Below are 57,671 nucleotides of genomic sequence, written 5' to 3'. Positions count from 1 at the left end.
CACTCCAATCTCGCCGATTCGGCTTTCATAAAACTTCCTTTTGAGCGTGTGGGACGTACTGACAGTCGCGGGTGTTTCTCCATTCGTGGAGTGAGTGCCGGCAACTACCGTATCTATGCATTGCAAGATGCCGATCAGAACTTTGCCTATACTCAGCCTACTGAAATCATAGCTTTCAATGATTCGCTTGTTATTCCTACCATGGAAGAACGTATTCATCAGGATACGTTGTGGCTTGATTCCTTGACAGTTGATACTATTGTAGAACATAAATATACGCATTTCTTGCCTGATGATATTCTTCTGCGCAGTTTCAAGGAAATTAATTTCTCACAACGTTTGGCAAAGAGCGAACGTCTCATTCCCCAAAAGTTTTCCCTTTATTTTACGGCTCCGGCGGATAGTCTGCCTTTGCTGAAGGGATTGAATTTTGACGAGCACGATGCATTTGTTATCGAACAGGGCACAGGACGGAACGATACACTCCATTATTGGATAAAAGATTCTCTGATATACAGGCAAGATACTCTGAAAATGAGTTTGACCTATCTTTATACTGATAGCCTGAAGCAATTGGTATATCGCACCGACACTCTGAAACTGCTCTCCAAGCTGTCTTACGGAAAGCAGCAGAAGCAGAAACAGGAGGCAAAGGAGAAAGAACAGAAAGACCGGGAAAAAAGAAAGAAAAAGAAGAACGATGAGCCGGAGAAGCCGGACGTTGAATTTTTGCCGATGGAGGTGTATGCACCTTCTGCAATGGATGTATATGATTATATTACACTCACTTTTAATGAACCGGTGGCGGATGTGGATACGACAGCCATCCATTTAAGGCAGAAAGTGGATACCTTATGGCAAGATGTGCCGTTTGACTTTTCCCGCGATTCGATAGATCTGAAGCGCTATAATGTGTTTGCCGAGTGGCAACCAGGTGAAAGCTATGTATTTGAGGTGGATTCCACCGCCATACATGGTCTATACGGACTGTTCACCGATAAGATAAAGAAAGAACTCAAGGCAAAGAAACTGGAAGAATATGGGCAGATATTTTTCAATGTGCACGGTGTGGATTCACAGGCTTTCGTTGAATTGCTGGATGGACAGGATAAAGTGTTGCGTACAGTGCCGTTAGTGGCAGGAAAAGCTGATTTCTACTTCCTGAATCCGGGCAAGTACGGGGCAAGGTTAGTTGATGATGTAAACGGAAATGGCGTGTGGGATACGGGAAATTATGCGGAAAAACGCCAGCCGGAAATGGTTTATTATTATCCGATGGTTTTGGAATTAAAGGCGAATTTTGATTTGACTCAAGAGTGGAATATATTTGAAAAGCCTTTGGATAAGCAAAAGCCGGAGGAATTAAAAAAACAAAAGCCAGATGAAAACAAGAAAAACAAGAAAAAAATAACCGGAATAGCAGCAATAATAATAACAGCCGTAACAGTGGCAGCGGATATAGCTATTAGACAGAAAAGGTTGTTCATCCTATTGTTTGTAGCCATAATGATGTGCTTTGCCATCTTGCCTGCGAGTGCTCAGTGTGCGGCAAAGAATGAAGCTTTCCAGTCCGGTGAGCATGTAATGTATGATTTGTACTTCAACTGGAAGTTTATCTGGAAAAAAGTAGGTCTGGCAAGTCTTACTACCAATGCGACGACTTATCACTCTCGGCCCGCTTTCCGCTTCAACCTGCTTTCTGTGGGCAGTAAGAAAACCGATTTCTTCTTTAAGATGCGTGATACCCTTACCTGCTATGTCAGTGATAAGTTGGAACCTCTTTACTTCCGTAAGGCTGCCGAAGAAGGTAAACGTTATACGGTGGATGAGGCTTGGTTTTCTTACAATGACGGTGTGTCATTTGTGAAGCAGAAGCGTACATGGCGTGAGCCTGTACAAGATCCGCAGGAAATGGAGTACAGTGACAGTCGCTGTATTTTCGATATGCTGAGTATTCTGGCACAAGCGCGTTCCTTTGATCCGAAAAGCTACAAAATAGGAGAGAAAATACTTTTCCCTATGGCAACAGGACGCAAGGTAGAGGAACAAACGTTGATTTATCGTGGCAAGGAGGAAGTTAAGGCAAATAATGATACTGTTTACCGTTGTCTCGTATTCTCTTTTGTAGAGTATAAGAAAGGGAAAGAGAAAGAGGTAATCACATTCTTTGTGTCTGATGATAAAAATCATCTTCCTGTCCGTTTGGACCTGTATCTGAACTTCGGTTCGGCAAAGGCCTTCTTGAAGAGTGTAAGAGGAAACCGTTATCCGATGATGTCAATGGTGGAGAAAAACTGATTATTCCTGCAGTCCGAAGGGTGGATGACTGATATGTAAAAGTAACGATTTTGGCTAATAATTGGATTATTTGTGAAGGTTAATGCTGTTTGCTTGCACTACTTTTGCAGCAGAGAAATAGTAAAACTTTAATAAATGAATCCTTTATTATGAAAGCAGTCCTTATTACATTGGGAGTTTCCCTCCTTGTTTTGGCTGGTTGCACAGGGCAAAAGCAGACTGAAAGCAACTTTATTCAAGAAAACATTGATAATGCTGTGGCTCAGGAAACCCTTCAGACAGACATTATCGAGAAATCCGGTAAAATTCTTAATCCACGCACCATTAAAGATGGCAACATTGTTTACGTACCCATTGATGATTGGTGCTCAGGCTTTTTCCCCGGCAATATCTGGTATATATATCAACTGACGGGTGATAAGAAATGGTTGGCACTGGCAGAGAAATATACGGAAGCCCTGGATTCGGTACAGTATCTCACTTGGCATCATGATGTAGGTTTCATGATTGGTTCCAGCTATCTGAACGGTTACCGTTTTGCTCATAAAGAAGAGTATAAGCCGGTTATTATACAGGCTGCCAAATCTTTGTCAACTCGCTTTCGTCCCGCTGCAGGTGTGCTCCAATCATGGGATGCCGACAAAGGGTGGCAGGCTGAACGTGGTTGGAAATGTCCTGTTATCATTGATAATATGATGAATCTGGAATTGTTGTTTGAGGCTGTCAAGCTTTCGGGGGATTCTACATATTATAACATAGCAAAAAAACATGCTGATACGACAATGGCTAACCATTTCCGTTCTGATAATAGTTGTTACCATGTGGTGGATTATGATGCGGAAACCGGAGAGGTTCGCAAAAAACAGACTGCCCAGGGGTATGCAGACGAATCGGCATGGGCAAGGGGACAGGCTTGGGCGCTGTACGGTTACACCATGTGCTACCGCTATACGCATGACGCTAATTATTTGGAGCAGGCAGAGAAGGTTTACAACTTTATTTTCAATAACAAGAATCTTCCGGAAGATTTTGTTCCTTATTGGGACTTCGATGCTCCCGGTATTCCGGATGAACCCCGTGATGCTTCGGCTGCTGCCTGCACCGCATCTGCCCTTTATGAGTTGAGCACCTATTTGCCGGGTAAGGGCTATAAGAAAATCGCTGATAAGATTATGGAAAATTTAGCTTCCCCTGCCTATCGTGCAAAGGTCGGTACTAATGGAAACTTTATCCTGATGCACTCTGTAGGCAGTATTCCCCACGGGGCGGAGATTGATGTGCCTTTGAACTATGCGGACTATTATTTTTTGGAAGGTTTGATGCGTAAAAAGAATCTGGAACAATGAAGAATTCATACTCTGTTTTATTAGGTGGATTAGGTTTGCTGACCTTGCAGGGGTGCAAGACCTCTCAGGCAGAACAACTCTCGCAGCCCAATGTTATTTACGTCTTCCCTGACCAGTATCGCAATCAAGCAATGGAATTCTGGGGGCAGGAGGGATTTCGTGAAAGGGTGAACTTTCGTAATGACCCGGTACATACACCCCGTCTTAATAAATTTGCGAGAGAGTCCGTGGTATTGACTTCTGCCATGAGCAACTGTCCTCTGAGTAGCCCTCACCGTGGCTCATTGCTCACAGGAATGTATCCCAACAAGAGTGGCGTGCCTTTGAATTGTAATTCAGACCGCCCCATCAGTTCTTTGCGCGATGATGCCGTATGTGTCAGCGATGTATTCAGAAGTGCGGGGTATGATTGCGCTTACTTCGGAAAGTTGCATGCCGATTTTCCTACTCCTAACGATCCGGAACGCCCCGGACACTATGTGGAAGACCGTATTCCCGCATGGGATGCCTATACTCCGAAAGGCCGCCGGCATGGATTTAACTATTGGTATTCTTACGGAACTTTCGATGAACACAAGAATCCGCATTATTGGGATACCGAAGGAAAACGTCACGATCCTCATGAGTGGTCACCTTTGCATGAATCGGATATGGTTGTATCCTATCTGAAAAATGAAGGGAATGTACGCGATCCGAAAAAACCTTTCTTCGTCATGGTAGGCATGAATCCGCCCCATAGTCCTTACCGTTCTTTGGACGATTGTATGGAGCAGGACTTCAACCTTTATAAGAATCAGCCGTTAGACAGTTTGTTGATTCGCCCGAATGCTGATTCAAAGATGGCAAAGGCAGAAAGTGCACGTTATTATTTTGCTTCCGTAACCGGAGTTGACCGTGCTTTCGGTAAGATTCTTGATGCGCTGAAAGACCTTGGAATAGACAAAAATACTATTGTGGTGTTTGCTTCCGATCATGGTGAAACCATGTGCAGCCAGCGTACCGACGATCCTAAGAATTCTCCATACTCCGAGTCAATGAACATACCTTTCATTGTCCGATTCCCACATAAAATCACCCCTCGTGTAGATGATCTGATGTTGTCTTCACCGGATATTATGCCTACTTTGCTGGGGTTGGCAGGACTCTCTCATTCTATTCCTGCAGAAGTGCAGGGACGTAATTATGCACCGCTTTTCTTCGATGAAAAGGCGGATGTTGATCGTCCTACCGGAGCGCTTTACATACAAAATGTGGATGGGGAGAAAGATATGAATGGCAAAGTTCGTTCTTATTTCCCTTCTTCTCGAGGATTTAAGACAGCCCGCTATACATTGGCGCTTTATATAGACCGTAAAACTCACAAGCTTGTGAAAAGCCTTTTGTTTGACGATGAGAAAGATCCATATCAGTTGAACAACCTTTCTTTGGAAACAAACAAAGAGGTGGTGAAAACGTTGTGTGCAGAGATGGGTCAGGTTTTAAAAGAGATAGACGATCCTTGGTATAAGGAAAAGATTCTTTCGGATATGATTCCTTATTAAGATATTCGGATAGTTTTAAGGGGAAATACGAATTGCACGGAAAATTGTGAGGCAATATAAATAAACCTCCAGTTTCCGTGCAATTTGTGGTTTATAAAAAGAGGAACTACTTATTCAGTTTCCACTCGCATCCTTCCTTACCATCCTTTATTTCGAATCCGAGTGCGGTAAGTTCATTACGTATCTTGTCGCTGGTTGCCCAGTCTTTATTGGCTTTTGCCTTCATGCGCTCTTCCAATAGCATGTCCACCACCTTGCCGAAGGCAGCTTCGCGTTCCTCATTGGAGGTGTTGTCTTCCTTCAGTCCTAAGATATCGAAGCAGAAGGTATGGAACATGTCTTCCAGTTCTTTCAGGTCATCGGCTGTGATGCTGTCATTTCCGGCAAGAATGTTGTTCACCATCTTGGCGCCGTCAAAGAGGTGGGCGATGACTATCGGTGAGTTCAGATCATCGTTCATGGCTTCGTAGCACTTGGCGCGCAGGGTCTTTACGTCTATGGTAGAAGTCGTTGCAGGTACAATCTTTTCCAGTCCGTGCACGGCATCCATCAGTCTCGACAATCCCTTTTCGGCGGCTTGCAGCGCCTCGTTGCTGAAGTCCACCGTGCTGCGGTAGTGTGCCTGCAAGGTGAAGAAGCGTATGGTCATCGGACTGTAAGCCTGTTCCAGCAGGGGATGCGTACCGTTGAAAAGTTCTTCCAGCGTGATGAAGTTGCCGTAGCTCTTACCCATTTTCTGTCCGTTGATGGTGAGCATGTTGTTGTGCATCCAATAGTGCACCATGTCATCGCCCTGCGAAGCTACGGACTGCGCTATCTCGCATTCGTGGTGCGGGAAGACGAGGTCCATGCCGCCTCCGTGAATGTCGAAGTGCTCTCCCAAATACTTTCTTCCCATAGCCGTACATTCGGCGTGCCAGCCGGGAAATCCGTCACTCCACGGAGAAGGCCAGCGCATGATGTGCTCCGGTTGCGCACACTTCCACAGGGCGAAGTCGGCGGGGTTGTGCTTCTCGCTTTGTCCGTCCAGTTCGCGGGTAGTGTTCAGCACGTCGTCCAGGTTGCGCCCGGAGAGTTTGCCATACTGGTGGTCCTTGTTGTATTTGGCCACGTCGAAGTAAACGGAGCCTTCACTTTCGTAAGCATATCCGTTCTTCATGATTTCCTTCACCAGTTCTATCTGCTCGATGATGTGTCCGCTGGCGTGCGGTTCTATACTTGGGGAGAGCACGTTCAGTGCTTCCATTGCCTTGTGGTAGCGGTTGATGTAGTATTGTGCCACTTCCATGGGTTCCAGTTGTTCCAGACGTGCTTTCTTGGCTATCTTGTCTTCACCGTCATCGGCATCGTGTTCCAGATGGCCTACATCGGTGATGTTGCGCACATAGCGTACCTTATAGCCTATATGCGTGAGGTAGCGGAATAACAGGTCGAAGGTGATGGCGGGGCGTGCATGTCCCAAGTGAGGATCACCGTAAACGGTAGGGCCGCAGACATACATGCCTACATGCGGGGCATGAAGGGGTACGAATAATTCCTTTTTTCTATCTAAAGTGTTGTAAATGGTCAGTTGTTGTTCCATAACGTTCTGATTTTATTTTCTTTTGAATCACAAAGGTATAATAAATCTGTGAATATTTATTAGCTGAAACCATTTCTTGTGCGAAATTAGTTCTTTGAGTTTGCTCGTTTGAATTGTTTTTTTAAAATTTGTAGATGATAATCTTAAAACGAAATGTTATGAAAAAGTTCTTATCTTTTCTTGTGTGTATTTCTTGTGTCTTATTTGTAATGCCTTCATTGCTTTCACAGAAAAATGTCGTAATAGGAAGTGAACAGTATGAGATGCTATTGGCTAATGTTGAGGCTTTGGCATCTGGCGAGGGAGGGCTTAGTAAGTCTGAGAGTAAAGACTCGGACACGAGTCAGAAAGGACCGTATTGGGTTACTATAAGAGGACAAGATACCTATGCGTATCGAGTAGTGACTGTGACTAATTGTTTCGGACTTGGTGTTGTTGATTGTACTCCGGGTATCAGTGAAGAATGGGTATCAGTTAACTGATAAAGAGTATGAAGTCGAAGATATTGCTAATGGTATGCGCCTTGTCATTTTTTGTTTTTGGTTGTACCAAGAAGAAAACGGATAATGCCGCCGAAATTGTTACCGTTACAGAGGATTGTGGAGTGGTAAATGACACTGCTTTCCTGGATAGCGCATTTCTTTTTATACCTGAGACGAAATCTGATGTCTTGATTCATGGCATAGATAGAGTTATAGAGGATGGAAACCGGTTCCTTATTTTGGATGTACAAATGAAACGGGTGTTTTGTTTCGATAAGTCGGGAAAGCATCAGTTTACGATACATGCGGTAGGAAGCGGTCCCGGTGAATACGTGAATCTTTTTGATATCGCCATAGACCGGAAAGAGGAGAGATTACTGTTGCTGACTTATCCTCCGGCTATTCATTATTACACCCTTGACGGTACTTATGAACGCACCCTCCCCTTGGATGGCATGTGCAAATCGCTAGCTGTGACTGACGAGTATATATATTTGCGGAAGGAAACTTATGCGAACAATCAATTGTCCGATTATTCTCTTCTGACAATAGAGAAGAAGACCGGCCAGCGCCATTCTTTATGGAAACCATTGTCCGAGACAGCTCCTTTCTGTATGTCCGGCAATATGCAGATGACCGGGGAGTCTCCGGTGTACCTGACCCGAAAGTTTGACGATACAATCTATACGATGAGGGGCGACCGGGTGGAAAAAGCATATACGATAGATTGGGGCGACCGGGCTTTCCCCGTTTCTGAAGAAAAACGGACTTATGGATGCGCTGAATTAAATAAAATGTGTATGAAAGAGAAATACGTCTATACGATGACTGACCTATGTGATACTCCGAATTATTTGCTTTTCCGTACCAACCAGCCGGGACTTTATGTCTTGTCTAAAGAGAAAAAGGAAGTGAGTAATTACCGCATAATTATGAATACGGACTATCAGCTTGCCATGCCGAATTTTATTCCGGTAGAGGGCAATCGGAAGCGTGTTTTTTTTGTTTATCCTCCGGATATACTGAAAATGCAGGGGCGATCGGGCAAGGAACATTTGAATGCTAATCTGATTCGTTTGTTGGAACAGGTGTCAGAAGATGATAATCCGGTTGTCTTTAGCTATGTTGTGAAGTAATCCACAGGCTTCGCATACGCCGAGAACAAAGCTACGGAAATTATTTATAATTTTAATTGCATTCCGGAGCAAAATCTGAACCTTATTCCCCCATACGGCAGAAGCAGGCTCTTTATACTATTGAACGGGCATCCCTATACTACCTGAGATTTTCTATGAGGTTTAAAGGGTGAAATATCGCTCTATGGTTATCGCCACTCCATCCTCGTCGTTGCTTGGAGCAATGTAGTCTGCCGCTTCCTTTACAGATGTCTGGGCATTGTTCATAGCCACGCCCAGTCCGGCGTATTTTATCATGCTGAGGTCGTTGTAGCCGTCGCCCATGGCCATCATTTCCTCGCGGGGTATGCCCAGCTTGTTCAGCAGCACGGCAAGCGAGCGTGCTTTGTCTATGCCCAGGGGCACAAGTTCCAGGAAGTAAGGCTCCGAGCGATACACACTGATTTGTGTTTGCAGGCGTTGGCTTAGCTCGGTTTCCGTCTTTATAAGTTGTTCCGGCTCGCCCACAATGAGGCATTTGGGCAGGGGGCGGGGTGTTTCTTGCAGGAAGTTGCCTATGTGGCGTATCTGCATCTTGTTGAGGAAAGCTTCTTTCTGTACGTACGGGTCATCGGGATTTTCGGTCAGGACGAACTCGTTGTCGTAAGTGAGGATTGTTTGACGGTTGTGGGTGGAGGCTTGGTAGAGGATGGGCAGCACATCGTCGGGCAGCAGGTTCTTGTACAGCAGTTCACCCGTGCTCCAGTCTATGATTTCTCCACCGTTGTAGGAGAGGATGTAACCGTTGTGCTCCTTCATTTGCAATTGTTCTGCTAAGGGAGCTATGCCGTAGGTGGGGCGACCCGATGCCAGCACCAGTCGCACGCCGCTTTGTTGCAGTTGCAGCAGGCTGTGGAGGTTGCGCGGCGAGATTTCTTTCTTCGAATTTGTCAGAGTGCCGTCCAGGTCGAGGACGAGCAGGCGATAGTCTTGTCTCATGGCTTGAAATCTATTGTTTTTTTTGATGGGACAAAGATAGAGTTTTCTTGGATGAAATACTATTTTTGTAGAATGAAGTCAAAAGAACATGTACTATTGGGAATGAGTGGCGGCACGGACAGCTCTGTTGCCGCAATGAGGTTGCAGGAAGCCGGCTATGAAGTAACGGGAGTGACCTTCCGCTTCTACGAGGCGGACGGAGGGACGGAATATCTGGAAGATGCCCGTGCATTGGCTGCGAGGTTGGGCATCGGGCACATCACGTATGATGCGCGTGAAGCTTTCCGCGAACGTGTCATCCGCTATTTTATAGATGAGTATCTGGCCGGGCGCACTCCGGTTCCCTGCACCGTCTGCAACAACGAACTGAAATGGGCGCTTTTGGCAAAGATTGCCGATGAAAAGGGTATTTATTGGGTATCTACCGGACATTATGTCCGTAAGGTCTTGCAAGAAGGGAAGTATTACATAGCTCCTGCCGCAGACAGAGATAAGGATCAGTCATTTTTTCTGTGGGGCTTGAAGCAGGACATTTTGCGGCGTATGTTGCTTCCGATGGGGGATATTATTAAAAGTGAAGCTCGTGCTTATGCCGCGGCTCGTGGTTTCCGGCAGGTGGCGACGAAGAAAGACAGCATCGGCGTATGCTTCTGTCCGTTGGATTACCGTTCTTTCCTGAAGTGTGAAGCAGGTGTCCGAAAACTGCCCGATAAAGGAAAATTTGTCGATGAAAAGGGGAATTTTCTGGGGTGGCACGAAGGCTATCCTTTCTACACCATCGGGCAGCGCAGAGGACTGGGACTTCAGTTGAATAAAGCAGTTTTTGTCAAAGAAATCTCGGTAGAGAAGAATGAGGTGATACTTGCCCCGCTTGCTTCTTTGTACAAGCGGGAAATGTGGCTGGAAGAATGGAATCTGGCAGAATACAGTCGCGTGCTGGATGCCGAAGAAGTTATTGTGAAGATACGCTACCGCAAGCAGGCCAATCGATGTAAAGTTTCACTCACTGCCGACGGTTTGCTGCATGTATGCTTGGCAGAACCTTTGGAGGCTGTTGCGGCAGGACAGGCGGCGGCTTTCTATACAGCCGACGGACTGTTGTTGGGTGGAGGAATCATCGGCATGGCAGAATGAATTGCATGGATGTCCGGTCAACGGTTCAGTTCCAGCATTTCCTCTATGTATTCCCTTGTATTGCTGAGGCGTGGTATTTTATGCTGTCCGCCGAGTTTTCCTTTGCTGTCCAGCCAGTCGTGGAACAAGTTTTGGCGGGCTACTATGACCTCAAGCGGTTGCAAGGCAAGGTTGTTCTGGCGTTTAGCCTCATAGTCGGAGTTGATTTCCTTCAGCGTGTCATCCAGTATCTTGGCAAATTTTCCTAAAGAATCCGGCATTTGTGCAAACTCTATCAGCCATTGGTGGCGGCATTTGGCATGTTCGTCCATAAATACGGGAGCGGCGGAGTAGTCTATGACCTGCGCACCGGTTGCGGCACATGCCTTGGAAAGCCCTTTTTCCGCATTATCTACAATCAGTTCTTCGCCGAAGGCATTGATGAAATGCTTGGTGCGTCCGGTGATGACAAACTTATATGGATTCTTCGAAGTAAATTTCACTGTGTCTCCAATCATATACCGCCATAGTCCGGCAGAGGTGGAGATTACCATTGCATAGTTCTTGTTCAACTCCACTTCCTCCAGGCAACAGATGCGGGGAGCATCCTTGCCGACATCTTCCAGCGGGACAAATTCATAGAAGATACCATAGTCTATCATCAACAGCATAGCCGGATCTGCCGGATCGTTCTGTGTGCCGAAGTAGCCTTCGGATGCATTGTAGGTTTCTACATAGTGCATTTTGCTGCTGCGTATCACCTCCTTATACTGTTCGCGATAAGGTGTGAAGGCTACTCCGCCATGAAAGAACACCTCCAGATTAGGCCAGACTTCTTCAAGGCTTTGTTTGCCTGTCTTCTCGAGCAGGTGCTTGATGAGTACAAGCATCCAGGACGGTACTCCTGAAAGGTTGGTGACATTGGCTGTGATGGTTTCATTGGCAATGGCCTCCATTTTAGGTTCGAAATGTTCCATCAGTGCCGTTTGCTTGCTCGGCACACGGACGAAATTCACCAATGGGTTGATATTTTCTATCAGAATAGCAGAGAGATCACCAACAAGACTATGGTTGGTGTTCAGATTCGGAGCATGGCTGCCTCCTAAAATAAGCCCTTTGCCTGCGAAGAAGCGGCTTTCGGGATTTTGTCCCAGATAGATTGCGACGGCATCCTTGCCTCCTTTATAATGCGTGTCATGCAATGATTCCTTGCTCACCGGCAGGAACTTGCTTTTGTCATTAGTTGTTCCCGAAGACTTGGCAAACCAACGGATTTCCGAAGGCCAGAGCAGATTCTGCTCTCCGGCGCGCAGGCGGGTTACGTAGGGCTTTATTTCTTCGTAGGTTTGTATGGGAAGGCGGTTTTTGAAATCCTCATAAGTACGGATAGAGGCATAGTTGTATTTCTTTCCCCATTCTGTATCGGCTGCCGTGCCGACGAGATGTTGCAGCACGCCTTGCTGCAATTTGCCGGCATGGTCGGCATATTGTTCGATTTCTTTCAGACGGGGGGTGAAATATACCTTATTCAGAAACTTTGTAATACTCATCGTTCTTGTTGAAATCTAATTTTAAAGCGCAAAAATAATCTTATTTATCGGCATCTCTATCTTTTTTCTGTTTTTTTTCTATCTTTACGTCCGTATAAGCGAAAAGAAACGCCATTTAAACAAGAATGTTATGAGAATCGGTATTTTGACCTCAGGAGGCGACTGTCCCGGCATCAATGCTACGATACGTGGCGTATGCAAAACAGCCATCAATCATTATGGAATGGAAGTAATAGGCATTCACAGTGGTTTTCAGGGACTGTTGACTAAAGATGTGGAGTCATTTACCGAAAAATCCTTATCTGGTTTGCTGAATTTAGGCGGCACGATGCTGGGAACTTCCCGTGAGAAGCCATTCAAGAAGAATGGAGTGATGCCTGATGTGGATAAACCCGCGCTGATAGAACAAAACGTGAAAGATCTGGGTTTAGACTGCATCGTCTGTATCGGAGGAAACGGTACTCAGAAGACGGCGGCAAAACTTGCGAATATGGGCTTGAATATTGTTTCCGTGCCAAAAACCATTGATAATGACATTTGGGGAACCGACTTCTCTTTCGGTTTCGATTCTGCCGTCAGCATTGCCACCGATGCTATTGACAGGCTGCACTCTACCGCCAGCTCGCACAAACGCGTGATGGTGATTGAGGTAATGGGACATAAGGCGGGCTGGATAGCTCTTTACTCCGGCATGGCGGGAGGAGGTGACGTGATCCTGATACCTGAGATACCTTATGACATTCACAATATTGGCGAGACAATACTGAACCGCCTCAAAAAAGGCAAACCCTATTCCATTGTAGTTGTTGCCGAAGGCATTCAGACAGACGGAAACAAGCGTGCCGCCGAATACATAGCTCAGGAGATAGAGTACGAAACAGGGATAGAAACCCGCGAAACCGTGCTGGGATATATCCAGCGTGGCGGTTCGCCTACACCTTTCGACCGTAACCTCTCTACCCGCATGGGAGGCCATGCTACGGAACTGATTGCTACCGGACAATTCGGGCGCATGATTACTTTGAAAGGGAACGAAATAGCTTCTGTTCCCTTAGAGGAGGTGGCCGGTAAGTTGAAGTTGGTGACGGAAGACCATGACTTAGTTGTCCAGGGACGCAGGATGGGAATCTGTTTCGGATAATCTTTCCGTTATGGCAGTATCTTGTGCGGCAATACCTTCAGCTATGATTTCCTCTGTATGACGCTGATTCTTGGCAGCCTGTATTTCCGTCTTGAAGGTTTCGTCTCCCTTGATTTTTCTTAATGCTATTTGTGCGGCATTCTGCTGTGATTCCTTTTTGGAATACCCCGTTCCTGTTCCTGCCGAAACACCTTCAATACGAATCTCGGTGTGGAACATCGGATTGTAGTCTTTGTCAAGAAGCTGTTTGATAAGCTCGAAAGACACTTCCATCTTGTTCTTCTGGCTCCATTCTATCAGTTTCGATTTGAAGTTGACCTCCTTGCGTGACATCTTGTCAAGGTCTATATAGTGCTTGAATATTTTTTCTTCCATGAACCATTTGCAACGGTCATAGCCCTGATCCAGATAAATGGCGCCTACGAAAGCCTCGAATGCATTGCCATACATATAACTGTTATGAGAAGAAGATCGGCTGGAGTACTTCACTAACTTATCCAACCCGATTTCAACGGCAAGCTTGTTGAGCGTTTCCCGTTGCACGATTTTAGAACGCGTATTTGTTAGGAAACCCTCACGACGGCCTTCAAAGTGTTTATAGACAATATCCCCTACAATGGCGTCAAGGATGGCATCTCCTAAAAATTCAAGCCTCTCATTGTTCAGTGGGCGTCCTTTCTCAGAGCGTATGGAAATGGATTTATGCAGCAGGGCTTGCTGATAAATCTGAATATTGCGGGGAAAGAACCCTAATATTTCGTAAAAACAAAGATAAGACCCTCTATCCTTGTGGAATAAGAGCCTTATCTTGTCTATTTGGTTACGTAACACGATGGACTATTCTGTGTATTTCTTGAAAATAGCACATGCATTATGACCGCCGAATCCAAATGTGTTGGACAGAACTGCGTTCACTTCGCGTTTCTGCGCTTGGTTGAACGTGAAGTTCAGATCATAATCGATGTTCTCGTCGTTATCACCCTCTTCGTGGTTGATGGTGGGAGGCACGATGCCATTCTTGATGGCAAGGATGCTTGCAATAGCCTCTACCGCACCGGCAGCACCCAACAAATGACCGGTCATGGATTTCGTAGAACTGATGTTCAACTTATACGCATGTGAACCGAATACCTCTTTGATGGCTTTAGCTTCCGATATATCACCTACGGGAGTAGATGTACCGTGAACATTGATATAATCTATTTCGTCGGGATTCATTTCAGCATCTTCCAGCGCATTCATCATCACTAATTTCGCTCCTAAGCCCTCCGGGTGAGAAGCGGTCAAGTGGTAAGCATCGGCAGACATACCTGCACCGGCTACTTCCGCATAAATTTTAGCGCCACGAGCTTTGGCATGTTCCAGTTCTTCAAGAACCAAGCAACCGCCACCTTCACCCATAATGAAGCCGTCACGGCTTGCGCTGAACGGACGTGATGCCGTTTGGGGAGAGTCGTTGCGCGTTGACAATGCGTGCATGGCGTTGAAACCACCTACACCACCCGCTGTAATGGCTGCCTCTGCTCCACCGCTGACAATGACATTGGCCTTACCCAAACGGATAAGGTTGAATGCATCGGCAATAGCGTTCGTAGAAGTTGCACATGCAGAACAAGTCGCGTAGTTAGGACCATGAAAACCGTACAGAATGGAAATTTGTCCGGCCGCAATATCCGAAATCATCTTGGGGATGAAGAACGGGTTGAATTTTGGACCCATTTCCTTGCCGTTGACAGCATAGTTGCCAACCTCTTCCTCGAATGTACGGATGCCACCGATACCGGCGCCAAAAATGACACCGATTCTGTTTAAATCCTCATTTTCGACATCAAGACCCGAATCGGCTACCGCTTCCTTGGCCACTGCAATGGCATACTGAGTATATACATCCATCTTGCGGGCTTCCTTGCGGTCTATATATTTGGTGGCATCGAAGCCTTTTACTTCGCATGCAAATTGAGTCTTGAAAAGGGATGCGTCGAAATGAGTAATAGGCCCTGCTCCACTAACCCCGTTCACAAGGTTTTCCCAAAATTCGGGAACACTGTTGCCAATGGGAGTAATGGCGCCAAGACCTGTTACTACAACTCTTTTTAATTCCATGTTATAAACTGATGGATAAGATTACTTAGCGTGTTCTTCGATGTAAGATACAGCATCACCTACAGTACCGATCTTTTCAGCCTGGTCATCAGGGATAGAGATACCGAATTCTTTTTCGAATTCCATGATAAGTTCAACCGTGTCAAGAGAATCAGCTCCTAAGTCGTTAGTGAAGCTTGCTTCGGTTGTAACTTCTGATTCTTCAACGCCTAATTTGTCGACGATAATCGCTTTCACTCTTGATGCAATTTCAGACATAACTTTAAGTTTTTAATTAATAATTAGTTTTATTTCTTTAATTTTGCGGTGCAAAGGAATAAATATTTATCGTTCCTCGCAAATATTTGATGAATTAAATGTAACTTTTTGCACATTTTTCACGGTTTTGTGCACAAAATGGAGGGGTTATGATGAAAAATATCGCGGTTTTAGCTTCGGGAAGTGGTACGAATACCGAAAATATCATTCGTTTTTTTCGGGAAAAGGATTCAGCCTGTGTGCGTTTGGTGTTGACCAACCGGCAGGATGCGCTTGTTTTAGAGCGCGCAAAGAGGTTGGGAGTGCCTTATGCCTGTTTTGCTAAAAATGATTGGGAGAGTGGAGAAGCTATTCTGCCCTTGCTGCAAGAACATGATATTGATTTTATAGTGTTGGCTGGTTTTCTGGCTCGCGTGCCGAATAGCATTTTGCATGCTTATCCCAATAAAATGATAAATATACATCCTTCACTCCTTCCCAAGTTCGGTGGGAAAGGGATGTATGGTGACCGTGTTCATGAAGCTGTGATTGCCGCAGGCGAGAAAGAGAGTGGTATCACTATACATTATACTAATGAACATTACGATGAAGGAGCTGTCATTTGCCAAATAAAATGTTCTGTACTGCCGGGTGATACACCTGATATATTGGCGCAACGCATCCATAAACTGGAGTATGAATATTATCCGCGAGTGATAGAGGAATTGCTGAATACGATAGATTGACCGGTTAATCCATCCTCTTGCCTTTTCCCTGTCTTCTCCTTACCTACTCCCTACCTACTCCCTACCTTCTCCCTCTCTATAGACAAGGAGTAGGTAGGGAGTAGGTAAGGAGTAGGTAGGGCTTTGAAGATAAATAGAACAAAAGAGAATCTTATTATTAATGCAGAAAGCTTATGCTCGCGAAGGATTGACGATATGCAAGCATGCTTTTAAGTGGAAATGCCAGAGAAGGCTTTTACACGTGCTTCAGGATGAAGGCTCCCTCCTCTCTTCGTAGCGGGTAATCTCCGCGTAATTTCTCGAACAGGTCCGGATGCTTTTTCAAGGCCTCGCTGTCTCGGCGCGGGTCGTACATTTGCAAGTACGCCTCTGCCGGAGAGTGCGCGGTGATGACGGGATTTTCCGGTTGGGGAGGAGTAATTAGGTAATCGGCTTCTATGTGGAAGAATCGACACAGCGCATCCAGTGACATACGTGTAGCGTTTGCTTTACCATCGGCAGAATAACCGGCAATATGTGGTGTTCCGAGGAATACTTGGTTCAATAAGGTGGAATTGATGTCCGGTTCATTTTCCCAAACATCGATGATTGCATCCGAAATTGTTCCTTGTTCGAGAGCATTTAGTAATGCATGAGTTTCTATTACCTCACCGCGTGAGGTGTTGATGATGATGGGGCAACGTTTCAAAGAATGGAAAAATGTGTCGTCAGCCAGATGGAATGTTTTGTATTTCCCTTCCTTATATAAAGGCACATGGAATGTGATTATGTCACATTCGTTGGCAAGGGTCTGCAAAGGAGAAAAGCCGTTTCCGCCTTCCCGGTCTGCACGCGGCAGATCGTTCAGTAATATACGCATTCCGAATTTCCGCGCTGCTTGCTCCACTTTGCTGCCCACATTGCCTGCCCCCACAATGCCTATGGTAGTTTGGGACAGCCGGATACTTTTCTGCTTCTGCAGCAGGATCAGGGATGATTGCAGATATTGGGCTACGGATGCCGAGTTGCATCCGGGCGCATTGGCCCATGTGATACCTGCTTTGCGGCAATACTCCGTATCGATGTGATCGAAACCAATTGTTGCCGTAGCAATGAATTTTACTTTACTTCCCTCCAGCAGTTCACGGTTGCAGCATGTACGTGTGCGCACTATCAGCGCATCGGCATCTTTCACCAGAGTGGGAGTAAAGGCTGTTCCGGGAGCATAGACCACTTCATCTGCTATCCGGGAGATAGCCTCTTTTATAAAGGGTATTTTGTCGTCTATAATGACTTTCATGGATTGCCTTATTGAATGTTTCGGACAAAGATAATGATAAAAAGATAGAAACGGTTGCAGGAATTAAAGATATTGTATATTTTCGCCAGTCAGATAAAAAGTTCTGTTATATGTCCCGTATATTGATTGTTCGTTTTTCAGCTTTCGGCGATGTTGCCATGACTGTCCCCGTTATTTATTCACTGGCGGTGCAGTATCCGCAGCACCGGATAACGGTGCTTAGCCGTCCGGCATGGGCTCCTTTGTTTTCGCGGTTGCCCCGAAATGTGGAATTTATGGGGGTGGATTTGAAGAACGAGTATCGGGGATTGGTAGGACTCAACGCTCTGTTTGCGCGACTCAGAACGATGCATTTCGATTGTGTGGCCGATTTTCATAACGTGCTTCGCACCCGCTATTTATGCCTGCGTTTTCGCCTTGCAGGTATTCCTGTGCGGAGCATTGACAAGGGACGCAGAGAGAAAGAAAGACTGGTGAATGGAATGCCTAAGGATTATGCTCCGTTGATAAGCGCTTTTGAGCGTTATCGTTTGGTATTGGAGAAGCTTGGATTGACGTTTAAACTGAATTTCCACTCAATATTTGGCGGAGCGAAAGGTGATGTGACTTTACTGCCCGGATGGCTGACGGAACGCCTGCTTTTTACGGACGGTTCTGCTCTTGAATCCACAAATCCTTCTTTGCTGATAGGTATAGCTCCTTTTGCTGCTCATACGGGGAAGGTGTATCCGCCGGAGAAGATGGAAAAGGTGATTGAATTGCTTCGGGAAAGGAGTAATGTGCGTATATGTCTTTTCGGTGGAAAGTCGGAAATGGAAAAGGAGGTTTTCGGTCGTTGGGAATCTCTTTATTCTCAGGTGATATCTGTGGCAGGACGTCTGAAGCTGGATGAAGAACTGGTTCTGATGAGTCTGTTGGATGGGATGATTTCAATGGATTCTTCTAATATGCATCTGGCGTCTTTGGTTGCTACACCTGTAATATCCGTTTGGGGAGCTACGCATCCGTGCGCAGGTTTTATGGGATGGAATCAACTTGAGGCCAATGCTGTGCAGGTGGATTTGTCTTGCCGCCCTTGTTCCGTCTATGGTAATAAGCCTTGTCGTCGTGGGGATTATGCCTGTTTGCAACGAATCACCCCTGAGAGGATAGTAGATAAAGTTTTAGCTTTAAAGAAATGATAAGAATTTTATATATACTCGTTTTTTGTTTGTGGTATCTGTTGTCCTTGTTTCCGTTGAGGCTTCTGTACCTGCTGTCAGACGGATTATACTTTCTGGTTTATTATGGCATCCGCTATCGCCGTCCTCTGGTGCGCAAGAATTTAACGGAATCTTTTCCGGAGAAAACTCAGGATGAGATTATACAGATAGAGAAGAAATTCTACGCTTGGTTTTGCGACTATGTGGTAGAGACGGTAAAACTGTTTTCGATGAGTAAGAAAACGATGGAGAAGCGTATGCGGTTCAAAGGAATGGAACAGGTAGGGCAATCTGTGGATAAAGGACTTTCGTGTGTAGTCTATCTGGGACATTACTGTAATTGGGAATGGATTACTTCTTTGCCTCTGGCTGTAGGAGACAAAGCCATCTGCGCACAGATTTATCATGTGCTGGAGAACAAGGCTTTTGACAAGTTGTTTTTTTATCTTCGGGGCAGGATGGGGGCCGTCAGCATACCGATGGCTGAGACACTTCGCCGCCTTGTGAAGTATCGTAACGAGAAGCAGCCGGTAGTAATGGGCTTTATAGCCGATCAGACTCCCTTTTGGAACAACATTCACTATTGGACGAACTTTCTGCATCATGATACACCTGTGCTGACTGGCACTGAAAGGATAGCCAAGCAAATCAACTATGCCGTATATTATATGGATGTACGCCGTGAATGCAGGGGCTGTTATGTTGCCGAGTTCAAACTGCTGACGGAGACACCGAAAGAGTATGAAGACTATCAGTTGACAGAGATGTATATGCGCGCTTTGGAGAATACCATCCGGCGGGCTCCCCAATATTGGCTGTGGACACACAACCGTTGGAAGCGGACACGTGCGGAATGGGAAAGAATCATTGACCCCGTCACTAAAAAAATGAGATGCTGACTGTTTCTCTTCATGCATTATTATGAAGCTAAAAATGATTGTTTGTTTTTCTAAAATATTTAATTTTCAGGTTTATGCCTAAAGTATCTGTTATCGTCCCGAATTATAATCATGCGTTGTATCTGAATAAACGTATAGATACTGTCTTAGCCCAGTCTTACCGGGACTTTGAAGTGATTATTCTGGATGATTGTTCTTCTGACAATAGCCGGGATATCATAGAACGGTATAAAAATGAAGAAAAAGTCTCTGCTGTCGTTTACAATGAAGTGAATGGTGGAAATGTATTCGCTCAATGGGATAAGGGTATTTCGATGGCTAAAGGCGACTTCATCTGGATTGCGGAAAGTGACGACTATGCGGATTCTCACTTCCTTTCTGCTACTGTTGCCCAAATAGAACAGAGGAAGGATATTATGCTTGTCTTTTCGGCTTCTTATCTTGTAGATGGTGATGGTGGCATTATGGAACGCGACTGGAATTTGAAATCTTTCCGGTCGCAAGAAGCTTCCAAAATGTATGAAGGCGTATCGTTTGTGAAACACAATATGGTATTTTGCAATCCTGTTTTTAATGCGAGTATGGTTCTTTTTAGAAAATCGGCTTATGAAGCCATTTGCAAGGACTTGTATCAGTACAAGCTGTGTGGTGACTGGCTTTGCTGGGCAAGAATAGCCAGTTTGGGTAAGATTATTTATGTCAATCGCAAACTGAACTATTTCAGGCAGCATCTCAATAAGGTTTCCCCTAAAGCAGAATTGCAAGGATTGTATTATTCGGAAGGGTATAGAGTGATGGAGGCTGTGGCCGAATTGCTGAGCTTTTCTGCCTATCAGCGTTTGGTGATAAAGGCTCGAATGGCAAAACGGCTTTGGGCCAATGAAACGATGTTGCCGGAATATAAGAAAGAACTGATAAAGCATTATTCCGCCCCACTTTGGATGAATACTTTTTTATATGAATTTGATAAGATAACCAATTTATCCACTTTACAGAGAATGATATGATAATTGTAAAAGGATATGGACAAATGTGCAATAATATATTGCAGTATGCTCATGCCTATGCTTTCGGAAGGGAGTATGGGATATTTGTCTTCTCAATGAGATTTTCTTATAAATATCAGTATTTCCGGATTTGCAGGAAATGGTATCACAATTTTGGCAGTTATCTTCTGGCGAAGATGTGCATTGCATTGCGTCTCTTGAAAATTGTATCGGAAGATACAAATCCGCAGGTTGTGGCAGAAGTTCGTAACTCCGGAATAGTGGTTGTGGATCAGTGGGGATTCCGTTTTCCGGAACTGCTCCTTAAATACAGGAGGGAGATTCTGGATCTTTTTGATATAAAATCGTCTATAAAAAGCAGGGTTAATCATTGGCTGGACCAGCATGATGGAAACGATGGTAGGAAGTTATTGAGGCTGGGTGTACATATCCGTCGGGGTGATTATGCTACTTGGCAGGGAGGCAAATATTTCTTCCCGGATGCCACTTATATAGATCTGATTAATCAGTTTTGCCGGATGCATGATGACTGTAAAATTAATGTTTATATCTGTACAAATGATGAAAAGTTATGCCTGGACCAGTACAGACAGGAAATCGGTCATTCTGTTTACCTCTTCCGGGGAAGTGGGGTAGAAGATCTCTATCTGCTGTCTCAATGCGACTATCTGATAGGAGTGAAAAGTACCTTCTCATTGGTGGCCGCTTTTTATAGAGACATTCCTCTTTATTGGATTATGGATAGAGATAAACCGTTCTCTCCTGATAGTTTCCGTTATTTTAAAGACCTTTTTACAACTGTATAAATTATGATAAAAGATAAAGTTTCTGTCATTGTGGCAACATACAACTGGAAAGAAGCCTTGGAACTCTCGCTGGGCAGTTTGCTGAATCAGACTGTTCCACCCGGTGAGATTATTATTGCAGACGATGGTTCAGGTGATGATACAAGAAAGTTGATAGAACGGCTGAAAGCTACCACGGAAATTCCTGTTATACATTTGTGGCAGGAGGATCAAGGATTTAGGAAAACTGTCATTTTGAATAAAGCAATGGCACAGGCTCAGTATGATTATCTTATTCAGATAGACGGAGATGTGATTGTGGAGCGTCATTTTATTCAGGATCATTTAGAGATTGCGGAGCATAATTGTTTTGTTTGTGGCAGTCGTGTTAAGTTGGGAGCTGCTATTACGGCAAAGATATTGGCAAATAGAGGTTTGGAGATCAGCCTGTTTGATATGCCAATCAGTTTTATGCTGAACAGTTTTCGTTCTAAAATCTTGCGTCAGTTTGTAGCTACTAAATATGGCAAGAAGGTTGATCATTTGCGGGGGTGTAATATGGCTTTCTGGAAAAAAGATATTATCACCGTCAATGGATACAATGAGGATTTACTGCAATGGGGACATGAGGACGGCGAACTCGGTTTCCGCTTGTTTTTTGCCGGAGTGCGGAAGAAATTTTTGAAAATGGGAGGCATTGTGTATCACTTGAACCATAAGGAGTCTTCCCGAAGCAATGAAGAATATCATTTGGCAGAGTTGGAACGTACAAAGAAAGAGCATCGTAAATATTGTACTAATGGAATAAACAAGTATCTATGAAACACGATCATTTATGTGCAAGAATCCGGAAGCTCTTTGCTACGCTGGTTTCCGCCCTGGTTCCTCAAAAAGAGTTGCGGCATAAGGTTCGTGACCTGCTTCACCCTTATAATGCTCAAAGAACGATAGCTTACTTTCAGAAAGAATATGTTTGTAAGTTGCAGTTTCCCGACATGTATGCAGAGACAGAACAGGAGGGCCCTTTTTTTTCTCCTTACATTTGGCAATGCTGGCTGCAAGGAACAGAACAGGCTCCGGATGTGGTAAGACGATGCCTGCGGTCTGTCGAAGTGTATAAAGAGGCTGGTCAACAAGTGATTCTTCTCACGGAAGACAATATATCGGATTATTTGGAATTACCTCCTTACATCCTTGAGAAAAGGCGAAAAGGTATTATTCCTGATGCCCAATTTTCGGATATATTACGTGTGTATTTATTGGATAAGTATGGAGGTTTGTGGATTGATGCCACTTGCCTGCTCACTTCTTCTATTCCTGAGTGGGTGTATCGGCAGCCCTTTTTTGTTTTCCAGTCTGCCGGAGAATTTGCTTATACACAGATTCAAAGCTGTTTCCTGTATAGTAGCCGGTCTTCTTGGTTATTGAAGGCTTGGAAAGAAATATTGGACAGTTATTGGAAAAATGAAGATAGCATGATGCATTATTTCCAGTTACACTTGATGTTTGTTGCTCTTGTCACCGATAATAAGTATGCCAAGAAATGTTATGCTACGATGAAGAAAGTGTCCGAAGCGCCGACTAAAGAACTGTATGAGTTGCTTTCGCATCCGACCTGTGATGCAGAGAAACTGAAAGAAATATCAGATCGGTCCTTTGTTCATAAACTGACCTATAAGACTCCTTTGTTCTTTCCGGAGAGTTTCTGATTCCACGATATCTCATCGTTGTTTTGCCGTGATTCCTTTTCGGTGTTGGCGTTCTAATATTTTTGCTACCATTACAAATTGGTAGTATCCGTCTAAACATGCTCTTATGAAGCCGGGAACTCCGTCTCTGAATCCCTGTTTCAGTATATACCCCTTAAAGAAGCGGAATAGAGGGCGGTGAAGGAGAGCAAACACCGTATAATGCTTATGAGCTTTCTTAGTCACTTCATTTTCTGTATAGTCATTTGTTTTTCTCACGATGTCGGAGACAAGGTCATTGGCTAAGTGTTCGAATGCCAGTTCTTTTCTTTTGGGAGGAATTTTATAAAGTGTACCTTTTACTTCCGGTGACACATGGATAATGGGGGGCCAGTATGTTTTCTCTTTTTTGAAGAAACGGAGAATATGGTCAGGATAATAGCAATGCATGAATTTCCCCATGAAATAGTTTTTACGAGGTATCAAAATACCATCCGGACAATCTTCCCGGCTGATGTTGGCATACAGATAATCTCTCAGTTCTTTTGTCACGACTTCATCTGCATCCACCACTAAAACCCATGAGTGAGAGGTTTGTTCAATTGCAAATTGGCGGGCAGGTTCTACTATATTATAATTCTTTTTCTCGAAGGTGACTATTTTACAGCCATATTCCTGGGCTATTTTTATGGTATGGTCGGTGCTCTCCATGTCGCAAACCAAGATTTCGTCAAATCCTTTCACAGATTCCAGTACTTCTTTCAGATGCTTTTCGGCATTATATGTATTGATAACAATGGATATTTTCATGGCAGGTTATTGTTTCATTACTTTTTTGTAAATGCGTATTATCTCTTTGGCTATTTTTTCTGCCTCAAAATTAAGAGCATATTTTTTCCCTTCAGCTATCATCCTTTCCCTGAGGATGGAATCTGTCAGTGTCCGCGTGATGGTTTCTGCCAGTTCGCGGGCATTGCTGGGATTGACATACAAGGTATGTGGTCCGCCTGCTTCTTCCAGACACGAGCCCGTGGCTCCGATGGCGGGAGTACCGCTGTTGAGGGCTTCCAGCAAAGGAATTCCAAAGCCTTCAAATTTGGACGGATAGACGAATGTGGAAGCCATCTGATAAAGTGCAGGCAAGTCCTCAAACGGGACATTACTGATGAGTTTCATGCGGTGTTGTAATCCCTCTTGTCGGAGGAAGGATTCTACCTTGCCGGCATAAGGAGTTCTCTTGCCCACTGCTATTATCTGTACATCTTTTGTCAGAAACGGGAGAGCTTGTGCCAGCACCATCAGGTTTTTGCGTTCCTCAATGCTGCCTACGTACAGAATATATTTAGCGGGAAGTTGATATTTCCGAGTTATTACTTCTCTTTTATCCAGGGATACCGCTTGCTTGAAGCTGTCGTCACAACCTTGATACACCACGTCTATTTTTTCTTCAGGGATGCGGAAGAAGTTTATGATATCACGTTTGGTACACTCGCTGATGGCAATGATTCGGTCTGCATTCAGGCAGGCCTTGCGGAACTTGTATGCGTATATTTTACGGTCGATATATGGATAATATTCCGGATAACGCAGGAAAATGAGATCATGTACAGTGACAATGCTACGTATGTTTTGGGCCGTACGTATGTTTAGGGGCAGTTCGTTGCTTAAACCGTGGAATAAATGAATATCGTCCTTCTCTAAATCGGAGGTGATGCCCCATACGCGCCATAGAGAACGGAATTTTTGCCAGAAGATTTTGTGCGGATAGCAGATTTCGGTATTGTCTTGTAGGAGAGTCTCTCCGATGCATGATGTCTTCTTAGGATTAGGTGTGTATAGCAGGTAGTGCTCATCGGGAGCATACTTTATGAGACTTTCAATGACAAAACGGCTGTAGTTGCCCAGCCCGGTTCTGTTTTGTGCGGCACGCTTGGCGTCGAATCCTATCCTCATGACTGTCTGTTTTTGTGGCAAAGATAAGAATAAAAGCTAAAAAGGTGGAACGAAATCTGTATTACTTGGCATAGAACGGAATATCTTCTTTATATTTGCATGCTCATAATAATATGAACAATATGAAATTGATATTATGAAACAGTTGCGGTGCTTCTGCTATTTCCTGCAGAAACCTTTTTTTAGTAATTATCGTACTCTTTTCGGATTATGGCTTCTGTTGCCGGTGATTGCGGCTTTGCTGAAAATCACGAAGCACAATAACTTCCTTATCTTCAGATACGTATTTTGGCATACGATAGAGCAGAAACCGCTTTATGCAGTCTATGATGAGTATTGGGATACAAATCATTATGGCCCGTTCTTCAGTTTGGTGATAGCGCCGTTCGCTTTGTTGCCGGAGTGGATCGGGCTGCTGTTCTGGCTGGTTACCCTTTCTCTTTCTTTGTATTATGCCATCCGCAAACTGCCTTTTGCAGATCGTAAGCGAATTTACCTTTATTGGTTTTGTGCGCACGAATTGCTGACAGCGCTATTCATGTCACAATTTAATATAGCTATTGCGGCTATCATCATAGCTACTTTCTATTGCATAGAAAAGGAAAAAGACTTCTGGGCGGCCTGTCTCATCATGTTGGGTACTTTTGTGAAGCTTTACGGCATTGTGGGGCTGGCATTCTTCTTTTTTTCCAAGCATAAGACAAAGCTCATTCTGTCATTGCTCTTATGGGCAGGAGTGATGTTTGTTGTTCCCATGTTTATCAGCAGTCCGGACTACATCATTTCACAATACGTAGGTTGGTGGGAGAGCCTTTCGGCTAAAAATGCGGAAAACTTGTTTTCCGGCGGACAGAATATTTCTTTGTTGGGTATGATCCGTAAGATTTCCCAGTGCGCTTCTTATTCGGACATTTGGATTATATTGTGCGGTCTGATTCTTTTTGGCCTGCCCTATCTGCGTATCGGGCAATATAAGTATGCTCCTTTCCGCTATGCACTGCTGGCTTCTGTGCTGATGTTTGTGGTTCTTTTCAGCACAGGTAGCGAGTCGAGCACTTATATCATAGCTTTTGTAGGAGTTGCATATTGGTACTGGTCAGTACCTTGGAAGCGTTCGGGATGGGATGTGGCGTTGATGATTTTCGCCTTTGTGCTGACAAGTATGTCTCCATCGGATCTTTTTCCGGCTTTCATCCGTAAAGAGATTGTACAGCCTTATGCGTTGAAGGCGTTGCCTTGTGTCATAATTTGGCTGAAGCTGACGTATGAGATGTGTGTCAAGGATTATAAGAATATCAGATTTTTAAAGATAAAAGAGTAAATATATGAATTTGAAACAGTTTAGGTCTTTATTTTCCATTCCTTTAGCTTTATGCTTTAATCTGTTGCTGGTTTATGTCTGCTTCATGCTGTGCCGGCTTCTTTTTCTGTGGGTGAACCTTTCTTATTTCCCGGATTTGACGTCCGGGCATTTGTGGGAGATGCTGTGCGGAGGGCTGGCTTTTGATACCTCGGCTATTCTGTATGGCAATGCACTGGTTATATTGCTGACATTATTCCCTCTTCATTATAAGGAGACACCTTGTTATTATTCTGTGGTCCGCTGGATATATGTCGGAATAAATATGCTGATGATCGTGATGAATCTGATGGATACGGTATATTTCCGCTATTCTAATCGTCGTACTACAACTTCTGTTTTCAGTCAGTTTGCCAATGAAGATAATTTGGGCGGTATCATAGGCAGAGAGCTGGTCCATAACTGGTATCTGGTGCTGGTGGCTGTTGCATTGGGATATGCCTTATACAAATTTTACCGTACTCCCCGTCCGGATGCCCGCCGGAGCTTGGCTCCTTATTACCTGACCTGTCTGCTGGCATTGGGGATAGCTGTTCCGTTCACCGTCTTTGGAATGCGTGGGGGAATTGGTCGTGACGTGCGGCCCATTACCATCAGTAATGCAAGTCAATACGTGGATCGTCCCACGGAAACGGCAATTGTGCTGAATACGCCTTTCTCCATTCTGCGCACCATTGGAAAGAAGCCTTTCATCAATCCACACTATTTCTCTGACGAGAAAGAAATGACAGCCTTGTTCAATCCGCTTCACCAACCTGCCGACAGCGTAAAATTCTCCGCTAAAAACGTGGTGGTTCTGGTGTTGGAGAGTTTTGGTAAAGAGTATTTCGGTTCGCTCAACAAGGATCTGGAAGATGGGAACTACAAAGGATATACTCCTTTTTTGGATTCGCTGATAACCAAAAGCCTGGTTTACGAACATTCTTTTGCCAATGGACAACAGAGCATTGATGGGTTGCCTTCTGTCCTTTCTGGTATTCCTCGTTTTGTAGAGCCTTTCTTTCTTACACCAGCGTCGCTCAACAAGCTGTCAGGCATTGGCAGTGAGTTGAAGAAAAAAGGATATTATACAGCCTTCTTTCACGGAGCACGTGATGGCTCCATGGGATTTCAGGCTTATGCCCGTGCAGTGGGCTATCCGGATTACTTCGGACGTGAGGAGTATGGTGATGATAATGACTTTGACGGCAACTGGGCGATTTGGGATGAAGAGTTTCTCCAGTTTTTTGCAGATAAGCTAAGCACTTTTCCCCAACCGTTTTCTGTGGGAATTTTCACTGCTTCCTCCCATCATCCGTATGTGATTCCGGAACGCTATAAAAATGTTTTTCCTGAGGGGCCGTTGCCCATCCATAAGTGCATCCTCTATTCCGATCACGCTTTGAAGCTTTTCTTTGAGAAATCGGCACGCCAACCTTGGTTCAAAAATACCTTATTTGTGTTGACGGCCGATCATACCAATCAGAGTAATCATGAAGAATATTATACGGATGCCGGCCGCTATGGAGTGCCTGTCATTTTCTATACTCCCGATGGTGATTTGCAAGGACATGTCGATGCCATTGCCCAACAGATAGACATTATGCCTACTGTTTTGGGATACTTGGGTTATGATAAGCCTTATGTGACTTTCGGGTGTGATTTACTGCATACTCCGGCAGAAGATACATACGCAGTGAATTATAACAACGGCATCTATCAATACATGAAAGGAGATTATATGTTACAATTTGACGGAGAAAAGTCAATTGCTGTATATGCTTTTAAGACAGACAAGCTCTTGAAAAGGAATCTGATTGGTACAGTCGCCTCTCAAGGCAGGATGGAACTTGAGCTGAAAGCAATTATACAGCAATATATGGAGCGTATGAATGCTGACCGTATGACGGCGGATTAGAAAGAAGGTATTTTACTTCTTTCCGCCGTAAAGTACCGGATTCAGTGACGGATCATTGTACATCTTCATCTGTTTGTAAACCTTCATGTATCTGCGCCCGCTTTCAATATCCGTTATTAATTGGTTGATGGCTGCGGACAGGTCTTCCTGCTGTTCAAGCAGGATGTTCAGTTTTGTCTGGCATTGTGTACGATGCTCCGGTGTGGTATCAGTACGTTCTGCTTCTTGTTGCATGTGGTATATCTTCAGTTCAAGAATGGACAGGCGGTCTATGGCCCATGCAGGACTTTCTGTGTTGATGACTGCGTCCGGCAATACCTGCACTTCTTTATACTTGTCGAGGAAATAGCTGTCTATCAGTTCTACCAAGTCTGTACGATCCTGATTGGATCTGTCAATCCTTCTCTTTAGTTTGAGTGCTTCCACCGGATCTATTTCTGGATTGCGTATGATGTCTTCCAGATGCCACTGTACGGTATCAATCCAATTCTTCAGATAGAGATAATATTCTATGCTTTTCAACGGATACGGGTTACTGATGGGAGTGTCAATATCATTTGTCTTATGATAATCAAGGACAGACTGTACGAAGATGCGATTGCAAGTTTCTGTAAAATTCATAAAGCTATTGTTTTGGGTAGAATGAATAGTTATTAATTAAAGATGCAAAACTATGTAATTATTTTAAGACTTCCAATTATTTATTACTAAAAAAGCCCCATTGCAATGCCTGATATGAATTTACGATTAGGTTAATATTTGTTTTACATGTTTTTTTTATATCATTTAATGCAGTATATAATAATATAATGCATTTACTTTGCAACAGACTTAATGATAAATAATCTGCGTTTTTAGTAATTCTATTGGTAATAAGGCTGCTCTTCCTGTCATGGTTATGCAAGTAATTGCTTTGATACTGATACGGGTGGAGTTATGCTGCTTTTTAGTGAAAGTGATAATGGGTGAGAAATTGGCTATAATTATACCGGCTTATAAGACTCGCTTTTTGAGGAAGACTTTGGATTCCGTTGCAAAACAGAGCTGTCGTGAGTTCACTGTATATGTCGGTGATGACGCAAGTCTTGAAGACATAGGGGGAATTGTCCGTAGTTACAGTAAAGAACTGAATATTGTCTATCATCGCTTTGAGTGTAATCTTGGGAGAAAAGATTTACCGGGACATTGGGACCGATGCATAAGTTTGTCAACTGAACCATTGATTTGGCTTTTTTCGGATGATGATATAATGCCTTCAGATGGAGTGGAAAGAGTGTTAGAGGCATTACGGAAGTATAATGGGAAACCCATATTCATGCGTCTGCCATTGATGGTAGTAGATGCCGATGGTAAGATGGTATATAAAAACCCGCCTTTTGAGACAAAACAAATTTCCGGATATGAATTATTATTGGATAAACTGACAGGGAAGATTAGTTCTGCTGCCTGTGAGTATGTTTTCAGCCGTGATGTCTGGAGGCAAATGGGAGGTTTTGTGAAGTTTCCGATGGCGTGGTGTTCGGATGATGCTACATGGGTGGGATTTGCGAATTATGCAGGTGGAGTTATTTCGTTGCTGGGTAATCCTGTCTGTTGGAGAAATGCGGCAGGCACAAATATTTGTAATTCTGCATGTTTTGACAAAGAGAAATTACGAGCTACAGCTTTGTTTATAAGATGGATAAGAGAGCATTGTACCTCTCACGTGAAGGAGCGACGGTTGCAGGAAGCATTAAGCGCATATATTCATACGGTTTTGTCTCGTTCCGTTCGTTACAATTTCACTTTACTGGATCTTGGGAGGATTTGCTCTATACTTGGTGATTTTAGTTATGCTATGGCTTTACAGGTAGCGTTTCGCCATATTTTCAAAACAAATTTATTTAGAAGAAAATGAAAAAGATTCTTTTTATTATTCCTTATGTTCCCTATCCGTTGGATTCGGGAGGTAATCAAGCATTTTTCAATATGGTGGACTATCTTCGTGATAAGATGTCTGTTTCGGTATTGCTCAATCCCGGCTCAGGTATCCAAAGGGAAAATGTAGAGGCATTGAAGAAGTTATGGCCGAATGTGTTCTTCTACATTTTTACAAAAAAAGAAGTGGAGTGCGGACAACTGACTGTGCGCCACCCTTTTTATTATAAATGGTTGGGTAAAGCGAAAGCTTCTCTTGAACGGAAAATGAGGAGACAAAGAATTGTTACGAAAAGTGTGGCAGAAGATTATGAGGACATCATTCATAGAAAATCAACTCTTTATGTATCTGCATTTGCATGGCTCGATCCGGGATATTTGAAATATGTAAGCCAAATAGCAAATTTGGGGTTTGACATTATCCAAGTGGAGTTTTATGAATTGATTTCATTAGGATATCTTCTGCCGGATAACGTACAGACTGTCTTCGTACACCACGAGCTGAGATACATTCGTAATGAAAATGAGATGTCACTTTTTAAGAGTGTGACAGATGAGGATCGTATGGCATTTTCTGTGGCAAGAGATTTTGAAAAAGACGCTTTATTGAAGTATAAGCATGTCATTGTATTGACGGAGATTGATCGACAGAAACTGGTGGAATTTATGGGACGTGAGGATAATGTCCATGCTTCGCCCGCAGTGGTGCGAATTGAAGATCTCTCTGTGTCCATGTTTGTACCTGCAACGACTCATAGGTTGACATTTGTTGGGAGCGAGGATCATACTCCTAATTTAGATGCGGTTATTTGGTTTTGCAAGGAAATAGCCCCTTGTTTACGTAAAATGGGATTTAACTTTAAGTTTCAGGTGATAGGCCGATGGAAAGGTTCGTGTGTAATGAACTTGCTCACTGTCTGTCCAGAAATGGAGTTGGTGGGATATGTAGAGAACTTGGGTGAGTTTGCCAGAGGGAGTATTGCACTCGTTCCTATTCGTATCGGCAGTGGGATGAGAATGAAGATTCTGGATGCCATATCTGCCGATGTTCCTTTTGTAACTACTTCTAAGGGTGTGGAAGGACTTGATTTCTGTGATGGTGAAGAATGCCTGAAGGCGGATTCCACCACCGATTTTGCCCGTGCTATTGTTCGGCTATCCGATGATTGCGAGTTGCAATTAAATATGTCACTCAGGGCAAAGAACAAACTGAAGGGATTGTACAATCCGCAGCAGATGCTGGAACGGCGTCTGGAAATTTACACTCGCATTAATTAATCGGATCTTTATGTTGAAACAGTTTTTCTCCTTGATAAGACGGTACATCATGCCTTATCGTAAGTATCTGGCTTGGGCGTTGGCGCTTAATTTTTTTTCTCAGTGGTTGAATGTATTCTCTTTTATGGCTATCATCCCCATCCTGAATATTTTGTTTAAGATAGATGCAACAGTTTATGAATATATGCCGATGAGTTGGGAGCATATTGATAAGGATATTCTTGTCAATAATGCTTATTTCTGGATAAGTTCGGTCGTTCAGACATACGGCGCTTTTCTCACTCTTGCCATGCTGGGCTTATTCTTGGTAGTCATGACGCTTTTGAAAACAGCGGGATATTTCGCTTCTTCGGCGGTGATGGTTCCTCTCCGTACGGGGATTGTGCGTGATATCCGTATTCAGGTTTATGACAAAGTGCTGGGATTGCCTCTCAGCTTTTTTTCGGAGGAGCGCAAAGGAGATATTATTGCGCGTATGAGTGCTGATGTCACTGTTGTTGAAAACTCTTTGACCAGTTCCATCGATATGCTGATTCGTAATCCGATAGCTCTTTTGGTTTGTTTCATTACACTGTTCTCGGTGAGTTGGGAGATGACTTTGTTTGTTATTGTCATTCTTCCGTTGGCAGGTTGGGTGATGGGAGTGATTAGCCGTAAACTGAAAAGGCAATCTTCCACTGCACAGGCGCAATGGGGAGACATTATGTCCCAGTTGGACGAAACATTGGGTGGCCTGCGGGTTATTAAAGCTTTTATTGCGGAAAAGAAGATGTCTGTACGTTTTGCGAAGACCAACAATGATTTTAGAAATGCCATGAATGAAATGATAATCCGCCAAAGTTCCGCACATCCTATGAGCGAATTTTTGGGAACATGTATCATTGTGATTGTATTGTTGTTTGGTGGTTCGTTGATTCTTGGAAAAACTTACTCTCCAATGGATGCGGCCACATTTATATTCTATTTGGTTATTCTTTATAGCATCATCAATCCGTTGAAGGAATTTTCAAAGGCTTTTTATAATATACCTCAGGGATTGGCAAGCATGGAGCGTATAGATATGATTCTGAAGGCCGAGAACTGTATTAAAGAGCCTCTTGAGGCTCTGCCGTTAAAGAGCTTTGAAAGTCAGTTGGAGTTTCGTGATGTTAGTTTTAGCTATATCGAGAGTAGGGGAGTGCTGAAGCACATAAATCTGGTAGTGCCCAAAGGAAGGACTATTGCTCTGGTTGGCCAGTCCGGTTCCGGAAAGTCCACTTTGGTTGATTTGGTTCCGCGCTATCATGATGTGACTGAGGGCGCTTTGCTGATAGACGGAAAAAATGTGAAGAATGTATCTGTCAATGATTTGCGTGCATTGATAGGCAACGTCAGTCAGGAAGCTATTCTGTTTAATGACACATTTTATAATAATATTACTTTCGGTGTGGAAAATGCTGCCATGGAGCAGGTGATCGAGGCTGCAAAAATAGCTAATGCGCATGATTTTATTATGGAAACGGAAAGAGGCTACGATACTATGATTGGCGACCGTGGCGGACGTTTGTCCGGTGGACAGCGTCAGCGTATCAGCATTGCCCGCGCTATCTTGAAGAATCCTCCTATTCTGATTTTGGATGAGGCTACCTCCGCACTCGATACCGAGAGCGAACGGTTGGTTCAGGAAGCTTTGGAACGTCTGATGAAATCTCGTACCACCATTGCCATAGCCCACAGACTCAGTACCATCAAGAATGCTGATGAGATATGTGTGCTTTATGAGGGTGAGATTGTGGAGCGGGGCACACATGACGAGTTGATAGCTCTTGATGGTTATTATAAAAGGCTGAATGATATGCAGAGCTTATAGGATTGGTGAGGATACTGGTCTGGTGATATTGGAAAATTATGTCGGATAAAGCCATTTTCTTCTCTTTATGATGCAATATGTGAAGGCTTTTCTTGTATCTTTGCTCCCTCATAACTTATTTAACAGCAAGCAATGAAGGAATTTCTGCAATTAATGCGGCGTTTTGTGTCGCCTTACAAGAAGTATATCGGTTGGGCAATCGTGCTTAATATCTTATCGGCTGTATTTAATGTCTTTTCGTTTACTTTATTGATTCCTATTCTGAACATCCTCTTCAAAACGGGTGGTAATACTCAGGTATATCAATATATGGAGTGGGGAAGCGGTGGCTTGAAGGAGGTAGCCGTGAATAATTTCTATTATTATGTGACTCGGATGATAGAAATGTATGGCCCTTCGATGACCCTTCTTTTCATGGGTCTATTTCTTGCTTTCATGACTATGTTGAAGACTTCCTGCTACTTCGGTTCTTCGGCGGTGATGATTCCTCTTCGCACAGGTGTTGTACGTGATATCCGCGTAATGGTTTATTCAAAAGTCATGTACCTTCCGCTTGGTTTCTTCTCTGAGGAGAGAAAAGGGGATATTATAGCCCGTATGAGTGGCGATGTGGGTGAAATAGAAAACTCCATTACCAGTTCTTTGGATATGCTGCTGAAAAATCCTATCTTGATTATACTCTATTTTTCGACCCTGATTATTACGAGCTGGCAATTGACACTGTTCACTATTCTGGTATTGCCCGGTATGGGGTGGCTGATGGGTAAGGTGGGCAAGAAGTTGAAGCGTAATTCTTTGGAGGCTCAGGGAAAGTGGAGCGATACTATGTCCCAACTGGAAGAAACATTGGGGGGACTTCGTATTATCAAGGCCTTCATCGCTGAAGATAAAATGGTAAACCGCTTCACGGAGTGTAGCAATGAACTGCGTGATGCGACAAACAAGGTTGCCATGCGTCAGGCACTTGCCCATCCTATGAGTGAGTTTCTCGGTACATTGCTCATTGTATTTGTGCTTTGGTTTGGCGGCATGCTGATTTTGGGAGAAACATCTTCCATTGAAGCTTCTACTTTTATTTTCTATATGGTGATTTTGTATAGCATCATCAATCCTCTGAAGGATTTTGCAAAAGCCGGTTACAATATTCCGAAGGGTTTGGCCTCTATGGAGCGTGTCGATAAGATTCTGAAAGCGGAAAATCCGATCAAAGAATCGGCCAATCCTCTCCCTTTGACCGGAATGAAGAACAATATTGAATTCAAAGATTTGACCTTCAGTTACGATGGAAAGAGAGAGGTCTTGAAACATGTCAACCTGATTGTTCCCAAAGGACATACTATCGCCTTGGTCGGTCAGTCCGGTTCGGGTAAATCGACTTTGGTGGATCTATTGCCGCGCTATCATGACGTGCAGTCGGGTGAAATAACACTTGACGGAATTAATATCAAGAACTTCCGCATTCGTGATCTTCGTGCATTGATCGGTAATGTGAATCAGGAAGCCATTCTTTTCAATGATACTTTCTTTAACAACATTGCCTTCGGTGTGGAGAATGCTACTTTGGAGCAGGTTGTTGAAGCTGCCAAGATTGCCAATGCCCACGATTTCATTATGGAATCAGAGAAGGGCTATGACACGAATATCGGTGACCGCGGAGGGAAGCTCTCCGGAGGTCAGCGCCAGCGCATCAGCATTGCCCGCGCCATTCTGAAAAATCCTCCTGTCCTGATTCTTGATGAGGCCACCTCTGCGCTTGATACTGAATCGGAACGCTTGGTGCAAGAAGCATTGGAGCGACTGATGAAGACACGTACTACTATTGCCATAGCTCATAGACTTAGCACCATAAGGAATGCTGATGAAATTTGCGTACTCTATGAAGGAGAAATAGTGGAACGTGGCAAGCACGAGGAATTGCTTGCGAAGAACGGGTATTACAAGAGGCTGAATGACATGCAGTCGTTATCTTGATTCTGTTTTTTCTTTCTACTTTGCTGCCTTATTGTGTCTTGGCTATTTTCTTCCGAAGTCGGCTGGAACTTCGCCCCATTGCTTGGTTTCCCACTTCAGGATGCGTGTGGTATAGCTGTTTTCGCGCAGCCATTTTTCGGCACGTTCTATCAAAATGAACACTTCTTCTGTTTTGGAATTGCGCGGCAGTTTGGTCTTGCATTTTTTCTGTCTCACCCAATTGATGGCGTTCACGCTGTCACTGTATATCGGCATGTCATAGCCTTTCTGCTTTAACAGGGCAAGGCCGTGGACGATAGCGAGAAATTCTCCGATATTGTTTGTGCCATACATCGGTCCAAAGTGAAAGATTCTTTGACGACTGGCTACGTGTACGCCCTGATACTCCATAGCCCCAGGATTACCACTGCAGGCCGCATCTACAGCCAGACTGTTTTCTATGACGGAAGAAGGTAGAGTATCCGAATTGTTTTTTTCTTTGGGCTTTAAATTTTTGCCGATGTATGAATAAGGTGAGGACACAAAGGCTTCTTGTGCTTTTTCCAAAGTGTCAAAGGATTTGTACTTTGCTCCGTTATACCCCTTTATTTGTTGTTGGCATGCTATCCATGTATCATAAATACCCGGTGAAAAACCTGCCCAAACAACATAGAATTTCTTTTGTTTCATAAGTGGAAAATAAGTGGGGACAAAGGTAGGAAAGAATATGAAAAGGTAGAAGTTCTTTCAGAACTTATCTCATATATTTCATAAACAATGCAAATGTAGGCTAATTTTTGAGAGATATTACTATATACAACAGAATATTTATCCAATGAACCACATCTTTTTCTCAATAAATTTCCATATTTCATATACAAACAACCAATTGAGGAATTAAATCAATGTTTATTTTTAAGTTTTACCTTATCATCGGTTCCTCCACATTCTCCGATGAACAATGGCTTTGCAGGTGAAGGATGAAATCTAAAAACAAACATTAATTTCGCCAATAAGTATGGGTAGTACACTTTTTATTAAGTTAAGTTCTGAAAGAACTAAGTCTCTGTTTGAATAATCTAACCTTTAAAAAACTTATTAAAATGCGAAAACAGCTTAGTACAGTTGGAATGCTGCTATTCTTCCTATCAGCAGGGTCGGGAATGGCTTATGCATTACCGGTAGAGAATGCGGTAAGCGTAAATTCTGTTCGGCAGAATGGTACTTGCACGGGCGTTGTCAAGGATGCTACGGGTGAAACCGTTATTGGAGCATCTGTTGTTGTGAAAGGAACCACGAATGGTGTTGTTACGGGTATTGATGGTGATTTTTCACTTAGCAATGTAAAAAAAGGAGATGTTATTGTGATTTCCTTTGTCGGATACATCACCCAAGAAGTGAAGTGGAACGGTCAACCTCTCAATATTCTGTTGGCAGAAGACACACAGACTTTGGATGAAGTAGTGGTGGTGGCTTTTGGTACGCAGAAGAAAGTGAATGTGACAGGTGCTGTCTCTTCAGTTGGAGCTAAGGAAATTGCTGCCCGTCCGGTCAATTCTACTGTTGAAGCCTTGCAGGGAATCATTCCGGGAATGAATATCTCCACAAGTTCGGATGGTGGCTCATTGAAAGGATCCAAAAATTTTAATATCCGTGGTACTGGTACTATCGGTAAGGGTTCTTCTGTGTCTCCTTTGGTCCTGATTGACGGCATGGAGGGTGACATGAACGCTTTGAATCCGCAGGATATTGAAAACATCTCTGTCTTGAAGGATGCAGCAGCATCTTCTATTTATGGTTCACGCGCTCCCGGAGGAGTTATCTTGATTACTACTAAGAACGGGAAGTCGGGTAAGACATCTGTTAATTACAATAATAGTTTCCGTTTTAATTCTCCATTGAATATGCCTCACATGGCTGATTCTTATAGTTTTGCGCTGGCAGTCAATGATCAGTTGGGAAACGGTGGTCAGTCAGCGATGTACAGCCCTACAAAATTACAGCAAATCAAGGATTATCAGGCAGGGAAAGCCACTCAATTCATGTGGCCTACCAGTGCCGGAAGATGGAACTCCTTTGATGATCCCAGTCGCCAGGATGTGATGCCTGCCGGTAACTCGGATTGGTTACACGAACTGTTCGGTAACAGTTTTACCCAGGAACATTCCATCAGCGCTAATGGCGGTACGGAAACTATTCAGTATTATGTTTCTGCCAACTATCTAAATCAGGGTGGCTTGCTGAAATATGGAAATGATGGCAAGCAGCGTTATTCTTTTACAGGCAAACTGAATGCACAGTTGTCCAAATGGCTGAAGATGAATTATAGTATTCGTTTTAATCGTACGGATTATGATTCTCCTTCATTTGCCAGTGCAGGCGAAAATAAGGAAAATGTGTTTTATTTTGATGTTTGCCGCTATTGGCCCGTTATTCCGGTCATTGACCCAAATGGCTTCTATACAGCCGAGTCAAAAATCTATCAGTTGACCGAAGGAGGACGTTACAAAACACAGAATGACGTGATTGCGCAACAATTGCAATTTGTTTTGGAACCAATCAAGAATTGGAAAACTACCGTGGAACTGAATTACCGTTCAAATTACAATTTTGAACATACCGATTATCAGACTGTCTATGCCTATGATGTGAACAAGAATCCGTATGTCATAGCCAACAGTACGTCAGGCGTAAGTGAAAATGCATATAAGAGTAATTTCTTTAATCCTAACATTTTTTCTGAATATTCTTTTGAATTGGAAGGCGGACACAACTTCAAGGTGATGGCCGGTTTTCAAAGCGAGTTATTCAAGCAACGTAATGTGAAAGGCAGTCAGGATAATATCATGGCGGGTATTCCTACTTTGAATACAACGTCGAACAATGCCAAAGCAAGCGGCGGTTATCAGGAATGGGCCACTGCCGGCTTTTTCGGTCGCATGAACTATGACTATAAGGGGCGCTATTTGTTGGAGGCCAATTTGCGTTATGACGGTACTTCCCGCTTTTTGAAAGATAAGCGCTGGAACTGGTTCCCTTCTTTCTCAGCAGGTTGGAACATTGCCCGTGAAAATTTCTTCGAAGGTTTGACCGATAAAATCAACACATTGAAGATTCGTGGTTCTTGGGGTGAATTAGGTAATCAGAATACTGATAACTGGTATCCTTTCTATCGCACTATCGATTATAAGCCGAATGATGGTGGCTGGTTGATAAATGGCGCAAAACCGAATACTGCCGCTGAATCGGGTTTGGTGTCTGCCCTTCTTGGCTGGGAGAAGACTCAGACTTTGGACCTCGGCCTTGATTTAGGATTGCTCAACAATCGCCTGAACCTGAGCTTTGATTATTTCCAGCGTAAGTCTAAAGACATGGTGGGGCCGGGTGAGGAACTACCAGCTATCTTGGGCGCAAGTGTCCCCAATATTAACAATCTGGATATGACTTCTAAAGGATGGGAACTTCAGGTGAGCTGGAGAGATCAGATTAATGAATTCAGATATGGTGCTACTTTTACTCTTTCGGACAGCAAAGTTGTTATTGACAAATATCCCAATCCATCCAAAGACTTGGGACAGACTTACTATGATGGAGCCGTATTGGGAGACATTTGGGGGTATCAGACAATAGGCATTGCCAAAACGGATGCCGAGATGCAGGCACATCTTGCCAAAGTGGACCAATCGGCCTTGGGATCTAACTGGGGAGCCGGTGACATCATGTATGCCGACCTTGACGGTGATAAGACAATCAGTGCAAAAGCCAATACTGCCGACAATCATGGTGACAAGATAAAAATCGGCAACAATACACCTCGTTATAATTTCGGTCTGAATTTGGATGGTGCTTATAAGGGATTTGATTTTAAAATCTTTCTGCAAGGTACGTTGAAGCGTGACTATATGCCGAGTGATGGCTCTACCATGTTTTGGGGTGCGGTAGGCTATTGGCAGACCAACTTCTTTGAGTATCATCTGGACTATTTCCGTCCGGAAGGAACAAACAGCGGCTTGGGAGCTAATGTAAATGCTTACTTCCCGCGACCTTTGGAAAACGGAAGAAACCGCCAGGCTCAAACTGGCTATCTGCAGAATGCAGCTTATTGCCGCTTGAAGAATGTCACTTTGGGCTATACACTTCCTGCGGAGTTGACTCGTAAATGGTCAATCAACAATGTCCGTCTTTTTGTGTCGGCTGAGAATCTGCTTACTATCACCAGTCTGGCCGATACGTTTGACCCTGAAACCGTAGGTGTGGGTAATTGGGACGGGTGTACTTATCCGTTGTCCAAAACTATTTCATTCGGCTTAAATGTAACCTTTTAATTAAATTGATGAATTATGAAAAAATATATTCAACTTTGTGCAGTCGGCTCCTTTCTGATGGGTGGGTTGACAAGTTGCAATGACTTTCTGGATAGAGAGCCATTGGATAAGGTAATCCCTGAAACTTATTTCACTGCCGAGGCCGATCTGGCTGCTTATGCCATCAAGAATTATCAATTCAATACAGTGACAAGCGCTTACGGTATCAATCTATTCGGACAAGATAACAATACGGACAATCAAGTGACAGGCGGTAATGTTGCCTATTGGATTCCGGGAGAAAAGAAAGTGGCGTCTGACCAAGGAGACTGGAAGTGGGGAAATGTACGTTCGTGCAATTATTTCTTTGATCAAGTGCTACCTAAATATGAGGCTGGAACGATTAGTGGTAATCCGGATAATATAAAGCACTATATCGGCGAGATGTACGTGAACCGTGCTTATTGTTATTTCTCTTTATTCACTAAATACGGTGATCTACCCATTGTGACCACGGCTCTTTCGGATGAAAAGGAAGCACTTATGGCGGCCAGTGTGCGTCAACCCAGAAACAAAGTGGCCCGCTTCATCATTGAGGACTTAAAGAAGGCGGAAGCTCTGTTGTTGAACGAGCCTTCGGGCAAGAAAAACCGCATTACCAAGAATGTGGCCTACCTGCTCCACGCTCGTGTGGCTCTCTATGAAGCTACATGGGAGAAGTATCACAAGGGTACGGCTTTTGTTCCGGGAGGAGCTGGCTGGCCGGGTTCTGATGCCCAAGGTTATAACGCCGATGCGGAAATCGGTTTTTTCTTGGATGAGGCTATTGCGGCATCAAAATATGTGGGTGACCAAATGGTGGCAAATCTGACGGAGAATACAGATGCCCCCGAAGGTATGAGCGCTTCCTTGGCTTCTATCAATCCTTATTATACCATGTTCTGTGATGAGGATATGGATAAATATAAGGAAATTCTGATGTGGAAGAAGTTTGATGAAACGCTTCATGTCACAAATAATCTTCAGATGGAACTTGAGCGTAACGGAGGCGGATCGGGCTGGACACGCGGCATGGTCAACTCTTTCTTGATGCGTAACGGACTGCCCTATTATGCAGCCGGTTCTGGCTATAATTCTGATTGGGAGAAACAGGGGGTAAATGCTACTTTGCAGAACCGTGATTCTCGTATCGTTATTTTCACCAAGAAGCCGGGTGATGTGAACTATTATGCTAATGACGGCACGCCCGATCTTTGTAAGATTGACTTCATCTTCGGTGATGCCGGAAGCTTGGCAACCACAGGCTTTATCATCAAGAAAGGGAAGCACTACTCTTCGCACATGGCGAATGACCATGACGCCGGTACATCAGGTGGCATTGTGTTCCGTGGAACCGAAGCTATGCTCATCTATATGGAAGCATCTTACGAGAAGAACCATAGCATTGATGCCTCAGCAGACAAGTATTGGAGAGCTTTGCGCAATCGTGCAAAAGTAGATCCCGATTACATGAAGACTATTAACGCTACCATTATGACAGAGGAGGCTAAAGGTGATTTCGCCGCTTATTCTCACAATCAGCTGATTGATGCGACGCTTTATAATATCCGTCGCGAACGTCGTAATGAACTTTGTGCCGAAGCCTTCCGTTGGGATGATTTGAAGCGCTGGAGATCGCTGGATCAGTTGAAAACGACTCCCTACAGAGCAGAAGGTATGCGTTTCTGGGGTACTGTTTACTCTGAGGATGCTGAACTGATGAAGAAGGCCGAGGTAGGCAAAACAATGTCTGCCCAAGAATCGAGCAATTATATTCTTCCTTTTGAAAAGGTGCTTACCAATAACACTATTTATACGCAGGGTGGATTCTTGTTCACTCCGGCTCATTATCTGGAGCCGATTGGCGTGGCTGCATTCCGTCAGACGGCGACTAATTCCGGAGACTTCAAGACTTCTGTGATTTACCAGAATCCGGGATGGGGCTATGAAGCCTCTGTCGGAGCTTCGAGCGTGGAGTGATGGTAGAAAAATAGTATAAAGTTTAGTACGGAACATCAAGATGGCAGGCTTATCGTGGAAAAATGATCGGGCCTGCCATCTTACTTTTATCTTCTCTGGTACTGAACAACTTCTTTTTCCAATTGTTTCAATTTTGAATAATAGTAAACCAGAAAATCATGAAAAGAACATTTGAAGAAGCCTTGGCTCATCGCCGTACTTATTATTCTATCGGCAGTGATTCTCCTGTATTGGATGAAGAAATAGTGCACGTTGTACGTGAAGCAGTAAAGAACGTCCCGTCAGCCTTTAATTCGCAGTCCACGAGGATTGTATTACTGCTGGGAGATGAGCATAGGAAACTATGGGATATAGTAAAGGCAACCTTGAAGCCACGCATCTCTGCCGAGGCTTTTGTCAAGACCGAAGCCAAGATTGACAGTTGCTTTGCTTGCGGACACGGCACGGTATTGTATTTTGAGGACACTTCTGTCGTGAAGAAACTGCAAGATGCTTTCCCTTCTTATAAAGATAATTTCCCGACTTGGTCACAACACACCTCCGCCATGCATCAGTTTGCCATTTGGACAATGCTCGAAGATCTTGGATTGGGAGCTTCCCTTCAACATTACAATCCGTTGATTGACGATGAAGTACGCCGTGTCTGGAGCCTTCCTGAAGAATGGGAATTGATTGCCGAAATGCCTTTCGGGATGCCAGTGGCCGAACCCGGAGAGAAAGATTTTGAAGATTTGAGTAAACGTATCAAAATTTTCCGCTGATTGTAAAGCTCTCTCAGTTTAGAATTGCTTACCTTTGCCCGTATCTTAAGGGCGCGGGTTGCAAGTCATCGGCTAACTCGTAGCTTGTAACTTGTAACTGCTATGATACGTATTTTCTTGACCGGTTATATGGGAGCCGGAAAAACAACATTGGGAAAGGCTTTTGCCCGTGAATTGAACATACCGTTCATTGATTTGGACTGGTACATTGAAGAACGTTTTCATAAATCTATCCGTGAGCTGTTCATGGAACGGGGAGAGGACTCTTTTCGTGAACTGGAACGGAATATGCTTCATGAAGTGGCTGAGTTTGAAAATGTGGTGATTTCCACAGGTGGAGGTACACCCTGTTTCTTTGATAACATGAAGCGCATGAACGAATATGGATATACGGTCTTCTTGGATGTGCACCCCGATGTCTTGTTCCGGCGTCTCCGGATAGCCACACAGCAACGTCCCGTTCTTCAAGGCAAGACGGACGAGGAACTGCATGCTTTTATTGTGGAAACGCTTGCCAAGCGTGCCCCTTTCTACGAACAGGCACGCTATCATTTTGACGGAAGTCATTTGGAAAGCCACCAGCAGATCACCGAATCCGTGCAACAACTTCGTAACCTTTTGAAACTTTAATTCCTTGTGAATGTGCATTTTTTGCCAAAGATGACAAAAAGTGTGAGATTTATATGTATTTTTGTCCCTTTCTTTGTTGACATATACAGTTGTGAAAAATTGTGAATAATAAATAGTAAAAAAGTAAATCAATTGATGTACTGATGAGAAAATGGCGTATTGAAGATTCAGAAGAGTTGTACAACCTAACAGGTTGGGGCACTTCGTACTTTGGTATCAATGACAAAGGTCATGTTGTGGTAACTCCGCGTAAAGACGGAGTTGCCGTCGATTTAAAAGAACTGGTGGACGAGCTTCAGTTGCGTGATGTGGCAGCTCCTATGTTGGTTCGTTTTCCAGATATTCTGGACAACCGGATTGAAAAAGTGTCCTGTTGCTTCAAGCAAGCTGCTGAAGAATATGGGTACAAGGGGGAAAACTTCATTATCTACCCCATAAAGGTGAATCAGATGCGTCCTGTTGTAGAGGAGATGATTAATCATGGAAAGAAGTTCAATCTGGGGTTGGAAGCCGGTTCTAAACCGGAATTGCATGCTGTGATCGGTGTAAATACCGATCCGGATTCACTGGTGGTCTGCAATGGATATAAGGATGAAAGTTTCATTGAATTGGCTTTGCTGGCACAGAAGATGGGTAAACGTATCTTCCTGGTGGTGGAAAAACTGAATGAACTGAACCTTATCGCCAAAATGGCGAAGCAACTCAAGGTAAGGCCCAATATTGGCATTCGTATAAAACTTGCTTCAAGTGGAAGCGGCAAGTGGGAAGAAAGTGGGGGAGATGCCAGTAAGTTTGGACTGACATCCAGTGAACTGCTTGAAGCGCTCGACTTTCTGGAGAAAAAAGAAATGAAAGACTGTCTGAAGTTGATCCATTTTCACATCGGCAGCCAAATAACAAAGATACGGCGCATTAAGAACGCATTGCGTGAGGCTTCACAATTTTTTGTGCAGTTACACAATCTGGGATTCAACATCGAGTTTGTGGATACAGGTGGAGGCATGGGTGTTGATTATGATGGTACTCGCTCGTCTAATAGTGAAAGCTCGGTAAATTATTCCATACAGGAGTATGTCAATGATGTTGTGTCCACTTTTGTTGACGCTGCCGACAAGCACGGCTTTTCACATCCTAATATCATCACTGAAACCGGGCGTAGTTTGACTGCCCACCACTCCGTACTTGTCTTTGAAGTACTGGAGACGGCTTCTCTGCCTCAAATGGACGATGCTTGGGAGCCGGGTGAAGAAGCGCATGAGTTGGTAAAGGAGCTCTATGCTATTTGGGATAATCTGAGTCAACGCAGTTTGTTGGAACCTTGGCACGATGCACAGCAGATACGTGAAGAAGCCCTCGACCTTTTCAGCCACGGCATTGTTGATTTGAATACCCGCGCACAGATAGAGAAACTATATTGGAGTATCTGTCGTGAGGTCAATACCATAGCCGGTAACATGAAGCATTGTCCGGAAGACTTTCGCAAACTAAGCAAGTTGCTTGCCGACAAATATTTCTGTAACTTCTCACTTTTTCAGTCTTTGCCCGATTCTTGGGCCATTGACCAGATGTTTCCCATCATGCCCATCCAACGACTGGACGAGAAGCCCGATCGTGAAGCTACCTTGCAGGATATGACTTGCGATTCGGATGGAAAGATTGCGAACTTTGTCAGCGCACGTACCGACACCTCGACTTTACCGGTTCATTCATTGCGAGATAAGGAGCATTATTATTTGGCCGTCTTCCTTGTAGGAGCTTATCAGGAGATATTGGGCGATATGCACAATTTGTTCGGTGATACGAATGCAGTACATGTATCCGTCAATTCCAAAGGTTATACCATTGATCAGTTGATTGATGGTGAAACCGTGGCAGAAGTGCTTGACTATGTACAATATAATCCGAAGAAATTGGTGCGTACACTTGAGACGTGGGTGACTCTGTCTGTCAAGGAAGGGCGCATCTCTTTGGAAGAAGGAAAAGAGTTCCTCTCCAACTACCGTTCGGGATTGTACGGATATACTTATTTGGAGTAAGATGATGAGAGAAAAACTGACTATAATTAAAGTGGGTGGTAAGATTGTGGAAGAAGAATCCACCCTTTTTAAGTTGTTGGATGACTTTGCAGCTATCAGCGGTTACAAAGTTCTGGTACACGGAGGTGGGAGGTCGGCTACGAAAATTGCTGCTTTGCTGGGCATTGAAAGTAAAATGGTAAATGGACGTCGTGTCACCGATGTCGAAACTTTGAAGGTGGTGACCATGGTGTATGGCGGATTGGTAAACAAGAACATTGTTGCCGGTCTTCAGGCGCGTGGTGTCAATGCTTTGGGCCTTACCGGTGCTGATATGGATGTGATACGTTCCGTGAAACGTCCAGTGAAAGAAGTGGATTACGGTTTTGTCGGCGATGTAAAACGAGCAAATGGAGCAGCTTTGGGTGAGCTTATCCATAAAGGTATTGTTCCTGTCATGGCTCCACTGACTCATGATGGTAACGGGCACATGCTGAATACGAATGCCGATACCATTGCCGGAGAAACGGCCAAGGCATTGGCCGGACTGTTTGATGTTACACTGGTGTATTGCTTTGAAAAGAAAGGTGTGCTTCGCGATGAGAACGATGACGACAGTGTGATTCCACAAATCACACTTGAAGAATTCAAGCAATATATTGCTGATGGAGTGATTCAGGGGGGGATGATTCCAAAGCTGGAGAACTCGTTTGGGGCGATTGATGCAGGTGTATCTGAAGTTGTGATCACTTTGGCCTCGGCTATAAATAGTGGCGAAGGAACCCGGATAAAAAAATAATTCAAAAAAAACAGTGGTAGCCTGTAACTTTTCGAATACTTAACCGTCAATTTTATAGAGATGCAAGAAATCAGCTTTCGTAATGACATTCTCCCACTGAAGGACAAGCTCTTTCGGTTAGCCCTGAGAATAACGTTTGACAGGGCAGAGGCGGAGGATGTTGTTCAGGAAACACTGATAAGAGTTTGGAACAAGCGTGATGAGTGGATGCAGTTCGGTTCTATCGAGGCTTATTGTCTGACAGTGGCAAAGAATCTGGCGATAGACCGAAGTGAAAAGAAAGACGCTCAGACCGTGGAACTGACTCCGGAAATGGAGCAAGCCTCCGATGCATCGAGCCCTTACGAGAAGCTGGTGATTAAGGAACGCATAACGCTGATTCACCGGTTGATGAATGAACTTCCCGAAAAGCAGAGGTTGATAATGCAGTTGAGGGATGTCGAAGGTAAGAGTTATAAAGAAATAGCGGTAGTCCTGAACTTGACAGATGAACAAGTAAAAGTGAATCTCTTCAGGGCACGGCAAAAAATAAAACAACAGTTTATAGATATAGAAGGTTATGGACTCTAAATATATAGAACAACTCTTAGAACGCTATTGGCGGTGTGAAACCTCCCTTGAGGAAGAGGACAGACTGCGTACTTTCTTTAATGGAAGCAATGTCCCTGGGCATTTACTTCTTTATAAGGATTTGTTTGTATATCAGCAGCTTCAGCAAGGAGAACACTTGGGGGCGGATTTTGACGCACGGGTGCTTTCGGAAATAGAAGTTCCGATTGTCAAGGCAAAACATATAACATTGACAGCGCGCTTCATGCCATTGTTCAAAGCTGCTGCAGTAGTGGCGGTGGTTCTTTCGTTGGGTAGTGTGATGCAGCACTCGTTCTTCTCGGATGTGCGGGAAGTGGCTGCGGCCGATACTATCGGTAAACAGATTACCGCACCCTCGGTTGCCCTTTCGGGCGATATGGCTGTGGCACATGAGAAACAATTGATAGACAGTTTGCATCGTGTGGATAAAGAGAAAGAAATTAAAGAATAGAAATTTTCATTTGCTTTTTAAAATAACATTTTCATTTGCTTTAAACATAATATAGTTAGTGTGCTTTATTAAAACAATCGAAGCGAGGCTGTGAAGTTTCAATTCTCTCAAAATCTTATAAAAACTAACTAAAATAAATGGGACGCCGCGTGATGCAGCGTCCTTTTTATTTTAATATCCGGTTGAGGGGGCGGAAATGACAGAAGACTTCCTCACGGAAGCCTTCTGTCTTGTGTTAGAATTGTCTTTTATATAGGTAACTGTTTAGAGAGAATTTTGTTTAGAAGCTTATTAATCTTAAAACTATTTGATACAAATCAAAGCTTGTATAATCCTTTTTTCGGGTAATCCAGTTCCGGATTACCTTTGTAACCCACACTTCCACTTCCACTGGTACGTACTTTCAGAAAATCGGTAGCGTGGCATTTGATGTCGCCTGAACCTGCTACACTGGCAAAAGCTTTTTTAGCTATGAAGTCGGAGGCAAACAGATCACCAGAACCTGCCACGCTATATTCAGCCTCTTGTGTGTTGCCACTCAGAGTGGCCGTACCCGATCCGGCAATGGAAGCGTTGGCCGAAGTAGCTGTCACATTGCTCAGTTTCATGTCTCCTGATCCGGCAACAGATACTTTGAGGTTGTCACAATTGATATTGCTGCTGTTGATATCACCCGAACCTGCGATGGAGATATTGAGGTCTGTACAAGAAATATTGCTCCCGTTGATGTCTCCTGAGCCTGCAACGGATATTTTCAGGTCATCTGTTTTCAGCCCGTTGGCCAGTTCCACATTTCCTGATCCTGCGACGGAGATGCCGTTTAATTTTTCTGTGGAAATGCGGATTTTCAGTTTGTCATAAGATACGCTCACATTTTTCTTGAAGCCGACGTAAAGCGTATTGTCTTTGACGCGTATGTCCAATAAATCTACGATGTTGTCCGAAGTATATACTTCTACTTTGGGCTTTCCGGATTTCTGTGTATAGGTGACGTCAGGACTGCCGGCTACGTTTAATTTGGTGAAGTTTTCCACTTTGATGTCTTTTGTCACGTAGTTCTTGCTTGCTTTAACCGTCTTGTTTCCAAAGAAATTGCCGGAATGGTACGTGTGCTGTTGTGAACAAGCCGTTGTGCTGAGCATCAGGAAAGTGATTGCGATGAATGTAGTTAAACTTTTCATATTCGTTTCTTTTTTATGATTATCTATTTGTTTATTAGACGTAACTTTATCTGAAAAGGTTGCATGTCGAAATGTTTTTTTTGCAGAAAGTTCCATCGAGACTTAATGCTCAATTCTTGTGCCAAAAACATAAGTCATTGATAGTATGGACGAAATGTATCCGTATGGATGTCCGTTATCGGACAGGTTGTTCGCTTTTGATAAACAATTGCTTGTTTTTCCGACCGATTATTTGTTCATTTGTCCATTCATTTAGAAAAATACAGATGGTAGCAGAACGTATTTTGGAAGATAAAGAGCTCGGATGCTTGCACGTCCGTGTCAATATTCGTGCAAGACGCTTGACTTTTCGTACAAAAGAGGACGGAGTGCATGTTACCATACCTCCCGGCACTACATTGAAAGAACTGGAAAATGCGGTGGAACAATTACGGCCGCGTCTGATAGCGGCCAAACAGAGGCAAGCCCGTCCATTGATCGATCTGAATTACCGGATTGATGCGGAATTCTTTAAATTGACTTTGATCAGCGGGCAGCGGGAACGCTTTCTGTCCCGTTCGGAGCTTGGCAAAATGCAGATTGTCTGTCCTCCGAATGCCGATTTCTCAGATAAGGCGCTGCAAGTCTGGCTTCGTAAGGCGATAGAGGAAGCCTTGCGCCGAAATGCCAAGATTATTCTTCCGCCCCGGCTTTATATGCTTTCCATGCGGCACAGCCTTCCTTATAAGAGTGTGAAGATTAATTCCAGTAGCGGACGTTGGGGGAGTTGTTCGGCCCGTGGCAACATTAATCTTTCTTATTATCTGGTCTTATTGCCCGAGCATCTGATTGACTATGTACTGTTACATGAACTTTCTCACACACGTGAGATGAATCATGGGGTACACTTTTGGGAGCTGCTTGACATCCTGACGGATGGGAAGGCGCAGATGTTAAGAAAGGAATTGAAACAATACCGCACTGATTTGTGATGCTTCTTTAATTTGCAGTTTGTTTTCATTCTTGTGCCAATTGCTTCACTTCTTCTCCATCTTTCTCAAATCTGTATTTTCCACCCTTTTCGCTCAATTCGAAGAGAGAGAGTTTGTCCGTAGCATTGTCCACAATCATCAATGCGCTTTGTTCGGCAAAGCGTTTCACTTCAATGGTGAAAGGCTCTTCTGCGATCCTTTGATTGATGAACAGACTGTCGTTGATAAAGATAGAGGTGGAGTCACCTGTAAATCCTTTGGAAAGAGTGATGGTATATACTTCGCTGAAACTTCTGCCTTCTTCTTTTTTCTGTTGTAGCCTCATACTCATATAGACAAAGATTACTACTACGAAAATCACGGCAAAGGCAAGGATGCCGTTACCTATCATAAACTGTTTGTTGGTGTTCAGCCGGTGTGCCATAAGAGTGTCGTTTTTAAGAACGCCACAAATGTAGTGAATAAATGTGTATCGGGCAAAACTTGTGGAGTTTATGACAGGTTGTTACAAAAAACATTTATATTTGTGGAATATTATACAAATATCTTGATAAATCTGAAAAAATGAAAAGATTCTTTTTTTTGCTGATGGGGCTGTTTGCGTGTGCGATGACTTTCGCGCAACAAGCTCTTTGGGAAGGTGCGTCTGTGGTTTCCCCGGAAGTTCACGACAACAACACGGTTTCTTTCCGTCTGAAAGCACCGAAGGCGGTGAAAGTACAGGTAACTGGTGATTTTCTGCCGACACAGAAAATCAAGACTCCCTTCGGAGAGTTTGACGGGCCGGGCAGTGCCGAACTGACAGAAGGCAAAGACGGCGTGTGGGAATATACGACCCCTGAACCTCTTGCTCCTGAACTTTACAGTTATTCTTTCATTGTGGATGGGCTGAAGATCACAGATCCGGGCAATGTCCACATGATTCGTGATGTGGCCAGCATGACTAATGTTTTCATTATCGGCGGAGAACGTGCCGATTTGTACAAGGTCAACAAAGTTCCTCACGGAACCGTTTCGCGTGTGTGGTACAACAGTTCTTCATTGGGCATGGAGCGCCGTCTGACTGTCTATACACCTGCCGGTTATGAAGTTGGCAGCAAACGCTATCCGGTGTTTTACCTGCTTCACGGCATGGGAGGCGATGAAGAAGCCTGGATTGCTTTGGGACGGGCTGCTCAGATTCTGGACAATCTGATTGCACAGGGCAAGGCGGAACCGATGATTGTAGTGATGACCAATGGCAATGCGGCGCAGGAAGCTGCTCCGGGGGAGTCTTCTCTGGGACTTATCGCTCCTTCCATGAACCAGCCCAAGACGATGGAAGGCTCTTTTGAGACAGCATTTCCGGATGTGGTGAACTTCATCGACAAGACCTACCGCACTGTTAAAAGTAAGCGGGGACGTGCCATTGCCGGGCTGTCTATGGGTGGATTCCATTCTATGCACATCTCCAAGCAATATCCGGATATGTTCAATTACGTGGGACTCTTTTCTGCCGCCATCATGCCGGATAAAGATGTGAAATCGCCTGTTTATGGCAATATGGAGGGCAAGCTGAAGGCGCAGTTCGCCAAGAAGCCTGCTCTTTACTGGATCGGCATCGGCAAGGCGGACTTTCTCTATAAGGCCAATGAGGATTATCGTAAATTGCTTGATAAGAAAGGATATAAATACACCTATTACGAAACAGGTGAAGGCCATATCTGGAAAAACTGGCGTATCTATCTGACAGAATTTGCACCGTTATTGTTTAAATAATATCATTATTTCTTGCGGGATGTCGGTATCTTTGCAAGATATAAAAACCAAAACAAAAACCATGAATAAAAAGTTAATCTTGTCTTTAGCCCTGTCCGGGCTGGTGTTGACCACTGCGGCACAAACCAAAGTTACCCCTGCCATTCCTCAGGATGCAAAGATGGAGCAGCAGATCGAGAAACTGCTCAAGAAAATGACCCTCGACGAGAAGGTGGGACAAATGTGCGAGCTTACCATAGACCTCCTGCAAGATCGGAAGGCAAATCCTTCCAATGGATTCCGGCTGAGCGAAGCGATGCTCGATTCCGTCATCGGCAAGTACAAAGTAGGCTCTATCCTCAACGTTCCCAACGGTATAGCGCAAACTCCCGCCAAGTGGCAGGAGATTATTAAACGTATTCAGGAGAAATCCATCAAGGAGATAGGGATTCCTTGCGTCTATGGCGTGGACCAGATACACGGCACTACCTATACGCTTGGAGGTACTTTCTTCCCTCAAGGCATCAACATGGGCGCTGCGTTCAACCGGGAACTGACCCGTCGCGGAGCCGAAATCTCAGCCTATGAGACAAAGGCGGGAAGCATTCCCTGGACGTATGCTCCTGTAACCGACCTCGGTCGTGATCCGCGCTGGCCCCGCCAGTGGGAGAATTACGGTGAAGACTGCTATCTCAATGCCGAAATGGGGCGCGAGGCTGTCATAGGCTTTCAGGGCAATGACCCCAACCATATCGGAACCCGCAATGTGGCAGCCTGCATGAAGCACTTCATGGGATACGGTGCACCCGTCTCAGGCAAAGACCGCACCCCGTCTTCCATTACGGTGCAGGATATGCGCGAGAAGCATTTCGCCCCTTATCTTGAAATGGTGAGAAACGGCGCTCTCTCAGTCATGGTGAACTCTGCCATGAACAACGGACTGCCTTTTCACGCCAATTACGAACTGCTCACCAAATGGCTGAAGGAAGACCTTGAGTGGGACGGCATGATTGTGACCGACTGGGCGGACATTGACAACCTTTGGAAGCGCGACCACATTGCGAAAGATAAGAAAGAGGCCATCAAGCTTGCCATCAATGCCGGCATCGACATGTCTATGGATCCGTACGACTGGAGATTCTGTCCACTCCTCAAGGAGCTGGTGCAGGAGGGAGAAGTCCCTATGAGCCGTATAGATGATGCCGTGCGCCGCGTATTAAGATTGAAGTACCGCCTCAATCTGTTTGAAAAGCCTTATTACGACCTGAAAGACTTTCCATTGTTCGGCGGCAAGCAACATGCTGCCGCCGCACTTCAGGCAGCCGAAGAATCCTTGGTGCTGCTGAAGAATACGGATGCCGTTTTGCCATTGGCAAAAGGCAAGAAAATATTGCTGACAGGCCCGAATGCCAACTCCATGCGCTGCCTCAACGGCGGATGGTCCTACACCTGGCAAGGCAGCAACGCCGAAGCATGTGCCGAACCCTATAATACCATTCTCGAAGCTTTCACGAACAAATTCGGTGCGGATCATGTGATTTATGAAGCCGGTGTGACCTATAATGACAAGGGCAATTGGTGGGAAGAAAACACTCCCCAAATAGAGAAAGCCGTAGCTGCCGCCGCCAAAGCCGACTACATCGTGGCTTGTATCGGCGAGAACTCCTATTGCGAAACTCCGGGTAACTTAACCAACCTTTTCCTTTCAGAGAACCAGCTTGATCTGGTGAAGGCGCTTGCGAAGACCGGCAAACCTGTCATCCTGATCCTGAGTGAAGGCCGCCCCCGCATCATCAGCGATATAGAGCCGTTGGCAAAAGCCGTTGTTGACGTTATGCTTCCGGGTAATTATGGCGGTGATGCCTTGGCAAATCTCATAGCCGGCGACGCCAACTTCAGCGGAAAGCTGCCTTTCACTTATCCTAAGGAAATCAACTCACTGATTACTTACGACTACAAGCCATGCGAGCATATAGGCAAGCAGATGGAAGGTGCTTATAACTATGACGCTCAGGTTTCAGTGCAATGGGCGTTCGGCTACGGTTTGAGCTATACCACTTTTGCGTACAGCAACCTCAAGGTGAACAAGCCCAACTTCAGTGCCAACGATGAACTGATCTTTACGGTGGACGTGAAGAATACCGGTAACTGTATCGGCAAGGAAAGCGTTCTGCTGTTCAGTAGCGACCTCATAGCTTCGCTTACTCCCGACAACCGCCGTCTGCGTGCCTTCGAGAAGGTGGAACTGAATCCCGGTGAGTCCAAAACCGTTACTTTGAAACTGAAAGCCTCCGACCTTGCTTTTGTCGGTTATGACGGCAAATGGATTCTGGAGAAAGGTGATTTCCGTATCCAGGCGGGCAGCCAGGTGATGAATGTGGTTTGTACGGATACTAAGAAGTGGGAGACTCCGAATAAGCAATGATACATTTTAGACCATAGAAAGAGGGCCGACAGCATGAAACCAAGCTGTCGGCCCTCTTTTTTTAATGTGGATAGTGGGAGAGCAGTTCTTGCCTCTTTATTTTCCCGCGTTGTCTTTCAGCCACTGCATCCGGCGCCGGTCGGGCAGATGTTTTACGGAGAAGTGCTCGAACCGGGCATTGAATCCGCTCCCATCAGGGCAAGCGCCCATGACGCCTACCATTACCGGGCAATTATCCTGTAGCCATGCATTGCGCATCATCATATACTCCTTGTCGTCAAACGAATAGAATACCTCTACTGCATCCAGCCGCCTTACAGCCTTTATCCAGATGAAGGGGACAGGCTTATCCAGCGAGATGATGCTCCAGTCGCTTGTCTTGTGAGTTACCACGGTACTGATATTGTATTTGCCGTCCACAAATTCGATACCGGCTTTGATGTAGTTTTCATGGTCTATGCGCAGCATCAGTCCCGATTGGTCAAAGCGGGTTTTGTAGTCGGCGGATATTTTCACCTTCACCTCAAACTCTCCGCCCCGGGTTGTGTAGAGGAACGGTGCGTCATCTACCGTAAATCCATAGTGGGAAATACGCCAGTAATCACTTTGAGGGGTTACATACATGGAAAGCGCATTGTCTCGTATTTCCCATTTCTCCGGTTCATTGAACCACTGCATCTTTTCTAAACTCTGTGCCATTGTGTTACTCGAAATCCAAATCAGGATGCTAAAAATTAAAAACTTATTCATACGGAATGATTTTGTTTCATGATACATGTGTCTATATGGAGTAATCTTATAAAAGTTTACCTTTACAAAGGTAAACCTTTATGGGACGATATGCAATATTTGTCTGGCTTATAATTCCGATGGTTGCGCAAGAGTATTGCTTTCCGCTTGCATCTCCTTAACTCTTTTCCTGAAACAATAGAGATTGCATGCTTGAGATGTGCATCTCATGTTGTACGAGATGTACATCTCATACTGTTTGACATGCACATCTCGTGCAGCGCGGCATATGATGATCCACTTCATGAAGTATAGACTTTTGTCTTATAAAGCATCATCTTCTGCTCATAAGGCCATTCGTTTTACGTCTTGTGTTGAAATGTTGCAAGGGCGTGTCTGCAATATAATCCCCGTTTGAACCGTTAAATCTTTCTTTTTTTCTCTAATATTTTGTAGTCGAACAGATTATTTATATCTTTGCAGTCGAAAACGGATGAAAGGTGGAGGGGCGATAAAGCTCCTCTTTTTTGTTCCCAATGGTTAATCTATGATAGAAAAGAAAATTGTTTGTCAGATTGTTGACGAGTGGCTGGAAGGAAAGGATTACTTTCTGGTGGAAGTGATCATCAGCCCGGATGACAAGATTTTGGTGGAAATAGACCACAAGGAAGGTGTTTGGATTGAGGACTGCGTGGAGCTGAGCCGCTACATAGAGTCCAGGTTGAGCCGCGAGGATGAGGATTATGAACTGGAAGTCGGGTCGGCCGGCATAGGGCAGCCTTTCAAGGTGCTGCAACAGTACATCAACCACATTGGAAGCGAAGTGGAAGTGCTCACTAAAGACGGCCGCAAACTTTGCGGTGTGCTGAAGGAGGCTGACGAACGGCATTTTGTGGTAACCATTCAAAAGAAAGTGAAAGAAGAAGGAGCCAAGCGTCCCAAAATGGTGGACGAGGACCTGAGCTTTGCGTACGATGAGATAAAATACACTAAATACTTAATCAGTTTTAAATAAGACTATGGCCAAAAAAGAAGAAACTGTCAGCTTGATAGACACATTTTCGGAATTTAAGGAACTGAAGAACATCGACCGTACCACTATGGTAAGTGTACTCGAAGAGTCGTTCCGCAGTGTGATTGCGAAAATGTTTGGCACAGATGAGAATTACGACGTAATCGTGAATCCGGACAAAGGAGATTTCGAAATATGGCGTAACCGTGAAGTGGTAGCAGATGCGGATGTGGAGAATTCCAACCTGCAAATACCCTTGAGCGAAGCACGGAAGATTGACGCTTCATACGAAGTAGGTGAGGAAGTGACGGATGAGGTGATCTTTGCCAACTTCGGCCGCCGTGCCATTCTGAATTTGCGCCAGACACTGGCATCGAAGATTATGGAACTGGAAAAGGACAGCATCTATAATAAATACATTGATAAGGTAGGTACTATCATCAACGCGGAAGTCTATCAGATTTGGAAGAAGGAGATGCTGCTGCTCGATGATGAGGGCAATGAGTTGCTGCTGCCCAAGACCGAGCAGATTCCGAGCGACTTCTACCGCAAGGGTGAGACTGCCCGTGCCGTAGTGGCACGCGTGGATAACAAGAACAATAATCCGAAGATTATCCTGAGCCGTACATCGCCCATATTCCTGCAACGTCTGTTCGAGATGGAAGTACCTGAAATCAATGACGGACTGATTACCATCAAGAAGATTGCCCGCATCCCGGGCGAACGTGCCAAGATAGCCGTTGAGAGCTACGATGACCGTATCGACCCGGTAGGCGCCTGCGTAGGTGTGAAGGGCAGCCGTATTCATGGCATTGTCCGCGAGCTGCGCAACGAGAATATCGATGTTATCAATTATACATCGAATATTCAGTTGTTTATACAGCGTGCCCTCAGCCCTGCCAAGATATCTTCCATTCGCTTGAATGAGGAAGAACATAAGGCAGAAGTGTTCTTGAAACCCGAGGAAGTTTCGCTGGCTATCGGTAAAGGCGGTTTGAACATCAAGCTGGCCAGTATGTTGACCGAGTACACCATCGACGTGTTCCGTGAACTGGATCAGGCGGTAGAGGATGAGGATATTTACCTGGATGAATTCCGCGATGAAATTGACGGTTGGGTAATCGATGCCATCAAGGCTATCGGAATCGATACGGCGAAAGCTGTGTTGAACGCTCCCCGTGAGATGTTGATTGAAAAGACGGACCTCGAAGAGGAAACGGTGGATGAGGTATTACGCATTTTGAAACAGGAGTTTGAAGAGGAGGAGCAGTAATGTGGTAATGGGGTAATATGCTAATGTGCCAATGCAGATAGCATATCGGATGAAGCGCACTTTCTCTTTTTTCTCTGCCAATTAGCACATTAGCATATTGGCGCATTAATTCATTAAATTAGTATGACGATAAGGTTAAACAAAGTAACAAGAGATTTGAATGTGGGAATTACGACGGCTGTCGAGTTTCTGCAGAAGAAAGGATTTACCGTAGAGGCAAATCCGAATACGAAGATTACCGATGAGCAGTTTGATCTGCTCAAGAGGGAGTTTAGTACAGATAAGGACCTTAAAATAAAATCGGAGCGTTTCAGCCAGGAACGTCAGAAAGACCGTAATAAGGCATCTGTGTCTATTGACGGTTATGAGAAGGAAGCGCAGGAAAAAGCGAAACCAGAGGAGATTAAGACGGTTGTTCCTGAGGATGCCCGTCCTAAGTTCAAGCCCGTCGGCAAGATTGACTTGGACAAGCTGAACCGCAGAACCGCCCCTATCCAAGAAGAGGAGAAAAAAGAAGAAGTGGCAGAGAGAGTTGTAGAGGAGAAGAAAGAAACGCCTGCGCCGGTCGTTGTCGAAGCGCCGGAACCGGAACCTGCCCCTATGATTCAGCCCGAACCGGAATATAAGCCCGAACCGGAACATAAACCGGAACCCAAATCCGACCCCCAACCGGCCCCTGCCATTAAGGAAGAGCCCGTGCCCGTTGTTGAGGTCAAAGAAGAACCTAAAAAGGAAGAAATGAAAGAAGTGCCCGTTCAGGCACCGGTAGCTGAAGAAGCTCCGGCCAAAAAAGAGGAAAAAGTAGCAAAAGAAGGAGAGGAAATCTTCAAAATACATCAGCCTGAATTTGTCTCGAAGATCAATGTCATCGGACAAATTGACTTGGCTGCGCTGAACCAATCTACACGTCCGAAGAAGAAATCGAAAGAGGAAAAACGTAAGGAACGTGAAGAAAAAGACAAATTGCGTCAGGACCAGAAGAAGCAGATAAAGGAGGCGATCATCAAAGAGATACGCCGTGACGATAATAAGCCGAAAGACGCTAATGCCGATGCTGGTGCGAACAAGAAGAAACGCGTTCGTATCAATAAAGAGAAGGTTGACATCAATAACGCTTCCAATTTCCAGCGCGGTGGCAATGACCGTTCCAGAAACGGCGGCGCACCCTCCGGTGGAGGCCAGCAAGGCGGCCAGCATGCTGCTGGTGGTCAGCATGGTGCAAACAGCGGTAATAACAACAGAAACCGTAATAAGGATCGCTTCAAGAAGCCTGTCATCAAACAGGAGGTAAAAGAGGAGGATGTGGCAAAGCAGGTGAAAGAGACTTTGGCACGCCTCACATCCAAAGGAAAGAACAAGGGAGCCAAATATCGTAAGGAAAAGCGTGATATAGCCTCTAACCGCATGCAAGAGTTGGAGGATTTGGAAATGGCGGAAAGCAAGGTGTTGAAAATCA

48 protein-coding genes and 2 pseudogenes (2 of these 50 running past the window's edge) are annotated in these 57,671 nt (G+C 44.5%); 35 read left to right on the top strand and 15 right to left on the bottom strand.

The genetic code is table 11. The features are described from left to right. The 4 genes and pseudogenes from BACHE_RS02880 to BACHE_RS02865 form a co-directional block, all read left to right on the top strand. Positions 1-1,469: pseudogene (locus tag BACHE_RS02880) on the top strand (Ig-like domain-containing domain); it begins 510 nt to the left of the window's first position. 37 nt (positions 1,470-1,506) lie between these two features. After that, the gene (locus BACHE_RS02875; protein WP_083808237.1) at positions 1,507-2,298 is read left to right on the top strand and encodes a DUF3108 domain-containing protein; all 792 of its coding nucleotides are present in this window, start codon (positions 1,507-1,509) and stop codon (positions 2,296-2,298) included. 149 nt (positions 2,299-2,447) lie between these two features. Then, positions 2,448-3,644 carry a glycoside hydrolase family 88 protein gene (locus BACHE_RS02870; protein WP_013546204.1) on the top strand — a complete coding sequence of 399 codons (1,197 nt, stop codon included), beginning with the start codon at positions 2,448-2,450 and terminating at the stop codon, positions 3,642-3,644. Further along, complete coding sequence (locus BACHE_RS02865) at positions 3,641-5,185, top strand: sulfatase family protein (RefSeq protein ID WP_013546203.1); 1,545 nt, start codon at positions 3,641-3,643, stop codon at positions 5,183-5,185. The genes BACHE_RS02870 and BACHE_RS02865 overlap by 4 nt, the downstream gene beginning before the upstream one ends. A gap of 106 nt (positions 5,186-5,291) precedes the next feature. On the opposite strand, the gene cysS is transcribed toward BACHE_RS02865, so the two are convergent. After that, positions 5,292-6,767 (bottom strand): cysteine--tRNA ligase, encoded by a 1,476-nt coding sequence (gene cysS / locus BACHE_RS02860; RefSeq protein ID WP_013546202.1) that lies wholly within the window; start codon positions 6,765-6,767, stop codon positions 5,292-5,294. A gap of 158 nt (positions 6,768-6,925) precedes the next feature. Here cysS and BACHE_RS02855 point away from each other — a divergent pair, with 158 nt between their 5' ends. Beyond that, positions 6,926-7,249 (top strand): hypothetical protein, encoded by a 324-nt coding sequence (locus BACHE_RS02855; protein WP_013546201.1) that lies wholly within the window; start codon positions 6,926-6,928, stop codon positions 7,247-7,249. Positions 7,250-7,257: 8 nt separating this feature from the next. After that, positions 7,258-8,385 carry a 6-bladed beta-propeller gene (locus BACHE_RS02850; RefSeq protein ID WP_013546200.1) on the top strand — a complete coding sequence of 376 codons (1,128 nt, stop codon included), beginning with the start codon at positions 7,258-7,260 and terminating at the stop codon, positions 8,383-8,385. A 162-nt stretch (positions 8,386-8,547) separates the two neighbouring features. Here the strand turns inward: BACHE_RS02850 and BACHE_RS02845 are convergent, their stop codons facing one another. Continuing rightward, positions 8,548-9,363 carry a Cof-type HAD-IIB family hydrolase gene (locus tag BACHE_RS02845; protein WP_013546199.1) on the bottom strand — a complete coding sequence of 272 codons (816 nt, stop codon included), beginning with the start codon at positions 9,361-9,363 and terminating at the stop codon, positions 8,548-8,550. A 72-nt stretch (positions 9,364-9,435) separates the two neighbouring features. Between BACHE_RS02845 and mnmA the strand changes: the two genes are divergently transcribed. Next, positions 9,436-10,497, top strand: coding sequence for a tRNA 2-thiouridine(34) synthase MnmA (mnmA, locus tag BACHE_RS02840; RefSeq protein WP_013546198.1), 1,062 nt, complete (start codon positions 9,436-9,438; stop codon positions 10,495-10,497). Between the two features lie 17 nt (positions 10,498-10,514). Here mnmA and BACHE_RS02835 read toward each other — a convergent pair whose 3' ends face one another. Further along, entirely contained in the window at positions 10,515-12,026 is a 1,512-nt protein-coding gene (locus tag BACHE_RS02835) for a GH3 auxin-responsive promoter family protein (RefSeq protein ID WP_013546197.1), read from the bottom strand. Positions 12,027-12,156: 130 nt separating this feature from the next. Between BACHE_RS02835 and BACHE_RS02830 the strand changes: the two genes are divergently transcribed. Next, on the top strand, positions 12,157-13,167 hold the full coding sequence (locus tag BACHE_RS02830) for an ATP-dependent 6-phosphofructokinase (protein ID WP_013546196.1): 1,011 nt from the start codon (positions 12,157-12,159) through the stop codon (positions 13,165-13,167). Here BACHE_RS02830 and rnc read toward each other — a convergent pair. Genes rnc through BACHE_RS02815 form a run of 3 tightly spaced genes read right to left on the bottom strand, consistent with a single transcriptional unit; the run spans position 13,126 to position 15,528 of the window. Continuing rightward, on the bottom strand, positions 13,126-13,998 hold the full coding sequence (rnc, locus tag BACHE_RS02825) for a ribonuclease III (RefSeq protein WP_013546195.1): 873 nt from the start codon (positions 13,996-13,998) through the stop codon (positions 13,126-13,128). The genes BACHE_RS02830 and rnc overlap by 42 nt on opposite strands. Positions 13,999-14,004: 6 nt before the next feature. Continuing rightward, positions 14,005-15,270, bottom strand: a complete 1,266-nt coding sequence (gene fabF / locus BACHE_RS02820) for a beta-ketoacyl-ACP synthase II (protein WP_013546194.1) — start codon at positions 15,268-15,270, stop codon at positions 14,005-14,007. A 21-nt stretch (positions 15,271-15,291) separates the two neighbouring features. Continuing rightward, positions 15,292-15,528: an acyl carrier protein gene (locus BACHE_RS02815; protein WP_002558672.1), complete on the bottom strand. Its 237-nt coding sequence runs from the start codon at positions 15,526-15,528 to the stop codon at positions 15,292-15,294. 149 nt (positions 15,529-15,677) lie between these two features. On the opposite strand from BACHE_RS02815, the gene purN reads away from it, so the two are divergent. Next, complete coding sequence (gene purN / locus BACHE_RS02810) at positions 15,678-16,253, top strand: phosphoribosylglycinamide formyltransferase (RefSeq protein WP_013546193.1); 576 nt, start codon at positions 15,678-15,680, stop codon at positions 16,251-16,253. A gap of 235 nt (positions 16,254-16,488) precedes the next feature. On the opposite strand, the gene pdxB is transcribed toward purN, so the two are convergent. After that, a complete protein-coding gene (pdxB, locus tag BACHE_RS02805) occupies positions 16,489-17,532 on the bottom strand; it encodes a 4-phosphoerythronate dehydrogenase PdxB (RefSeq protein ID WP_013546192.1) in 1,044 nt (347 codons plus the stop codon). Positions 17,533-17,642: 110 nt separating this feature from the next. Here pdxB and BACHE_RS02800 point away from each other — a divergent pair, with 110 nt between their 5' ends. The 6 genes from BACHE_RS02800 (at position 17,643) to BACHE_RS02775 (ending at position 23,134) form a co-directional block, all read left to right on the top strand. Continuing rightward, on the top strand, positions 17,643-18,713 hold the full coding sequence (locus BACHE_RS02800) for a glycosyltransferase family 9 protein (RefSeq protein WP_013546191.1): 1,071 nt from the start codon (positions 17,643-17,645) through the stop codon (positions 18,711-18,713). After that, the gene (locus BACHE_RS02795; RefSeq protein WP_013546190.1) at positions 18,710-19,633 is read left to right on the top strand and encodes a lysophospholipid acyltransferase family protein; all 924 of its coding nucleotides are present in this window, start codon (positions 18,710-18,712) and stop codon (positions 19,631-19,633) included. The genes BACHE_RS02800 and BACHE_RS02795 overlap by 4 nt, the downstream gene beginning before the upstream one ends. A 74-nt stretch (positions 19,634-19,707) precedes the next feature. After that, the gene (locus BACHE_RS02790; protein ID WP_013546189.1) at positions 19,708-20,640 is read left to right on the top strand and encodes a glycosyltransferase family 2 protein; all 933 of its coding nucleotides are present in this window, start codon (positions 19,708-19,710) and stop codon (positions 20,638-20,640) included. Further along, positions 20,637-21,446, top strand: coding sequence for an alpha-1,2-fucosyltransferase (locus tag BACHE_RS02785; RefSeq protein WP_041579147.1), 810 nt, complete (start codon positions 20,637-20,639; stop codon positions 21,444-21,446). Before BACHE_RS02790 ends, BACHE_RS02785 begins: the two co-directional genes overlap by 4 nt. Before the next feature lie 3 nt (positions 21,447-21,449). Then, a complete protein-coding gene (locus BACHE_RS02780) occupies positions 21,450-22,247 on the top strand; it encodes a glycosyltransferase family 2 protein (protein ID WP_013546187.1) in 798 nt (265 codons plus the stop codon). Next, positions 22,244-23,134, top strand: coding sequence for a capsular polysaccharide synthesis protein (locus BACHE_RS02775; RefSeq protein WP_013546186.1), 891 nt, complete (start codon positions 22,244-22,246; stop codon positions 23,132-23,134). Before BACHE_RS02780 ends, BACHE_RS02775 begins: the two co-directional genes overlap by 4 nt. Positions 23,135-23,146: 12 nt before the next feature. On the opposite strand, the gene BACHE_RS02770 is transcribed toward BACHE_RS02775, so the two are convergent. Beyond that, complete coding sequence (locus tag BACHE_RS02770; protein ID WP_013546185.1) at positions 23,147-23,923, bottom strand: glycosyltransferase family 2 protein; 777 nt, start codon at positions 23,921-23,923, stop codon at positions 23,147-23,149. A 6-nt stretch (positions 23,924-23,929) separates the two neighbouring features. Further along, positions 23,930-25,066 carry a glycosyltransferase family 4 protein gene (locus BACHE_RS02765; RefSeq protein WP_013546184.1) on the bottom strand — a complete coding sequence of 379 codons (1,137 nt, stop codon included), beginning with the start codon at positions 25,064-25,066 and terminating at the stop codon, positions 23,930-23,932. Positions 25,067-25,202: 136 nt separating this feature from the next. Here BACHE_RS02765 and BACHE_RS02760 point away from each other — a divergent pair, with 136 nt between their 5' ends. Together BACHE_RS02760 and BACHE_RS02755 are read left to right on the top strand one after the other, a co-directional pair. Continuing rightward, on the top strand, positions 25,203-26,387 hold the full coding sequence (locus BACHE_RS02760; protein WP_013546183.1) for a glycosyltransferase family 87 protein: 1,185 nt from the start codon (positions 25,203-25,205) through the stop codon (positions 26,385-26,387). Positions 26,388-26,391: 4 nt separating this feature from the next. Beyond that, positions 26,392-28,323, top strand: a complete 1,932-nt coding sequence (locus BACHE_RS02755) for an LTA synthase family protein (protein ID WP_013546182.1) — start codon at positions 26,392-26,394, stop codon at positions 28,321-28,323. A gap of 12 nt (positions 28,324-28,335) precedes the next feature. Here the strand turns inward: BACHE_RS02755 and BACHE_RS02750 are convergent, their stop codons facing one another. Next, on the bottom strand, positions 28,336-28,944 hold the full coding sequence (locus tag BACHE_RS02750; RefSeq protein ID WP_013546181.1) for a DUF4254 domain-containing protein: 609 nt from the start codon (positions 28,942-28,944) through the stop codon (positions 28,336-28,338). A gap of 340 nt (positions 28,945-29,284) precedes the next feature. Between BACHE_RS02750 and BACHE_RS02745 the strand changes: the two genes are divergently transcribed. The 4 genes from BACHE_RS02745 to BACHE_RS02730 all read left to right on the top strand — a co-directional run bounded on the left by BACHE_RS02745 (position 29,285) and on the right by BACHE_RS02730 (position 35,338). Then, on the top strand, positions 29,285-30,220 hold the full coding sequence (locus BACHE_RS02745) for a glycosyltransferase family 2 protein (RefSeq protein WP_041579596.1): 936 nt from the start codon (positions 29,285-29,287) through the stop codon (positions 30,218-30,220). Further along, a complete protein-coding gene (locus BACHE_RS02740; RefSeq protein WP_013546179.1) occupies positions 30,217-31,518 on the top strand; it encodes a glycosyltransferase in 1,302 nt (433 codons plus the stop codon). The genes BACHE_RS02745 and BACHE_RS02740 overlap by 4 nt, the downstream gene beginning before the upstream one ends. 10 nt (positions 31,519-31,528) lie before the next feature. Then, a complete protein-coding gene (locus BACHE_RS02735; RefSeq protein ID WP_013546178.1) occupies positions 31,529-33,367 on the top strand; it encodes an ABC transporter ATP-binding protein in 1,839 nt (612 codons plus the stop codon). Positions 33,368-33,499: 132 nt separating this feature from the next. Continuing rightward, the gene (locus tag BACHE_RS02730) at positions 33,500-35,338 is read left to right on the top strand and encodes an ABC transporter ATP-binding protein (protein ID WP_013546177.1); all 1,839 of its coding nucleotides are present in this window, start codon (positions 33,500-33,502) and stop codon (positions 35,336-35,338) included. Positions 35,339-35,380: 42 nt separating this feature from the next. Here the strand turns inward: BACHE_RS02730 and BACHE_RS02725 are convergent, their stop codons facing one another. Further along, positions 35,381-36,007: a ribonuclease H1 domain-containing protein gene (locus BACHE_RS02725; protein WP_013546176.1), complete on the bottom strand. Its 627-nt coding sequence runs from the start codon at positions 36,005-36,007 to the stop codon at positions 35,381-35,383. A gap of 473 nt (positions 36,008-36,480) precedes the next feature. Here BACHE_RS02725 and BACHE_RS02720 point away from each other — a divergent pair, with 473 nt between their 5' ends. The 8 genes from BACHE_RS02720 to BACHE_RS02685 all read left to right on the top strand — a co-directional run bounded on the left by BACHE_RS02720 (position 36,481) and on the right by BACHE_RS02685 (position 46,887). Then, positions 36,481-39,642, top strand: a complete 3,162-nt coding sequence (locus BACHE_RS02720) for a SusC/RagA family TonB-linked outer membrane protein (protein ID WP_407707860.1) — start codon at positions 36,481-36,483, stop codon at positions 39,640-39,642. A 15-nt stretch (positions 39,643-39,657) separates the two neighbouring features. Next, a complete protein-coding gene (locus BACHE_RS02715; protein ID WP_013546174.1) occupies positions 39,658-41,640 on the top strand; it encodes a RagB/SusD family nutrient uptake outer membrane protein in 1,983 nt (660 codons plus the stop codon). A 158-nt stretch (positions 41,641-41,798) separates the two neighbouring features. Continuing rightward, on the top strand, positions 41,799-42,401 hold the full coding sequence (locus tag BACHE_RS02710; protein ID WP_013546173.1) for a nitroreductase family protein: 603 nt from the start codon (positions 41,799-41,801) through the stop codon (positions 42,399-42,401). A 102-nt stretch (positions 42,402-42,503) separates the two neighbouring features. Then, positions 42,504-43,031 (top strand): shikimate kinase, encoded by a 528-nt coding sequence (locus BACHE_RS02705; protein ID WP_013546172.1) that lies wholly within the window; start codon positions 42,504-42,506, stop codon positions 43,029-43,031. Positions 43,032-43,174: 143 nt separating this feature from the next. Continuing rightward, positions 43,175-45,067 carry a biosynthetic arginine decarboxylase gene (gene speA / locus BACHE_RS02700; protein ID WP_013546171.1) on the top strand — a complete coding sequence of 631 codons (1,893 nt, stop codon included), beginning with the start codon at positions 43,175-43,177 and terminating at the stop codon, positions 45,065-45,067. 4 nt (positions 45,068-45,071) lie between these two features. Further along, positions 45,072-45,845 carry an acetylglutamate kinase gene (gene argB, locus BACHE_RS02695; RefSeq protein WP_013546170.1) on the top strand — a complete coding sequence of 258 codons (774 nt, stop codon included), beginning with the start codon at positions 45,072-45,074 and terminating at the stop codon, positions 45,843-45,845. Positions 45,846-45,905: 60 nt separating this feature from the next. Next, positions 45,906-46,415 carry an RNA polymerase sigma factor gene (locus BACHE_RS02690; protein WP_013546169.1) on the top strand — a complete coding sequence of 170 codons (510 nt, stop codon included), beginning with the start codon at positions 45,906-45,908 and terminating at the stop codon, positions 46,413-46,415. Then, positions 46,405-46,887, top strand: coding sequence for a hypothetical protein (locus BACHE_RS02685; protein WP_013546168.1), 483 nt, complete (start codon positions 46,405-46,407; stop codon positions 46,885-46,887). The genes BACHE_RS02690 and BACHE_RS02685 overlap by 11 nt, the downstream gene beginning before the upstream one ends. Positions 46,888-47,204: 317 nt before the next feature. Here BACHE_RS02685 and BACHE_RS02680 read toward each other — a convergent pair whose 3' ends face one another. Beyond that, positions 47,205-48,068 (bottom strand): head GIN domain-containing protein, encoded by an 864-nt coding sequence (locus BACHE_RS02680; RefSeq protein ID WP_013546167.1) that lies wholly within the window; start codon positions 48,066-48,068, stop codon positions 47,205-47,207. Positions 48,069-48,334: 266 nt separating this feature from the next. On the opposite strand from BACHE_RS02680, the gene BACHE_RS02675 reads away from it, so the two are divergent. Beyond that, positions 48,335-49,039, top strand: coding sequence for a YgjP family zinc-dependent metalloprotease (locus BACHE_RS02675; protein WP_013546166.1), 705 nt, complete (start codon positions 48,335-48,337; stop codon positions 49,037-49,039). 25 nt (positions 49,040-49,064) lie between these two features. On the opposite strand, the gene BACHE_RS02670 is transcribed toward BACHE_RS02675, so the two are convergent. Next, positions 49,065-49,463: a hypothetical protein gene (locus tag BACHE_RS02670; RefSeq protein WP_013546165.1), complete on the bottom strand. Its 399-nt coding sequence runs from the start codon at positions 49,461-49,463 to the stop codon at positions 49,065-49,067. Between the two features lie 140 nt (positions 49,464-49,603). On the opposite strand from BACHE_RS02670, the gene BACHE_RS02665 reads away from it, so the two are divergent. Continuing rightward, positions 49,604-50,797, top strand: a complete 1,194-nt coding sequence (locus tag BACHE_RS02665; protein WP_013546164.1) for an esterase — start codon at positions 49,604-49,606, stop codon at positions 50,795-50,797. Positions 50,798-50,858: 61 nt separating this feature from the next. Beyond that, positions 50,859-53,201 carry a glycoside hydrolase family 3 N-terminal domain-containing protein gene (locus tag BACHE_RS02660; RefSeq protein ID WP_013546163.1) on the top strand — a complete coding sequence of 781 codons (2,343 nt, stop codon included), beginning with the start codon at positions 50,859-50,861 and terminating at the stop codon, positions 53,199-53,201. A 96-nt stretch (positions 53,202-53,297) separates the two neighbouring features. Here the strand turns inward: BACHE_RS02660 and BACHE_RS02655 are convergent, their stop codons facing one another. Beyond that, positions 53,298-53,951, bottom strand: a complete 654-nt coding sequence (locus BACHE_RS02655; RefSeq protein ID WP_013546162.1) for a DUF1349 domain-containing protein — start codon at positions 53,949-53,951, stop codon at positions 53,298-53,300. 341 nt (positions 53,952-54,292) lie between these two features. Beyond that, a pseudogene (locus BACHE_RS18040) lies at positions 54,293-54,349 on the bottom strand (SWIM zinc finger family protein); the annotation flags it as partial. A 128-nt stretch (positions 54,350-54,477) separates the two neighbouring features. On the opposite strand from BACHE_RS18040, the gene rimP reads away from it, so the two are divergent. The 3 genes from rimP to infB all read left to right on the top strand — a co-directional run. Further along, positions 54,478-54,945 carry a ribosome assembly cofactor RimP gene (gene rimP, locus BACHE_RS02650; RefSeq protein ID WP_013546161.1) on the top strand — a complete coding sequence of 156 codons (468 nt, stop codon included), beginning with the start codon at positions 54,478-54,480 and terminating at the stop codon, positions 54,943-54,945. A 4-nt stretch (positions 54,946-54,949) separates the two neighbouring features. Continuing rightward, positions 54,950-56,215, top strand: coding sequence for a transcription termination factor NusA (gene nusA / locus BACHE_RS02645; protein ID WP_013546160.1), 1,266 nt, complete (start codon positions 54,950-54,952; stop codon positions 56,213-56,215). Between the two features lie 123 nt (positions 56,216-56,338). Next, positions 56,339-57,671, top strand: the beginning of a protein-coding gene (gene infB, locus BACHE_RS02640) for a translation initiation factor IF-2 (RefSeq protein ID WP_013546159.1). Its footprint extends 1,733 nt past the window's final position; 1,333 of the gene's 3,066 nt are visible here — the first part of the coding sequence; the start codon lies at positions 56,339-56,341; its stop codon lies beyond the right edge, outside the window.

The sequence above is a fragment of the Bacteroides helcogenes P 36-108 genome, assembly GCF_000186225.1.
Lineage (GTDB): Bacteria > Bacteroidota > Bacteroidia > Bacteroidales > Bacteroidaceae > Bacteroides > Bacteroides helcogenes.
The sequence above is the reverse complement of the archived record's forward strand: the minus strand, read 5'-3'. Positions and strand labels throughout refer to the sequence as shown.

Coding starts and splice junctions, on each gene's coding strand:
- BACHE_RS02800 (WP_013546191.1), top strand. CDS start 17,643: ATGTCCCGTATATTGATTGTTCGTTTTTCAGCTTTCGGCGATGTTGCC.
- BACHE_RS02830 (WP_013546196.1), top strand. CDS start 12,157: ATGAGAATCGGTATTTTGACCTCAGGAGGCGACTGTCCCGGCATCAAT.
- BACHE_RS02785 (WP_041579147.1), top strand. CDS start 20,637: ATGATAATTGTAAAAGGATATGGACAAATGTGCAATAATATATTGCAG.
- BACHE_RS02655 (WP_013546162.1), bottom strand. CDS start 53,951: ATGAATAAGTTTTTAATTTTTAGCATCCTGATTTGGATTTCGAGTAAC.
- BACHE_RS02760 (WP_013546183.1), top strand. CDS start 25,203: ATGAAACAGTTGCGGTGCTTCTGCTATTTCCTGCAGAAACCTTTTTTT.
- BACHE_RS02755 (WP_013546182.1), top strand. CDS start 26,392: ATGAATTTGAAACAGTTTAGGTCTTTATTTTCCATTCCTTTAGCTTTA.
- BACHE_RS02845 (WP_013546199.1), bottom strand. CDS start 9,363: ATGAGACAAGACTATCGCCTGCTCGTCCTCGACCTGGACGGCACTCTG.
- BACHE_RS02795 (WP_013546190.1), top strand. CDS start 18,710: ATGATAAGAATTTTATATATACTCGTTTTTTGTTTGTGGTATCTGTTG.
- BACHE_RS02675 (WP_013546166.1), top strand. CDS start 48,335: ATGGTAGCAGAACGTATTTTGGAAGATAAAGAGCTCGGATGCTTGCAC.
- pdxB (WP_013546192.1), bottom strand. CDS start 17,532: ATGAAAGTCATTATAGACGACAAAATACCCTTTATAAAAGAGGCTATC.
- BACHE_RS02875 (WP_083808237.1), top strand. CDS start 1,507: ATGATGTGCTTTGCCATCTTGCCTGCGAGTGCTCAGTGTGCGGCAAAG.
- BACHE_RS02685 (WP_013546168.1), top strand. CDS start 46,405: ATGGACTCTAAATATATAGAACAACTCTTAGAACGCTATTGGCGGTGT.
- BACHE_RS02790 (WP_013546189.1), top strand. CDS start 19,708: ATGCCTAAAGTATCTGTTATCGTCCCGAATTATAATCATGCGTTGTAT.
- BACHE_RS02745 (WP_041579596.1), top strand. CDS start 29,285: ATGGGTGAGAAATTGGCTATAATTATACCGGCTTATAAGACTCGCTTT.
- purN (WP_013546193.1), top strand. CDS start 15,678: ATGATGAAAAATATCGCGGTTTTAGCTTCGGGAAGTGGTACGAATACC.
- BACHE_RS02680 (WP_013546167.1), bottom strand. CDS start 48,068: ATGAAAAGTTTAACTACATTCATCGCAATCACTTTCCTGATGCTCAGC.
- BACHE_RS02665 (WP_013546164.1), top strand. CDS start 49,604: ATGAAAAGATTCTTTTTTTTGCTGATGGGGCTGTTTGCGTGTGCGATG.
- speA (WP_013546171.1), top strand. CDS start 43,175: ATGAGAAAATGGCGTATTGAAGATTCAGAAGAGTTGTACAACCTAACA.
- BACHE_RS02720 (WP_407707860.1), top strand. CDS start 36,481: ATGGCTTATGCATTACCGGTAGAGAATGCGGTAAGCGTAAATTCTGTT.
- BACHE_RS02730 (WP_013546177.1), top strand. CDS start 33,500: ATGAAGGAATTTCTGCAATTAATGCGGCGTTTTGTGTCGCCTTACAAG.
- BACHE_RS02835 (WP_013546197.1), bottom strand. CDS start 12,026: ATGAGTATTACAAAGTTTCTGAATAAGGTATATTTCACCCCCCGTCTG.
- BACHE_RS02670 (WP_013546165.1), bottom strand. CDS start 49,463: ATGGCACACCGGCTGAACACCAACAAACAGTTTATGATAGGTAACGGC.
- BACHE_RS02715 (WP_013546174.1), top strand. CDS start 39,658: ATGAAAAAATATATTCAACTTTGTGCAGTCGGCTCCTTTCTGATGGGT.
- BACHE_RS02770 (WP_013546185.1), bottom strand. CDS start 23,923: ATGAAAATATCCATTGTTATCAATACATATAATGCCGAAAAGCATCTG.
- BACHE_RS02740 (WP_013546179.1), top strand. CDS start 30,217: ATGAAAAAGATTCTTTTTATTATTCCTTATGTTCCCTATCCGTTGGAT.
- argB (WP_013546170.1), top strand. CDS start 45,072: ATGAGAGAAAAACTGACTATAATTAAAGTGGGTGGTAAGATTGTGGAA.
- BACHE_RS02660 (WP_013546163.1), top strand. CDS start 50,859: ATGAATAAAAAGTTAATCTTGTCTTTAGCCCTGTCCGGGCTGGTGTTG.
- fabF (WP_013546194.1), bottom strand. CDS start 15,270: ATGGAATTAAAAAGAGTTGTAGTAACAGGTCTTGGCGCCATTACTCCC.
- nusA (WP_013546160.1), top strand. CDS start 54,950: ATGGCCAAAAAAGAAGAAACTGTCAGCTTGATAGACACATTTTCGGAA.
- BACHE_RS02780 (WP_013546187.1), top strand. CDS start 21,450: ATGATAAAAGATAAAGTTTCTGTCATTGTGGCAACATACAACTGGAAA.
- BACHE_RS02710 (WP_013546173.1), top strand. CDS start 41,799: ATGAAAAGAACATTTGAAGAAGCCTTGGCTCATCGCCGTACTTATTAT.
- BACHE_RS02765 (WP_013546184.1), bottom strand. CDS start 25,066: ATGAGGATAGGATTCGACGCCAAGCGTGCCGCACAAAACAGAACCGGG.
- cysS (WP_013546202.1), bottom strand. CDS start 6,767: ATGGAACAACAACTGACCATTTACAACACTTTAGATAGAAAAAAGGAA.
- BACHE_RS02855 (WP_013546201.1), top strand. CDS start 6,926: ATGAAAAAGTTCTTATCTTTTCTTGTGTGTATTTCTTGTGTCTTATTT.
- mnmA (WP_013546198.1), top strand. CDS start 9,436: ATGAAGTCAAAAGAACATGTACTATTGGGAATGAGTGGCGGCACGGAC.
- BACHE_RS02750 (WP_013546181.1), bottom strand. CDS start 28,944: ATGAATTTTACAGAAACTTGCAATCGCATCTTCGTACAGTCTGTCCTT.
- BACHE_RS02850 (WP_013546200.1), top strand. CDS start 7,258: ATGAAGTCGAAGATATTGCTAATGGTATGCGCCTTGTCATTTTTTGTT.
- BACHE_RS02775 (WP_013546186.1), top strand. CDS start 22,244: ATGAAACACGATCATTTATGTGCAAGAATCCGGAAGCTCTTTGCTACG.
- BACHE_RS02725 (WP_013546176.1), bottom strand. CDS start 36,007: ATGAAACAAAAGAAATTCTATGTTGTTTGGGCAGGTTTTTCACCGGGT.
- BACHE_RS02870 (WP_013546204.1), top strand. CDS start 2,448: ATGAAAGCAGTCCTTATTACATTGGGAGTTTCCCTCCTTGTTTTGGCT.
- BACHE_RS02735 (WP_013546178.1), top strand. CDS start 31,529: ATGTTGAAACAGTTTTTCTCCTTGATAAGACGGTACATCATGCCTTAT.
- rimP (WP_013546161.1), top strand. CDS start 54,478: ATGATAGAAAAGAAAATTGTTTGTCAGATTGTTGACGAGTGGCTGGAA.
- BACHE_RS02690 (WP_013546169.1), top strand. CDS start 45,906: ATGCAAGAAATCAGCTTTCGTAATGACATTCTCCCACTGAAGGACAAG.
- BACHE_RS02815 (WP_002558672.1), bottom strand. CDS start 15,528: ATGTCTGAAATTGCATCAAGAGTGAAAGCGATTATCGTCGACAAATTA.
- BACHE_RS02705 (WP_013546172.1), top strand. CDS start 42,504: ATGATACGTATTTTCTTGACCGGTTATATGGGAGCCGGAAAAACAACA.
- BACHE_RS02865 (WP_013546203.1), top strand. CDS start 3,641: ATGAAGAATTCATACTCTGTTTTATTAGGTGGATTAGGTTTGCTGACC.